The sequence below is a fragment of the Paenibacillus aurantiacus genome, from assembly GCF_042431225.1.
In the GTDB taxonomy this organism is placed as follows: Bacteria; Bacillota; Bacilli; order Paenibacillales; family Paenibacillaceae; genus Paenibacillus_Z; species Paenibacillus_Z aurantiacus.
Map to the genome: position 1 here is coordinate 1 of NZ_JBHMDO010000024.1, position 55,471 is coordinate 55,471.

60 protein-coding genes and 1 rRNA gene (1 of these 61 cut by a window edge) are annotated in these 55,471 nt (G+C 56.4%); 14 read left to right on the forward strand and 47 right to left on the reverse strand.

Going from position 1 to position 55,471, the window contains the following annotated elements; translation table 11 throughout:
- Positions 1–184: ribosomal RNA gene (locus ACFFSY_RS14420) — 16S ribosomal RNA — on the reverse strand; the annotation flags it as partial.
- 436 nt (positions 185–620) lie between these two features.
- On the reverse strand, positions 621–1,910 hold the full coding sequence (locus ACFFSY_RS14425) for a stalk domain-containing protein (RefSeq protein WP_377495105.1): 1,290 nt from the start codon (positions 1,908–1,910) through the stop codon (positions 621–623).
- An 81-nt stretch (positions 1,911–1,991) separates the two neighbouring features.
- Between ACFFSY_RS14425 and ACFFSY_RS14430 the strand changes: the two genes are divergently transcribed.
- Both ACFFSY_RS14430 and ACFFSY_RS14435 read left to right on the forward strand, forming a co-directional pair.
- Positions 1,992–2,201, forward strand: a complete 210-nt coding sequence (locus ACFFSY_RS14430) for a DUF2536 family protein (RefSeq protein WP_377495107.1) — start codon at positions 1,992–1,994, stop codon at positions 2,199–2,201.
- A 49-nt stretch (positions 2,202–2,250) separates the two neighbouring features.
- Complete coding sequence (locus ACFFSY_RS14435; RefSeq protein ID WP_377495109.1) at positions 2,251–3,426, forward strand: M20 family metallopeptidase; 1,176 nt, start codon at positions 2,251–2,253, stop codon at positions 3,424–3,426.
- Positions 3,427–3,644: 218 nt separating this feature from the next.
- Here ACFFSY_RS14435 and ACFFSY_RS14440 read toward each other — a convergent pair whose 3' ends face one another.
- Positions 3,645–6,275 carry an adenosylcobalamin-dependent ribonucleoside-diphosphate reductase gene (locus ACFFSY_RS14440; protein ID WP_377495566.1) on the reverse strand — a complete coding sequence of 877 codons (2,631 nt, stop codon included), beginning with the start codon at positions 6,273–6,275 and terminating at the stop codon, positions 3,645–3,647.
- A 272-nt stretch (positions 6,276–6,547) separates the two neighbouring features.
- Here ACFFSY_RS14440 and ACFFSY_RS14445 point away from each other — a divergent pair, with 272 nt between their 5' ends.
- The 3 genes from ACFFSY_RS14445 (at position 6,548) to ACFFSY_RS14455 (ending at position 10,398) form a co-directional block, all read left to right on the forward strand.
- Positions 6,548–8,356: a DEAD/DEAH box helicase gene (locus ACFFSY_RS14445; protein WP_377495111.1), complete on the forward strand. Its 1,809-nt coding sequence runs from the start codon at positions 6,548–6,550 to the stop codon at positions 8,354–8,356.
- Positions 8,353–9,324: a YqhG family protein gene (locus ACFFSY_RS14450; RefSeq protein ID WP_377495113.1), complete on the forward strand. Its 972-nt coding sequence runs from the start codon at positions 8,353–8,355 to the stop codon at positions 9,322–9,324. Before ACFFSY_RS14445 ends, ACFFSY_RS14450 begins: the two co-directional genes overlap by 4 nt.
- A 153-nt stretch (positions 9,325–9,477) precedes the next feature.
- On the forward strand, positions 9,478–10,398 hold the full coding sequence (locus ACFFSY_RS14455; RefSeq protein ID WP_377495115.1) for a hypothetical protein: 921 nt from the start codon (positions 9,478–9,480) through the stop codon (positions 10,396–10,398).
- On the opposite strand, the gene ACFFSY_RS14460 is transcribed toward ACFFSY_RS14455, so the two are convergent.
- The gene (locus ACFFSY_RS14460) at positions 10,381–10,608 is read right to left on the reverse strand and encodes a YqzE family protein (RefSeq protein WP_377495117.1); all 228 of its coding nucleotides are present in this window, start codon (positions 10,606–10,608) and stop codon (positions 10,381–10,383) included. The genes ACFFSY_RS14455 and ACFFSY_RS14460 overlap by 18 nt on opposite strands.
- A gap of 135 nt (positions 10,609–10,743) precedes the next feature.
- Between ACFFSY_RS14460 and ACFFSY_RS14465 the strand changes: the two genes are divergently transcribed.
- A complete protein-coding gene (locus ACFFSY_RS14465; RefSeq protein WP_377495119.1) occupies positions 10,744–11,466 on the forward strand; it encodes an N-acetylmuramoyl-L-alanine amidase family protein in 723 nt (240 codons plus the stop codon).
- Here the strand turns inward: ACFFSY_RS14465 and ACFFSY_RS14470 are convergent.
- From ACFFSY_RS14470 to ACFFSY_RS14485, 4 genes are all read right to left on the reverse strand, one after another.
- Positions 11,434–12,252, reverse strand: a complete 819-nt coding sequence (locus ACFFSY_RS14470) for a divergent polysaccharide deacetylase family protein (RefSeq protein WP_377495121.1) — start codon at positions 12,250–12,252, stop codon at positions 11,434–11,436. The genes ACFFSY_RS14465 and ACFFSY_RS14470 overlap by 33 nt on opposite strands.
- Positions 12,253–12,446: 194 nt before the next feature.
- Positions 12,447–12,659, reverse strand: coding sequence for a hypothetical protein (locus tag ACFFSY_RS14475; protein WP_377495123.1), 213 nt, complete (start codon positions 12,657–12,659; stop codon positions 12,447–12,449).
- 96 nt (positions 12,660–12,755) lie between these two features.
- Positions 12,756–13,076 (reverse strand): hypothetical protein, encoded by a 321-nt coding sequence (locus ACFFSY_RS14480; protein ID WP_377495125.1) that lies wholly within the window; start codon positions 13,074–13,076, stop codon positions 12,756–12,758.
- An 85-nt stretch (positions 13,077–13,161) separates the two neighbouring features.
- Positions 13,162–13,737 (reverse strand): xanthine phosphoribosyltransferase, encoded by a 576-nt coding sequence (locus tag ACFFSY_RS14485; RefSeq protein WP_377495127.1) that lies wholly within the window; start codon positions 13,735–13,737, stop codon positions 13,162–13,164.
- Between the two features lie 160 nt (positions 13,738–13,897).
- On the opposite strand from ACFFSY_RS14485, the gene ACFFSY_RS14490 reads away from it, so the two are divergent.
- Positions 13,898–14,941 carry a YkvI family membrane protein gene (locus ACFFSY_RS14490; protein WP_377495129.1) on the forward strand — a complete coding sequence of 348 codons (1,044 nt, stop codon included), beginning with the start codon at positions 13,898–13,900 and terminating at the stop codon, positions 14,939–14,941.
- Between the two features lie 67 nt (positions 14,942–15,008).
- On the opposite strand, the gene ACFFSY_RS14495 is transcribed toward ACFFSY_RS14490, so the two are convergent.
- Genes ACFFSY_RS14495 through ACFFSY_RS14505 form a run of 3 tightly spaced genes read right to left on the reverse strand, consistent with a single transcriptional unit; the run spans position 15,009 to position 20,751 of the window.
- On the reverse strand, positions 15,009–18,260 hold the full coding sequence (locus tag ACFFSY_RS14495) for an AAA family ATPase (protein ID WP_377495131.1): 3,252 nt from the start codon (positions 18,258–18,260) through the stop codon (positions 15,009–15,011).
- A complete protein-coding gene (locus ACFFSY_RS14500; RefSeq protein WP_377495133.1) occupies positions 18,260–19,597 on the reverse strand; it encodes a metallophosphoesterase family protein in 1,338 nt (445 codons plus the stop codon). Before ACFFSY_RS14500 ends, ACFFSY_RS14495 begins: the two co-directional genes overlap by 1 nt.
- Positions 19,598–19,620: 23 nt before the next feature.
- A complete protein-coding gene (locus tag ACFFSY_RS14505) occupies positions 19,621–20,751 on the reverse strand; it encodes a glycosyltransferase family 4 protein (RefSeq protein WP_377495135.1) in 1,131 nt (376 codons plus the stop codon).
- Positions 20,752–20,870: 119 nt separating this feature from the next.
- On the opposite strand from ACFFSY_RS14505, the gene ACFFSY_RS14510 reads away from it, so the two are divergent.
- Positions 20,871–22,103 (forward strand): GGDEF domain-containing protein, encoded by a 1,233-nt coding sequence (locus tag ACFFSY_RS14510; RefSeq protein WP_377495137.1) that lies wholly within the window; start codon positions 20,871–20,873, stop codon positions 22,101–22,103.
- A gap of 93 nt (positions 22,104–22,196) precedes the next feature.
- Here the strand turns inward: ACFFSY_RS14510 and queC are convergent, their stop codons facing one another.
- From queC to queD, 3 genes are read right to left on the reverse strand one after another with little or no spacing between them, the layout of a single operon-like run.
- Complete coding sequence (queC, locus tag ACFFSY_RS14515) at positions 22,197–22,901, reverse strand: 7-cyano-7-deazaguanine synthase QueC (RefSeq protein ID WP_377495139.1); 705 nt, start codon at positions 22,899–22,901, stop codon at positions 22,197–22,199.
- A 22-nt stretch (positions 22,902–22,923) separates the two neighbouring features.
- Positions 22,924–23,640: a 7-carboxy-7-deazaguanine synthase QueE gene (locus ACFFSY_RS14520; protein ID WP_377495141.1), complete on the reverse strand. Its 717-nt coding sequence runs from the start codon at positions 23,638–23,640 to the stop codon at positions 22,924–22,926.
- Complete coding sequence (gene queD, locus ACFFSY_RS14525; RefSeq protein ID WP_377495143.1) at positions 23,630–24,112, reverse strand: 6-carboxytetrahydropterin synthase QueD; 483 nt, start codon at positions 24,110–24,112, stop codon at positions 23,630–23,632. The genes ACFFSY_RS14520 and queD overlap by 11 nt, the downstream gene beginning before the upstream one ends.
- A 191-nt stretch (positions 24,113–24,303) precedes the next feature.
- Here queD and ACFFSY_RS14530 point away from each other — a divergent pair, with 191 nt between their 5' ends.
- Positions 24,304–24,603 (forward strand): WGxxGxxG family protein, encoded by a 300-nt coding sequence (locus ACFFSY_RS14530; RefSeq protein ID WP_377495145.1) that lies wholly within the window; start codon positions 24,304–24,306, stop codon positions 24,601–24,603.
- A gap of 121 nt (positions 24,604–24,724) precedes the next feature.
- Here the strand turns inward: ACFFSY_RS14530 and ACFFSY_RS14535 are convergent, their stop codons facing one another.
- From ACFFSY_RS14535 to ACFFSY_RS14620, 18 genes are all read right to left on the reverse strand, one after another.
- Positions 24,725–25,510 carry a PhzF family protein gene (locus ACFFSY_RS14535; protein WP_377495147.1) on the reverse strand — a complete coding sequence of 262 codons (786 nt, stop codon included), beginning with the start codon at positions 25,508–25,510 and terminating at the stop codon, positions 24,725–24,727.
- 12 nt (positions 25,511–25,522) lie between these two features.
- Entirely contained in the window at positions 25,523–26,491 is a 969-nt protein-coding gene (locus ACFFSY_RS14540; protein WP_377495149.1) for a DMT family transporter, read from the reverse strand.
- A 16-nt stretch (positions 26,492–26,507) separates the two neighbouring features.
- The gene (locus ACFFSY_RS14545) at positions 26,508–26,966 is read right to left on the reverse strand and encodes an effector binding domain-containing protein (protein ID WP_377495151.1); all 459 of its coding nucleotides are present in this window, start codon (positions 26,964–26,966) and stop codon (positions 26,508–26,510) included.
- Between the two features lie 205 nt (positions 26,967–27,171).
- Positions 27,172–27,465 (reverse strand): antibiotic biosynthesis monooxygenase family protein, encoded by a 294-nt coding sequence (locus ACFFSY_RS14550; RefSeq protein ID WP_377495568.1) that lies wholly within the window; start codon positions 27,463–27,465, stop codon positions 27,172–27,174.
- A gap of 19 nt (positions 27,466–27,484) precedes the next feature.
- Positions 27,485–28,246 (reverse strand): methyltransferase domain-containing protein, encoded by a 762-nt coding sequence (locus tag ACFFSY_RS14555; RefSeq protein WP_377495153.1) that lies wholly within the window; start codon positions 28,244–28,246, stop codon positions 27,485–27,487.
- A 38-nt stretch (positions 28,247–28,284) separates the two neighbouring features.
- Positions 28,285–29,058 (reverse strand): phosphoribosylformimino-5-aminoimidazole carboxamide ribotide isomerase, encoded by a 774-nt coding sequence (hisA, locus tag ACFFSY_RS14560; protein WP_377495155.1) that lies wholly within the window; start codon positions 29,056–29,058, stop codon positions 28,285–28,287.
- Between the two features lie 61 nt (positions 29,059–29,119).
- Positions 29,120–29,833, reverse strand: a complete 714-nt coding sequence (locus tag ACFFSY_RS14565) for a YjjG family noncanonical pyrimidine nucleotidase (RefSeq protein WP_377495157.1) — start codon at positions 29,831–29,833, stop codon at positions 29,120–29,122.
- Positions 29,834–29,844: 11 nt separating this feature from the next.
- On the reverse strand, positions 29,845–30,273 hold the full coding sequence (locus tag ACFFSY_RS14570; protein WP_377495159.1) for a VanZ family protein: 429 nt from the start codon (positions 30,271–30,273) through the stop codon (positions 29,845–29,847).
- A 32-nt stretch (positions 30,274–30,305) separates the two neighbouring features.
- Positions 30,306–31,169 (reverse strand): aminoglycoside adenylyltransferase domain-containing protein, encoded by an 864-nt coding sequence (locus tag ACFFSY_RS14575; protein WP_377495161.1) that lies wholly within the window; start codon positions 31,167–31,169, stop codon positions 30,306–30,308.
- A gap of 12 nt (positions 31,170–31,181) precedes the next feature.
- Positions 31,182–31,679, reverse strand: a complete 498-nt coding sequence (locus ACFFSY_RS14580) for a GNAT family N-acetyltransferase (RefSeq protein ID WP_377495163.1) — start codon at positions 31,677–31,679, stop codon at positions 31,182–31,184.
- Positions 31,680–31,841: 162 nt separating this feature from the next.
- Positions 31,842–32,354, reverse strand: a complete 513-nt coding sequence (locus ACFFSY_RS14585; protein WP_377495165.1) for an NUDIX domain-containing protein — start codon at positions 32,352–32,354, stop codon at positions 31,842–31,844.
- On the reverse strand, positions 32,351–32,725 hold the full coding sequence (locus ACFFSY_RS14590) for a cupin domain-containing protein (RefSeq protein ID WP_377495167.1): 375 nt from the start codon (positions 32,723–32,725) through the stop codon (positions 32,351–32,353). The genes ACFFSY_RS14585 and ACFFSY_RS14590 overlap by 4 nt, the downstream gene beginning before the upstream one ends.
- 39 nt (positions 32,726–32,764) lie before the next feature.
- Positions 32,765–33,961, reverse strand: coding sequence for an MSMEG_1061 family FMN-dependent PPOX-type flavoprotein (locus ACFFSY_RS14595; RefSeq protein WP_377495169.1), 1,197 nt, complete (start codon positions 33,959–33,961; stop codon positions 32,765–32,767).
- 170 nt (positions 33,962–34,131) lie between these two features.
- On the reverse strand, positions 34,132–34,869 hold the full coding sequence (locus ACFFSY_RS14600; RefSeq protein ID WP_377495171.1) for a LutC/YkgG family protein: 738 nt from the start codon (positions 34,867–34,869) through the stop codon (positions 34,132–34,134).
- Positions 34,862–36,376 carry a LutB/LldF family L-lactate oxidation iron-sulfur protein gene (locus ACFFSY_RS14605; protein ID WP_377495172.1) on the reverse strand — a complete coding sequence of 505 codons (1,515 nt, stop codon included), beginning with the start codon at positions 36,374–36,376 and terminating at the stop codon, positions 34,862–34,864. Before ACFFSY_RS14605 ends, ACFFSY_RS14600 begins: the two co-directional genes overlap by 8 nt.
- On the reverse strand, positions 36,373–37,101 hold the full coding sequence (locus tag ACFFSY_RS14610) for a (Fe-S)-binding protein (RefSeq protein WP_377495173.1): 729 nt from the start codon (positions 37,099–37,101) through the stop codon (positions 36,373–36,375). Before ACFFSY_RS14610 ends, ACFFSY_RS14605 begins: the two co-directional genes overlap by 4 nt.
- Before the next feature lie 177 nt (positions 37,102–37,278).
- Complete coding sequence (locus ACFFSY_RS14615) at positions 37,279–38,037, reverse strand: DeoR/GlpR family DNA-binding transcription regulator (protein ID WP_377495175.1); 759 nt, start codon at positions 38,035–38,037, stop codon at positions 37,279–37,281.
- A gap of 16 nt (positions 38,038–38,053) precedes the next feature.
- Positions 38,054–38,425, reverse strand: coding sequence for a sensory rhodopsin transducer (locus ACFFSY_RS14620; protein ID WP_377495178.1), 372 nt, complete (start codon positions 38,423–38,425; stop codon positions 38,054–38,056).
- Positions 38,426–38,781: 356 nt separating this feature from the next.
- Here ACFFSY_RS14620 and ACFFSY_RS14625 point away from each other — a divergent pair, with 356 nt between their 5' ends.
- Positions 38,782–39,660 (forward strand): helix-turn-helix transcriptional regulator, encoded by an 879-nt coding sequence (locus ACFFSY_RS14625; RefSeq protein WP_377495180.1) that lies wholly within the window; start codon positions 38,782–38,784, stop codon positions 39,658–39,660.
- Positions 39,661–39,687: 27 nt separating this feature from the next.
- On the opposite strand, the gene ACFFSY_RS14630 is transcribed toward ACFFSY_RS14625, so the two are convergent.
- From ACFFSY_RS14630 to ACFFSY_RS14650, 5 genes are all read right to left on the reverse strand, one after another.
- Positions 39,688–40,140 carry a DUF2663 family protein gene (locus ACFFSY_RS14630; RefSeq protein ID WP_377495182.1) on the reverse strand — a complete coding sequence of 151 codons (453 nt, stop codon included), beginning with the start codon at positions 40,138–40,140 and terminating at the stop codon, positions 39,688–39,690.
- A gap of 46 nt (positions 40,141–40,186) precedes the next feature.
- Positions 40,187–40,690: a cysteine hydrolase family protein gene (locus tag ACFFSY_RS14635; protein ID WP_377495184.1), complete on the reverse strand. Its 504-nt coding sequence runs from the start codon at positions 40,688–40,690 to the stop codon at positions 40,187–40,189.
- A gap of 13 nt (positions 40,691–40,703) precedes the next feature.
- Positions 40,704–41,369: an HAD family hydrolase gene (locus ACFFSY_RS14640; protein ID WP_377495186.1), complete on the reverse strand. Its 666-nt coding sequence runs from the start codon at positions 41,367–41,369 to the stop codon at positions 40,704–40,706.
- 66 nt (positions 41,370–41,435) lie between these two features.
- The gene (locus tag ACFFSY_RS14645) at positions 41,436–41,987 is read right to left on the reverse strand and encodes a GNAT family N-acetyltransferase (protein ID WP_377495188.1); all 552 of its coding nucleotides are present in this window, start codon (positions 41,985–41,987) and stop codon (positions 41,436–41,438) included.
- 35 nt (positions 41,988–42,022) lie between these two features.
- Positions 42,023–42,484 carry a GNAT family N-acetyltransferase gene (locus ACFFSY_RS14650; RefSeq protein ID WP_377495190.1) on the reverse strand — a complete coding sequence of 154 codons (462 nt, stop codon included), beginning with the start codon at positions 42,482–42,484 and terminating at the stop codon, positions 42,023–42,025.
- A 202-nt stretch (positions 42,485–42,686) separates the two neighbouring features.
- On the opposite strand from ACFFSY_RS14650, the gene ACFFSY_RS14655 reads away from it, so the two are divergent.
- Positions 42,687–44,063 carry an RsmF rRNA methyltransferase first C-terminal domain-containing protein gene (locus tag ACFFSY_RS14655; RefSeq protein WP_377495192.1) on the forward strand — a complete coding sequence of 459 codons (1,377 nt, stop codon included), beginning with the start codon at positions 42,687–42,689 and terminating at the stop codon, positions 44,061–44,063.
- A 220-nt stretch (positions 44,064–44,283) separates the two neighbouring features.
- Entirely contained in the window at positions 44,284–44,379 is a 96-nt protein-coding gene (locus ACFFSY_RS14660; protein WP_148930213.1) for a dihydroorotate dehydrogenase, read from the forward strand.
- 76 nt (positions 44,380–44,455) lie between these two features.
- On the opposite strand, the gene ACFFSY_RS14665 is transcribed toward ACFFSY_RS14660, so the two are convergent.
- The 3 genes from ACFFSY_RS14665 to ACFFSY_RS14675 are packed head-to-tail and all read right to left on the reverse strand — an operon-like array spanning position 44,456 to position 47,691.
- Complete coding sequence (locus tag ACFFSY_RS14665; RefSeq protein ID WP_377495194.1) at positions 44,456–45,253, reverse strand: Cof-type HAD-IIB family hydrolase; 798 nt, start codon at positions 45,251–45,253, stop codon at positions 44,456–44,458.
- A 39-nt stretch (positions 45,254–45,292) separates the two neighbouring features.
- Entirely contained in the window at positions 45,293–46,030 is a 738-nt protein-coding gene (locus ACFFSY_RS14670) for a pseudouridine synthase (RefSeq protein WP_377495196.1), read from the reverse strand.
- On the reverse strand, positions 46,030–47,691 hold the full coding sequence (locus ACFFSY_RS14675) for an RsmB/NOP family class I SAM-dependent RNA methyltransferase (protein WP_377495198.1): 1,662 nt from the start codon (positions 47,689–47,691) through the stop codon (positions 46,030–46,032). The genes ACFFSY_RS14670 and ACFFSY_RS14675 overlap by 1 nt, the downstream gene beginning before the upstream one ends.
- A gap of 130 nt (positions 47,692–47,821) precedes the next feature.
- Here ACFFSY_RS14675 and ACFFSY_RS14680 point away from each other — a divergent pair, with 130 nt between their 5' ends.
- Together ACFFSY_RS14680 and ACFFSY_RS14685 are read left to right on the forward strand one after the other, a co-directional pair.
- On the forward strand, positions 47,822–48,379 hold the full coding sequence (locus ACFFSY_RS14680; protein WP_377495201.1) for a thioredoxin family protein: 558 nt from the start codon (positions 47,822–47,824) through the stop codon (positions 48,377–48,379).
- A 9-nt stretch (positions 48,380–48,388) separates the two neighbouring features.
- Complete coding sequence (locus ACFFSY_RS14685) at positions 48,389–48,934, forward strand: PCYCGC motif-containing (lipo)protein (RefSeq protein ID WP_377495203.1); 546 nt, start codon at positions 48,389–48,391, stop codon at positions 48,932–48,934.
- 101 nt (positions 48,935–49,035) lie between these two features.
- Here the strand turns inward: ACFFSY_RS14685 and yjbM are convergent, their stop codons facing one another.
- The 7 genes from yjbM to ACFFSY_RS14720 form a co-directional block, all read right to left on the reverse strand.
- Entirely contained in the window at positions 49,036–49,836 is an 801-nt protein-coding gene (gene yjbM, locus ACFFSY_RS14690) for a GTP diphosphokinase (protein WP_377495205.1), read from the reverse strand.
- An 18-nt stretch (positions 49,837–49,854) separates the two neighbouring features.
- Positions 49,855–50,952, reverse strand: coding sequence for a quinone-dependent dihydroorotate dehydrogenase (locus ACFFSY_RS14695; protein ID WP_377495570.1), 1,098 nt, complete (start codon positions 50,950–50,952; stop codon positions 49,855–49,857).
- Positions 50,953–50,975: 23 nt separating this feature from the next.
- Positions 50,976–51,272 (reverse strand): hypothetical protein, encoded by a 297-nt coding sequence (locus ACFFSY_RS14700; protein WP_377495207.1) that lies wholly within the window; start codon positions 51,270–51,272, stop codon positions 50,976–50,978.
- Positions 51,273–51,356: 84 nt separating this feature from the next.
- The gene (locus ACFFSY_RS14705) at positions 51,357–52,946 is read right to left on the reverse strand and encodes a stalk domain-containing protein (RefSeq protein ID WP_377495209.1); all 1,590 of its coding nucleotides are present in this window, start codon (positions 52,944–52,946) and stop codon (positions 51,357–51,359) included.
- 13 nt (positions 52,947–52,959) lie between these two features.
- Positions 52,960–54,729, reverse strand: a complete 1,770-nt coding sequence (locus tag ACFFSY_RS14710) for a FecR family protein (protein ID WP_377495211.1) — start codon at positions 54,727–54,729, stop codon at positions 52,960–52,962.
- Positions 54,730–54,946: 217 nt separating this feature from the next.
- Positions 54,947–55,180, reverse strand: coding sequence for a ferredoxin (locus tag ACFFSY_RS14715; protein WP_377495214.1), 234 nt, complete (start codon positions 55,178–55,180; stop codon positions 54,947–54,949).
- A gap of 71 nt (positions 55,181–55,251) precedes the next feature.
- Positions 55,252–55,471, reverse strand: the 3' portion of a protein-coding gene (locus tag ACFFSY_RS14720; RefSeq protein WP_377495216.1) for a DNA polymerase IV. Its footprint extends 1,052 nt past the window's final position; only the last 220 of its 1,272 coding nucleotides appear in the window; its start codon lies beyond the right edge, outside the window; the stop codon is at positions 55,252–55,254.

The window sequence follows — 55,471 nt, forward strand, 5'->3', positions numbered from 1 at the left end:
GCAAACCGCATATCCGGTATTAGCATTCGTTTCCGAATGTTATCCCGGTCTTACAGGCAGATTACCTACGTGTTACTCACCCGTCCGCCGCTAACCTTACCCCGAAGGATAAGATCCGCTCGACTTGCATGTATTAGGCACGCCGCCAGCGTTCGTCCTGAGCCAGGATCAAACTCTCCATAAAAGACAAACTGGTTTGCCGTAACCGGAGGTTACGAGCAGCATTTTGTCGAGAAGTGCTTGTTTAGCTCATTACTTCACTAGCTTTGACATATCGCTCATTGTTCAGTTTTCAAGGAACAAGTTAGTTACTTACTTTCCGAATCACTCTCGCGACCGGAATATGAATATATCATACTTCGTTACTGCTTTGCAACTGTTTTTTTATTTTATTTTCGAATTCCGAAAGTAAAACATTCAGTTGCGACTTCCGCTTGTCCGCTTGTTCAGCGGGCGGATTTATAGAATACACCGCGACGCAATCCAATGCAAGTTGTAAAATATCCCAGACAGATAAGTGTTGAAGATTAAGTTCCTCATGGACGCAGTGACTCCATAATAGAAAGAATATAAAACGCGGACCATGGTTGATGCGTATGGTCCGCGCGCAACGATTGCAGTTATTCCAACACTATAGTTCGCTTCATCTGTTGAAAAGCCTCATCGCCAATCAAGCCGAGCCGCCACAAGGCGATTCCTTTCAACCCATATCGTTTCGCCAATCCGATCTTATCATTCACGGTCTGCGCATTCTCGCTGCCGAACGAAATCCCGAGCATCAGCTGCTCCTTCTTCACTTGCGCAAGCGCTAGCCGAATCCCCTCATCTACGCGGTTCATCGGTTCGGGCGATTCACCCGATTCGTAATGATAAGCCATTATGACCAGCTCATCGGCTAGCTTGGCCAATTCTTTATAGTCATAACCATGATAAGCGCCATTCAGTGGATGAAGGGCAAGCGATATTTTCAAACCGAGCGGCTTGGTCTTCGCGTAAAGCTTTTGTATAAAAGCGGTGAACTGCTGCTGCGCTAACTTCCGGTCACCAGTTAGACCCAAACCTTCGAAGTCGATCGCTACGCCTTTGAAGCCTTTGTCTGACGCTGTCTGGACAATCGAATCGACTGCCTTGGCACTCAGGTTGGGATCACTTAAGAGCTTGGTTACCTCTCCAGTCCCGTCTGTGCCGAATACCATAAAATACGGAGTCTTCCCGTCGCTGGCGGCTTCGGCGACGATATTCTCCGGCGTAATTGCGCCAGCTGCTTGCGGCCAGTAAAAATCTTTGCCATCGAGAATCAGTTCGCCGTCCTGATTTATCCTCGACCAGCCGAATGAAACCGCATCGAGAGCATGGATATAGCCGCGTTCCTTAAATGATGACATTGCATAGTAAGCCATCGTATAGATGTCTTCCACCGGCGATTGAATTGTAACGGTCCGCGTCAACCCGTTCCATGCTACCCCAGCGCCGAACTGCGCGCTGAAAAACGCGAGCGGTACGAGCGTGTTGCCACCTTTGTTAACCGGCGCGGCAAGGAGCTCCACGGGTGCACCATTCACGCGGGCTTGTTTCTTGTTCAACTGCAGCACAACCGTCTTGGCCTTGCCTTGCAGCGTCTTCGTTGCGGTAATCGTCTTCTTGGCTGAATCCCATACGACTGAGATGCGAAGCGCCTCTGCAATTGCACGAAACGGTACCATGTTCGTGCCATTGATACTTATCGGCTCGATCGGAAAACGAAGCGGATATCCGTCCAACACGATCGAAACGGGCGGTTTCGCGACAGTTGCCGCCAGTACCCCTTGCGATCCGGTAATCAGCAGCGATACAGCGGCGAAAGCCGTAAACGCTTTTCGGTAAACTCCCTTAATTTTGATCCTCTCCCAATCTATGAATATCGCTACCATTATAGCACGTTGATAGGTTCATTGATCAAGAAAGGGCTTGGACTCTATAATAGAGCTAAAAACGCATAATAGGTGATAAACATGGAATTTATGCTGGATCGACTTACGGATAAGATTGAATTTTATCAAGCCTACGACTTGGCTTCACTAGAGAAGACAATTGCTGTGAAAATCGACGACAACAAAGCCATGCTATTGGATGTGCATGCCGTTCAGCACAGCGTCGTGTTTGATCCCCGAGCGGAGAAAATGCTGTACAGCGCGACCGTTCATTTTAAAGCCAAAAAGTAATGTACGACGATGATGAGAATGCGCAGAAAAGCGGCAAGGAGCACAGTAAATGAAAATCAAATATGACGTGTTTGCTCATATTGAGGAGAATAGCGATACGTACAAGAATATTTCTCGCTATATTGGTGCGAATCCGGAGCTTGGCAACAGGGAGTTTCTGGCTTCGGCCAAATTAACAGAAGAGCTGGAGCGTCAAGGATTCCGCGTGGAGCGCGGCGTACTCGGTTTGGAGACAGCCTTTATCGGCACGTACGACTCCGGTCGACCTGGACCAACCGCAGCGTTCCTCTGCGAATACGACGCTCTTCCAGAAGTTGGTCACGCCTGTGGACACCATATGATCTGCATGATGAGCCTTGCGGCTGGCGCGGCGCTCAAGTCGATCGTGGACGATACAGGGGGCATCATTCGCATCTACGGTACGCCGGCAGAGGAAACGAACGGTGCGAAAGTAACGATGGCTGCGGCGGGCTTGTTCGACGATTGCGATTTTGCGCTGATGGCCCACCCGTATTACAAATTCGAGAAGTCAGGCGCTTCGCTCGCGATGGACGCCATTCAGTTCGAATTCTACGGACAAACGGCGCATGCGGCAGCGAGTCCGCATGAAGGCGTGAATGCGCTGGATGCCGTGCTCCAGCTGTTCAATTCCATTAACGCGCTGCGCCAGCAAACGCGGCCGGATGCGAGAATACACGGGATTATCGACAACGGCGGCACTGCGCCGAACGTAATTCCAGGGTACGCCTCCGCCAAATTTTACACCCGTTCCGCGTCGCGTGACTACACAAACGAGCTCACCGAGAAGCTGAAGCGATGTGCGGAAGGCGCGGCGCTCGCAACCGGTTGTTCCTGGAAATGGAACATGTATGAATTCTCGTATGATGAGCTGCGAACGAACGAGGCGTTGTCTGACGTATTTACCGCTAATCTGCTCGAAGCCGGAATTCCAGAGAATGAGATAACGACGGGCGCGGACCACGGCTCGCTGGATCTTGGCAATGTATCACTGCGCTGTCCAGCCATCCATCCGTATGTCAAAATCGTCGAGGACCGCCACCTGCTGCATACCATCGAATTCCGTGATGCTGCCATGACGGAGCGCGCACTCGACCGGATGATTTTCGGCGCCAAAATGCTGGGTGCCACCGCCTATGACATCATCACCTCGCCTGAACGATTGGCAGCTGTGCATGCGGAGTTCGCAGCCACGAAAGCAACATAGTCTAGTACACCGCGATGCTGCTTCGCAAGGAATGACTTTGATGAAATAAGCCCAACACGATAATTGGCGTCACAGATCTCATGTCTGTGGCGCCTTTTCTCGTTCGCTGTCAAATGCAAAGCATCGCCTCATGCCGTGAAGATGATACAAGCGCAAATAAAAACACGACAGCATGACAAAGCACGCTGTCGTGTGTATGACGTTAAAGCTGAAATCCGTTACGTGCAGCGGCTGTAACCGCAAGTTCCGCACGTTTTGCAGCCTTCGATATGCACGAGCGTGGCGCCGCCACAAGACGGGCACAGGTCGCGCGGATGCGCTTCGGACGGCTTGCCGCTATAGTCTTGAACGATGGCGTTTGCCGGCGGCGCAATCGTTGGCAGCGGCGAGAAGGCAACGTTCTGGGCTTCGGCCGATGCTGCTTCTTCTGCGTTCGCCGAAACGTGAAGCTCGAGCGATTTGGCCACGGCGTCCGCAATCGACTCGACACGGTTCGCGCCGAATCCGATCGCGCCGGAACCGCCGATGCCCTTCAGATGTTTGATGAGCAGCTGCACTTTGTTGCCATGATCGCCGTAGCGCAGGAACAACGAGCAGACGCGGCCGAGCGCTTCGGCCATCGCGAAGACATCCGATCCTGCTTTGCCGACATTCAGGAATATTTCGACCGGCGTGCCGTCCAGATCATTAATCGTAATATAAGCCATGCCAAATGGCGTATTAATCTTATACGTCGCTCCACGCAGAATGGACGGACGGCGTTTGTACTGCTTGTCAATAACTGGATCCGCGGCTTTATTCGCCTCTACCGCCGCCGCAACGGCCGTCTCTGCCGCGACCTTGAACGCCACCGCAGCAGCAGCTTCTCGGTCGTCAGCCGATTCCGGCGCGAGCTCCGGCTTCTTGCTGTCCTCGTCTTCCTTCTTCGTCGAGAGAACTTGTACGTCGCGGCTGCCGTCGCGATAGATCGTGACGCCTTTGCAGCCGAGCTCGAAGGCGAGCTCGTATAACCGCTTCGTCTCGTCGACCGTGAAGTCGTTCGGACAGTTCGCCGTCTTGGAGATGGAGCTGTCTACCCAGCGCTGGATCGCCGCCTGCACGCGAATATGGTCTTCGGCCGACAAGCTCATCGACGTGACGAAGTAATCGGGCAGTTCCTCGCCCGGGTTCGCATCCTTCCATTGCTGCGCGATCGGCACGTATTGCTTGTCGAAGCCAAGACGGCTTTGGCGGTAATACTCGAAAGCAAAGTACGGTTCGATGCCAGTCGACGTGCCGACCATCGTTCCCGTGCTGCCGGTTGGCGCCTGCGTCAGTACCGTGACGTTCCGCATGCCGTTCGTTGCGACAGAATCGCCGAGCTCCGGATAAGTCTCGATCATTTGCTTCATGAACCCGCTCTGTACAAATTTATCGGCGTCGAATGCTTCGAACGAACCTTTCTCTGCGGCGATCTCGGAGGAGGCCATATACGATTCGCGCGCGATAAAGCTGTAGAGTTTATCCAGGAACAACAGCGATTCCGGACTGCCGTAACGAATCCGCAGCTTGATCATCAGCTCGGCAAGCCCCATGGAGCCCAGACCTACGCGCCGTTCCCGCTTCTGGTTCCGTTCATTCTCTTCGAAATGATACGGCGTCGCATCAATAACGTTGTCCAGGAAGCGCACAGCGTAACGCGTCACTTTCCCCAGTTCAGCCCAATCCACGTCATGATTCACGTCATCATAAAACTTCGACAGATTAATCGCGGACAAATTGCATACGCCCCAAGCCGGCAACCCTTGCTCGCCACACGGATTCGTCGCAATAAGCGGGTTAAAGTACCAGCTGTTGGACATCTGGTTGTAGTACTCCATGAATACGACGCCAGGCTCTGCGGATTTCCAGGCGGATTCGATGATCGTGTGCCAAATCTCGCGCGCGCGCACCGTACGGTAATGGATGACGCGTTTGCCTTGGGCGCGCCACTTCGCCAAATCGCCGTCCCACTCTTCGTCGTAGCCTTCTTCCTTCGTATCCGGGAATACGAGCTCCCAATCCAAATCCTCTTTCACCGCTCGCATGAAATCGTTGCTGACGCAAACCGACAGATTCGCATTCGTCACCTGGCCCATCGTCTGTTTGACCGTGATGAAGTCGAGCACGTCCGGATGCCAGTCGTGAATCATGAGCATGAGCGCGCCGCGACGGCTGCCGCCTTGCTCGATCAGACCGGTCGTGTAGCTGAATAGCCCACCCCAAGAGACGGCGCCGCTGGAGGATCCGTTCACGCCTTTGACGACCGAACGTCTCGGACGAAGCGACGAGAGATTGATGCCGACACCGCCGCCGCGGGCCATAATTTCGGTCATTTCGGACAAGGTCTGCATGATACCGCCGCGGCTGTCCTTCGGCGAAGGGATAACGTAACAGTTAAACAATGTCAGCTCGTCGCTCGCGCCGGCGCCTGCTGCAATCCGGCCGCCGGGAACGAGCTTCCAATCGTCAAGCAAATAGCGGAAACGCTCCCGCCATAATCCGCGTTTCTCTTCCGTCGGCTCTACGCCCGAGATTGCGCCAGCCAGCCGGTCCCACATCTCTTCCGGCGTACGCTCGACCGTCAAGGTCAGCTTCTCGACCGATGTATTCATCGTCTCGCCGCTGCGCAGCAGGACGGTTGCTTCGTCGCCGCTGCGGGCAATGACCTCGCCGACTTCCTTGGTAGGGAATTTAGGATCGTCCTTCGTCAGGACAAGCACCGTATCGCCCATTTTCGCCAGTTCCGGCGAAGCCTGCTTCCAGGCATAACGGTCCAAAAATATTTTCTCGCTTAATCCCTCTAGCCGGCTGCTGCTCTTCATCACCATTGACATCCGTTCCTCCCCATAAGCTTCGTTCACTATATCTTGTGTCCTTCCATTATTGTATCACACTAAATATAGACGTAAATAGTGAAAAACAACCTATTTGGACAACCTAAAGCGGTACAGGCTCTCTCAAGCTGGCCGTTTCTTCCGAATGCGTGGTTTTCCATTTCTCGCGTTGCTCCAGCTTTTTCTAATGCCCTCTTATGAATTGCTATGTTCAAGGTCATACTATGAAGGACTTGTATACTCTTCATCTGGAAAGGAGTTCCTTCATGTTGCAACCGGCGAATGATCAACGAGGGGATCAGCCTTCCTCCATCCTGACGCGAAAATTAAACGCGCACGTTAACGTCCAGTTTGACCGTACTTGGCTCGGCGAGCTGCAGCAGCGGGTCGACCGCAATGGTCCGTGGGATGATTGGACCATGTATCAGTTAGCCGTCGAGGCCGAACAATCCAAATTGATCGCAAGCTTCGACGATTTGCAATGTTTGCGGACGATCCCGTCGCTCGAACCGATGCCGCATCAGATCAGCACGGCGCGTAAAGTGCTGCACGAAATGAGCGGACGCGCGATTCTCGCCGACGAGGTCGGTCTCGGCAAGACGATCGAGGCCGGACTTATTCTGAAAGAATATATGGTTCGCGGTCTCGTGAACCGCGTACTTATTCTCGTCCCCGCCTCACTCGTGCTGCAATGGGTTCGGGAGCTGAATCAGAAATTCGGCATTCCGGCCGTGGCACAGAAGAAGGAGCATTCCTGGCAGTACGACGTCGTCGTCGCTTCAATTGACACCGCCAAACGCGATCCGCACCGCGATATCCTGCTCGGTCAAGACTATGATTTGCTTATTATCGACGAAGCGCACAAGCTGAAGAACAAAAAGACGACCAACTATCAGTTCGTCAACCAGCTGCGCAAGAAATACTGTCTGCTGCTTACGGCTACGCCAGTCCAGAACGATCTCGACGAGCTCTACAACCTGATTACGCTGCTCAAACCAGGACAACTCGGCGCGCAGAGCGAGTTCTCGGCGAATTTCGTCGTCGACAAACGGGTGCCGAAGAACGAAGACCGGCTGCAGGAGGCACTCTCAAGCGTCATGGTGCGCAACCGTCGCGGTGACGGCGGCATCCATTTCACGAAGCGGATCGTCAAGAATATCCGACTTCCCCTCTCGGCCGAAGAACAAGCGCTATATGATGCCGTGACCGGCTTCGTGCGCGACCGGTATAACGAAAGCGGCGGCGATTGGTCCAGCATGCTGGCGCTCGTGACGCTTCAGCGCGAAGTATGCTCCAGCCGCGACGCCGTATTCCTTACGCTTGTCAACCTGTTCAAAAAGACGGCCGAGGACTCTCCGATCCGGGCGAAGATTTGGGAGCTTGTCGAGTTCATCCGCAACATTCAAGCCAACTCCAAAGCGGAGAAAGCGATGGAGCTCATTCGCGAGATGAACGACAAGGTCATCATTTTCACGGAGTACCGCGCCACGCAGGAGTATCTGCTGAATTACTTCCGCCAGCATAATCTCGTGGCCGTTCCTTACCGAGGCGGCATGAACCGCGGCAAGAAAGACTGGATGATGGATCTGTTCCGCGGACGCGCGCAGGTGTTGATCGCGACCGAAGCAGGCGGCGAAGGGATTAACCTGCAGTTCTGTCATCACATTATCAACTTCGATCTCCCTTGGAATCCGATGCGCGTCGAGCAGCGGATCGGGCGCGTGCACCGGCTCGGCCAGAAGAACGACGTCAAAATCTATAATCTCTGCACCCTAGGTACGATCGAAGAACATATCGTCGAATTACTCCACGAGAAAATCAACTTGTTCGAGCTGGTCATCGGCGGTCTCGATCACATTCTCGAACGGTTCGAGAAAGAAGACCAGTCGCTGGAGCAGCGATTGTCGAAGGCGATGCTCGAGGCCGGCAATACGCAGGATCTACGCAGCCGCATTCACGATCTCGGCGAGTCGCTTAACCGGTTAAAGGTAGAAGTGGAGTCCGAAGAAATCGAAGAATCGCCGATCGGAGCCATACTGGACGCCGTCGGTCAAACGGTGGAGGTGCGGCCATGAACGAACGCCAGGTTCATAAATTCGTCCAGCGCTATTTGGAGACGACCGAAAGCCGCATCGTGGAGAAATCGCCCGCGCATTTCATCGTCAAATTATCACCGCAGGCCGATCGCGATTTGACCAACCGTCCCTTCTATTGGAGCTTCGTCGACCGGACGGGTGCCGAACCGGAGACGATGACGATGATGCTGGTGACCGATAAGAAGAAATACGAGGAACGTCAGAGCGAGCAGGCGGATAGCAATCAACCAACAGGATCCGCGCCGGCCCCAGGAGCAGGATCCGCAATCGGAGCTGCTGCGGACGCTGCCATTGGCCGCTCGCTCGGCTTCGTCCACGGCAGCTTGAACGCGAACCAGCGGATGCCGCGGGAGGACCTGCACTTCGGTTCGCGCAAATTGGAGCAGCTTTTTCAGTCCGCCAAGTCGGGAGGCAGCTACTTGTGCCTCTTCCAAGAACCCGAGAAAAGGAGCGCGCACCCGTTCCAGTCCACGGCTTACACAGCTTGGCTCGGCTTGAACATTAAAGTCGAGTTCGCGTGCGACATGAAACGCGAGGAGTTTCACTCCATCGGTGTCTCCTTAGCGACCGGTCAATGCGTCGAAGAATTTCACGAATCGCTGCTCGCGCTTCGAATGACGCCGCGTCTGCCGCCCAACGTACACACGGCCAAGAATGCGCTAACACTAAACAAAGCCGCTTCGCTGGCCGAATCGCTAATGGAGCGAAAGTTGAAAAGCTACGATTATAGCTGGGCACAAGGCGCATCCGCAAGACTCGAGGAAGAACTAGCCACGATCCGCCATTATTACGAGCCGCTAGTCGCAGCAGCCGAAGACGAGGATATACGCGCTTCGATTCAGACTCAATTCGAACGCCGGCAAGATGAAATCCGCTGGCAATACGAACCACGCGTAAGCGTATCCGCCATAAACTGCGGCATTTTCTATCTGGCGGGAATCGGGTAACGACAAGAAGGAGGAGATTGACCGTTAATCCGAACATATGCGGCAAAAATAGAAGGAGCTTGTCCCGTTTCGGCGCGACAGGTTCCTACAAGCTTCGTATGCGGGCTGCGGTACAATGTCCATACTTATACTTCGTGGAAGAGCAGGTGAGCGATGATGCGCAAATGGATTCCTCTCTATGCGGCTATACTGGCGCTGGTAATCGGAAGCGGCGGCGTGCTGTCGGCCGCGGAACCCTCTACGTCGAAGCCAAACCAGGTGAGCGGCGAAGCGTCACAAGCTTCCGACCTGGAACGGCAAGCAGATCTCTGGATTCAGACCATCGCGAAACAAAATGGCTTCCAAGATTGGTTAAACGCATCGGTGGATATAACGCCAATCGGCCCCGGCCAGCACGGCTGGCTGGTCACGCTGCGAGGAACCGGGTCCGTGCCTGTCGGCTATCTAATCATTCATGCGAAAGAAGAAGGCGGCTTCATCCTCGGCGAGTACGGCGCCGGCCGCCATCCTGCATTCGATCCTAATACCTTATACACGTCGATGGTTCATCAAGGCCTTATCGCTTCCTATGCCGAAGCGACAAAACGGCCGCTGAAGCTGGAACGATTGTACGTTCATCCTCTGCTGGCCGTTTGGAAGTGGACCGCTCCTGATGGACAAGTCCGCTATTTGGATGCGTGGACCGCTGAGGAACTGCCCATCAGCGAAAGTCAGTGGCAGCAAGCCGCCAAGAAATTACAAGTCACTTCGCTTGCGAGCGGTATTGCACTAGCGAACAGCCGTATATCGACGTCGCGATTGAACGACATCTTTGACGCCTATGAACGCATGCCATGGCTGACGAAGAAGCCGATCGCGAATATGCAAACCAAGCTTCTCGTCTCGCTGCTGGATCAGAAGCGACAAATTCGCTATACGTCCGAGCTTTATGATAAACAAGTGCTAATGGTCTGGCCGGCCATCGGCTATCATCGCTGGGACGACCAGTCCCTGTTCGTTGCCTTTGATCAATACGGCTCGCGATTCGTTCCCATGTCCGCCATCGAGTCGGAAGGCCTATTTTTCAACGGCTAGTTCCTGCTGCTCTTCTTCGATCACATGTTCCTTCCTGCTGCGCCACCACAGCGCAATACCGACAGGAGCTATACCGAACCACTTGGTCAGCCAAGGCTCACGCGCAGCCTTGGCTGCTTGGCGTCTCTTCCTGCGTTCTTCTTCCGGCGTATCCATATAGGTGACGACCTGCTGCGTCACGTATTTGATTAGATCATCGCGTCCGGCCATCGGTCTTTCCTCCTCTCCCTCATGCCTTCTACTCTGTAGTGTGTCCGCGGGCAAAGCAACTCAAACATGCATGAGTTTCATGCGGAAATGCCAGTCTAAAGGAAGTGGAATTCGACATGAAAGGTGGAATTACTGGTGCGCATACATCGTCCCCATCGCCGCTTGCCAATCGGCTTCAGGGCTGCGACTTCTTGCTTCTTGCTGGTACTGCTGCTGTTCCCCGTCGCAAGCGCATCGGCCGGCCCCATGCCGGAGCCTGAATACAAACGCGCGCTTCCCGCGGCAGAGGTGCTGATCGACGTCGGGCATGGAGGAATTGACAGCGGCACCGTATACAAGGACCTTCTGGAGAAGGATATCAATCTCGCCATAGGCAAGAAGCTTTATTTGCTGCTGCGGGCTAGCCATATTCGAGCCGTCATGAATCGAGACGGCGATTACGCGCTTAGCGACGACAATCGTTGGCATGGCAGCCGCTCCCGTCACCAGCGCGACTTGTCTCAGCGTTCCGAGCTCAGCCGCGAGCTGGACACAAGCATCGTCGTCAGTCTGCATGTGAATTGGGCCAACAACCGCAGCGCGAGCGGCCCGCTGGTGCTTCATCAGCGCGAAGGCCACAGCGCGATGCTCGCCGACTACATCCAGCACGCGTTGAACGTCCAGCAGCATACCTCCGCGATGCCCCGCATCGGCAAACCTTATTACCTGCTCAACACGATTCGGCAACCCGCCGTCATCGTGGAGATGGGCTTCATGAGCAATGAGCGCGACCGTGCCATGCTGACCGATCCTCGCGCTCAGCTTCAGATCGCAGATGCCATTGCTTCAGGGGTGCGGAATTATATCCTTCTCCGATGAAGGCACAAGCAATTCAGACAACTTGACGAATGCCGCTTTCCGCGAGAGCTGCGGAATCGAGTCGCGAAGCACGGCAGCGGTTTTTTTGCCCGGCGGACCGACATGACCGATCGTCACACATGCTTCGTGCGCGTTGATATGCTGTTGGACCACCCCCATTTGCTTCGCGATATGCTGTGCGGTATAGACATCATCGAGGAATACGTGATTCGACAATTGCGGTACGCCTAACTCAGCCGCCAATTTCGGAATTACCGATTTCCATGTCGTGCGGCTATCTAAGAAAAACATCCCGTGCTGCTTGACGACCGACAGCACGATACGCATGACACGCTCGTCGCTTGTCGCCTTTGAGCCCATATGATTATTCATGCCGATTGCGAATGGCACATCCGCGATCGCGGCCTCTACCCGGCGGCGAATCTCCTCGTCCGGCAGATCTGTCGTAATGGCGCCAGGGCCAAGCCAAGAACGTTTGCCTCGGTTCGGTTCCATCGGCATATGCACAATCACGTCCAGCCCTTTCTCATGGGCGAGCTGCGCATCCCGCTTGGTCGTCGGCATGAACGGCATCACGGCGGCGGTAAACCGGATCGGCAGACTGAACATCTCTTCCGTGCCGGTCATGCCATTACCGAAGTCGTCGATCACAACCGCGATCTGCCGATCGGTCAACGCGGGTTGAGCGGCCGGCTCTGTGCTCTCGGCGGATATTTGGGTCATGGGAAACAACAGTGGCGAACAGACTAATAACAGCGCAGCGATTCGTACGAATGGAAGCCGCATGCGGATACGCCCCTTTCACGTAAAAAGATATCCTCATTGTGCGATGCGACCCTTTAAACTATCCAAGGGAAATCCCGCTGATCCGTACGCCTTCCTTTATACTTGGCCGTATGCGCGCAGAAAAGAATGAACCTGATCCACATGGGCCAGGTTCTTTCTAATGGAATATTCGCTCAAAAAATGACCGTCCACGCTCAGGTCAAATCCGTCCTTGGCGAATCGAACGGTTCATATACGTATGTTCTGCTAAGCTTCACCACTCGGCGGTTATGGCGTCGGATTAACACGGCATCCTCGTCCCAAGCGACGACGATGCCGATGACGTCGTTCAGCTCCAAACCATCGCGCACGACCCGGATTTTGGTTCCATCCTGACGGAACTTGTCCAGCACGCTATCGCTTATCATTCACAGCTTCCCCCTTATAACAAAAAGCCTTGGGCGCAAATTCCGGTTCGCCCAAGGCCATATTATTTCTTCTACGCGCTCATCGCATTCGGCGCGTTAACCGACATGTTCCTTCGAGCCATTCGTCTCATACCACTCGTCCAATACGCGCGATGACATGACGCGGCTGGCGATATATTCGGCTTGTTTCTGGGAGAACTGCTCGCTCCATGCGAATTCGAGTTCTTCGCACATCTTCACGATTGTCAGCAACTCCGACCAAGCGACGTACCTTTTATACCAGAAAAATTGCGGGTGTTCAATCATATAAGGATATAGATCGTCGAATTCGGTATGTTTGCAATCGAGCGCGCGCTCGAAGTGAACTTTAGCATCGGACAACTTGGATTGCAAATACTCGGCTGAAAATTTCCCCATGCTTATGCGCCTCCCCTCGGTTCTCATGATCATTATAGCGGATAAACCTTCATCCGAAAACCCATTATGCGTGGTACATTTGACCTTATTCCGATTCGAATTGAATCGTGCCGCCTTCAAGCGACTTGATGCGAACGAGCGAGTCGACGCGAATGCCCTGCTCGCGAATGGTCCGCGCGCCGGCCTGGAATGATTTCTCCACCACTATGCCAAGACCCGCAAGCTTCGCTCCGGAGCGTTCGATGATCTTGATCAGGCCGCGGGCCGCATCGCCGTTGGCAATAATATCATCGATGAAGAGCACCGTATCCTCTTCCTTCAAAAATTGGCGAGATACCATGATGTCCGTTACGATCCCCTTGGTAAAAGAAGGCACTCGCTCCATGTACGCGTCCGGGTCGGCGATCAGTGTCTTCTTCCGTCTAGCGAACACGAGCGGCACGCCTAGCGCCATGGCCGTCGCGAACGCGACCGGGATGCCGGACGATTCGACCGTGATGACTTTCGTGATGCCCGACTCGGCGTAAAGTCTAGCGAATTCCTTGCCCATCTCGATCGTCAGCTCGGGTTCGACCTGATGATTCAATAAGCCATCCAATTTCAAAACGTCCTGATTCAGGACGGATGCTTCTTCTAAAATGCGCGTTTTCAATCGTTCCATCGCTTTCCCTCCACGGAAAACCTTTTTCGTAAAGGTACCATACGCGCGCCCGAATGCGCAACCACATCTATCAACCAATATAGGAACTTGTCATGCCTGTCCTTGCCGAGGCATAGGGTGTATTAGAGGTTGAATGGCGGAGAAAGGCAGGACATGCGCAATGAATAGAACCGTGAAAGTCATGCAGATCGCCTTTACGTACATGGGCACGATCGTGGGGGCCGGATTCGCGACCGGTCAAGAAATCCTGCAATTTTTTACCCGTTTCGGCAATTGGGCCGTCGCGACGATTCTAGTGGCAACCATTATGTTCATCTGGCTTGGCACCAAAATGATGCTTATCGCGGCGGAAGTTAACGCCAAATCGTATGAAGACGTGAACAAAGTGTTGTTCGGCGAGCGATTCGGCCAATGGGTCAGCCATTTTATGTTGGTCGTCCTGTTTGGCGTGACCGCTGTCATGCTCGCCGGAGCCGGGTCGATCTTCAACGAGCACTGGAACATCTCGTATCAATCCGGCCTCCTCATTACTTTGTTCCTCTGTTTCTTGCTGCTGCGCAAAGGGATGAATGCCATTCTGGCTGTCAACTCGATCGTTGTCCCCATTATGCTGCTCTTCACGGTGCTTATCGTACTGGATACAATGAACGCGCCTGAAGCCAACCGTTGGATTCTCATGACGAGCGATTTGTCTCCAATGGCCGCATGGTTATCGCCATTTCTGTACGCGGCTTTCAATCTGTCCATGTCCCAAGCGGTTCTCGTGCCGCTCGGCGCCGAAACCAAGGACCGAAAAACGATTATCTGGGGCGCCTGGCTGGGCGGGCTCGGCATCGGATTTATGCTGATTGCGGGTCATTACGCATTATCCGCTTATATGCCCGGCATTCAGCAGTTCGCGATTCCGATGGGCGGCATCGCGCGCGAGCTTGGCAACGGCATTCAATGGATGTACATCTTCCTAATATTCGCCGAAATATTCACAACCCTGATCGCCGATATTTATGGCTTGACGCTTCAATTGCAAGAGCGATTCAAAGTGTCGCAGACGCTGATCATTCTATCGATTCTGCTTATCTGCTACCTGCTCAGCCAGATCGGCTTTGGCACGCTGCTGTCCACGCTGTATCCGCTCTTCGGACTAATCAGTCTTGGCTGGCTTGCGCTCCTGATTCGGCTTCGAATATCGGATGTCAAACGGTAGGCACCACATCAAAAAAACCGGCCGCAAGCGGCGGAATGCTGCGTACACGATTCGCACTACGATTCGTCTACGAAGTCAATTCCACCAGCTGTGCGGCCGGCATAGCTTCTAGCAACAATTGTTTAATATGAGGATGGCAGGTCATAATCAGCAGCTGTCTGCGGTCAGCCAACTCCTTCACAATCTCGACAGCCGCTTCGAGACGAGCGCGATCGAAATTGACGAACAGATCATCCAGCAGCATCGGCAGCCCCGCGGATGCCGATGCTTCGTCTGCGAGCGCCAGCCTCATGGAGAGGTACACCTGCTCCGCCGTCCCCCGGCTGACATGCACGCTGTCGACCACCCGGTTATCCGGCGTGTGAAGATAAACGGTCTGCGCGCCATCCGGTATGACAATTCGCGTATATCGCCCATGAGACAACCGCGCCATAAAGCGGGAGGCTTCCCGGAGGACGCCTGGCTGACGCTTCTCTTCCATGATTCGCTTCGTACGGCGAATCATCGCAACGGCCGCCGCGCGGACAAGATATTGCTGCGACAATTCATCGACCACAGCCGCCGTCTGCTCTCGCTCTTCTGTAAGACGCTGTTTCTCGTCATGCCGGACAAGCGTCTCCAGCTCCTGGCGCAAACGTCCGATCTGTTCCGACCGGCTGCGATAAACCCGCTCCAGCTTCGCAAGCTCCTCGCTCGTCCGCTCATCTTGCAGCCGGAGCGACTCGGCGTCCGAAGCCGCGTACCAGCGGTTGATCTGCTGATGCTGCTCTGCCGTCAATCCAGCTCCGAGCTCAGCATCCAATCGGATGATCGACGCAGCAAGCGATCTTCTGCGTTCGGACGCTTCCAAGCCATGCACGAAATCGAGCCCATTCGCGGAACCTGCCATCGCGTGCCATTCCTCCAGCTGCGTATCCTGAACGGCGAGTTCCGCGGTCAGTTGAGCCGCCTGGCTATTCAAGTTTTCGAGCTGATCGCGGAGCGATCGCGCCTCCACGCTCACGGCCGATTGACGCTGGGCTAACGTATGCAGCTGACGGATGACGACCTCCGGCTCTTCCTTGACTCGTTCCGCTCGCATGCCGCAGCGAGCCGCGATTGCGCCGACCTCCTGACCGAAGCGGCTTATCCGGCTTGTCAATTCGTCCAGCTTAAGCGCCGTTCGCGTCGCATGCTGCATTCGCTCTTGTCCTTGTTCCGCCAAATTGAGCATCTCGACCGCTCCATCTACCGTCAAGGTATGCGGCAGTCCTTTTGATTCCAGCCACCCTTCGCGCTGCGCGTTCAGAGCGTTCAACTCTTGAATAGTGTCAGCCAACCGCAGACGAGCATCCTGCTCTTGCGCTTGCAAGCGGGACATCCTCGTCTCCGCCTCTTTCATTCTATCCCGCAGACGCGCGACATCCCTCAGCTGCTCCAACCGCTGTTCGATCGCATCTCGAATGGAAGCCCTAACATCTTCTATCCGACCGCCTATTGCAGCGGCGGCCTCCGACTCGCCCTTCACTAAACTCTCGATTGCCGCCCCGCGCGATCTGGCCGATCTGCCGACAGATCCACGATCCGAGAGCCGCCCACCCGTTCCCATGCCGAGCGCCGCGAGAATCGGCCCCGGCTCGGCGACTAATGTGCCAACGGCGGAGGTGAGTCGATGAGCGGCCGCTGCTCGCTGATCTGCCCCCGCGCCGCCGGCCCTCCTGGTGGTAGCTTGCGGCTTCGGCCAGTACAGTGCCCCCAGCATACTTGCAGCCGCCAAGGTGCCCGCCGTAGCGGCCAACGTTCGCCAGTCTGCCCAGAACAACAGCGCGCAAGCAAGGCCCATGACCGAAGCGGCCGCCCAGAACAAACGGACTGCAGGATCGTTGTTCTCCCTTCGGCTCGGAGCGGCCTCCGTCTCCTGCCGATCGCGAAGCTCCGCTAGCTCCCATTCCCGTATCGCCGCTTCGTATACGCGCGCAGCCGTTTGCAGCGCCTCCGCGCTAGGCGGCAGAAGCTCGATCCCGCTGCGCGGCGCCTGCAACGATTCCATGTCTCGCTGCCACATCTGCAGCTGCTTGTGCAGTTCGCGAATATCCGGCGATACATTCCTCAGCAGCGCTTCAGCCGTTTCCTTCTCCCTCATTAGTTCCGCTTCACGCGCGCGCCAGTGCCTTAATGTATCGCGATCTTCCACTGCTGCCCGAAACGAACGGAGATGTTCCTGCGTCCACTGCGGCGAAATTCTGCCGAGCAGCCGTTCGAGCGCATCGCGGTGTTCACGGATCTCGGCGGCCAGTTCCGCGCTCTCCTCCCGCATCGAAGCGATGCCGCGGGCTGAGAGCAGCAGATGCTCGATCGTCTCCGCATCTTCTAGAATTCCCTCATCGCTTGCTAGCAGTGACAATCGGGTGCGGCACTCGTCGCACTGTGCATCTAATCGCGCAATCTCCGTTAATAACTTGGCGCGACGATCCGTTAATGCCTCATACCGGTGGCGCAGGTCAGCAGGAAGCAGCGGCCATGAAGCCAGCCTTTCCTGCTCCAGGATCAGCGCCCGCTTGTCTAGCCAAAGACCGTGCTGCGCCACGGCCCGCCTCAGCAGCGCATGGTCCGCGCGCAGGCTGGACAATGCCACTTCTTCCTGTCGAAGCAAGGCGGCCTCCTCCTCGATCTGCAAGGTGAGTCGATGATAGGCTTCGATTGGATCAGCCATCCGCCTTAATTCAGTCTCCAGCTCATCCCATGCTTTGGCCGCGCGATTCAACGGCTGCGTGCTTCCCTTGGGACGATACAGCGCATCCAATTGCCCCGTCAGCTGCTTCTCCGCCAGCGCAGCGGCCGCGCCGCCGCTCCAGCCGGCATGGTACAGCTGCTTGCCAAGCTCATCGCCCTCAAGCATGCCGATTGCTTGCAGCTCCGTTAACGTAATCGCGAACAATTCGCGATAGACCCGCTCGCTAATGCCGCCCAGAAATTGACGTTCCCACTGCGCTTGCGACATGACGATGTCGTTCCCATCGCGGGCGATGCCATCCTCCTCGTCCAACCGTTTGAGCACGACTTTGCCGGACGCCGATGCATAACGTTCCAGCACGTAAGGCATCCCTTGCGCATCGCGAAAATAAAGCCGTCCTCCATGCTTGCCGCCATGCAGCGGTTCCTGGCGTTCTGCTTTGTTTGCCTTGGAGGCAAAACCATAGAGCATGCTGCGCGCAAACCCAAGTATCGAACTTTTGCCCGCTTCGTTCGGTCCGTAAATAACCGTCGGTCCCTCGCCAAGGCGCAGCCGGTAATCCGACCACTTGCCGAATCCTTCAATATGTATGCCGCTCCAGCGCATTATTCTCCGCCCTCTCCGCTTCCCGCATCCCCCTGCTCCGCGGCTCCGGCAACGAGCGAAATCGCGAGCTCCGCCGCATCCCGCGCGATACGGGCTTTCGCCTCAGGGGTCAGCCCCCGCAGCATGCGCCGGAGCCGGGCATTGAGATAAAGCGACTCCGCCGCTTCGTCCGCCAGCTCTCCCATACGGCCAACGTGACCGAGTAATTCTTCCGCCGATCGGAATAGCTCGCCCGCGAAGCTGTCCTCTTCTCGAAGCGCATCCGCGTTCAGTTCCACGCTCGTTCCGATCTCGATGCCGGTCAGCCAAATCCAAGCGGAATCTCCACCATGCATAGGATCGCGCATCTCCATTTGGGCACGAAGCCCTTCCGTCAGATCCTTCGCGTAATCCGGTTGCAACAGCTTCCGGTGAAGCGGCCCCCGCCCGGTCAGACGCACCCGGATCATCGACGCCCGGCGTTCGTGCAGCATCGCCTGCTGCATCAAAGCCTCCTCAATTGCTTGAATGAGCGCATGCTCCGAAGTCAGCCCCCCGATGTCCACTTCCGTGACCGCCCAACGTACCGTATCTAGCGGCAAAAAAGCGAGTTCTGTCCGGTGATTCTCCGCGACGTCGACCACATAACAGCCCTTAGGCCCGGTTTCTTTGAAATGTCTGCCCTGCGTGTTGCCAGCATAGACCACGTGCGGGTCTTGATGCAGCACCGCCCGTCCGTGTATATGGCCAAGCGCCCAATAGTGAAACGGCATACCCGTCAGTTCGCGCAGCGAGCATGGCGCATACGGATCGTGCGACGCATCACCGTCTACATTGCCATGCAGCAGCGCGATTTCATAGGTTCCATCTTGGCGGGCGCGGTATCGAACGGCCAAATTGTCGTTGACCGCCCTCGCCCCGTACGAGATCCCGTGAACATAGGCGCATATGTCACCTGACCTGGTATATGCCGGGACCGACTGCGCGCTTCCCTCTTCCATATTCGTGTCGAATACGTGGACCCCCGCCGGCCAGTCCAAATTCGCTCGCGCTCCTGAGAGATGGTCGTGATTGCCGTGGATGACAAACAGCTGCACGCCATGCGCGTGCAGCTTCTCCCATTCGCGACGGAGCGTTAGCTGTGCGCGCAGCGAACGGTCTGCCCCGTCATATAAGTCGCCCGAGATGACGATAAAGTCGACGCGATGCGCGATGGCCGCCTCGGTCAGCAACCTGACGGCCTCGAACGTCGATTCGCCGAGCGCCTTGCGAACATGCGGCGGTGCTTCGGTCAACCCGCGGAACGGACTGTCAACATGCAGGTCAGCGGCGTGAATGAATCGAAATCGATTGCCCATGACCTAACCTCCCGACCGGAATGCTACGATTCCGGCTTCAGATCGATATAAACTTGCTTCAGCTGGGATATAACGCGATGAAGCGAATAGTCCCTTTTGGCTCGATTCCAGGCATGGCGAGCCATATTGTAACGGAATACAGGATCCGTGATCACTTTCTCGAGCGCATCCCCAAGCGCGACCGGATCTTCTGGCGGTACGAGCAATCCATTCACGCCGTTCTCGATTTGTTCCGCGATGCCGCCCACGTTCGTGCCCACCAGCGCAAGCCAGCATAGCGCGGCCTCCGCGAACACCGAGCCGAACGCCTCCGCTCGGGATGGCAGTACGAATACGTCGAAGAATGGCATGAACTCCTCTGGATGAAGCATGTATCCATAAAAGATGATGTCGTCGTATAAGTCCAGCTGCAGCGCAAGCTGCTCGAGCTCCGGACGAATGGGCCCGTCGCCGATGATATGAAGAACGAACGGATGACCGCGGCGCTTGAGCTCCGCGCAAGCGTGCAGCAGAATGTCGAGACCTTTGGCCGGCACAAGCCGGCACACCGTAATCAGCTGGACGACCTCGTTCTCATGGGATATCGGCTTGAAGCGCTTCTCGTCGAAGCCGTTCGGAATCACGCCGATATCCTGCGGCCGCTCCACGTAAGGCGTCAAATATTGGCGGAACGACTCGGATACGGTCAATATCCGGTCCGCTTTATGCTCAAGCTCGCGGTAGATGGACGTCAAAAACGTGTGCTCCGGCCCGCCTTCGGTAATTTTGCCGTTCAGGGTCAGTTCGCGTTCGTAACTCGAGTGCACCGTCATCGCAAGCGGCGTCTCCGGATACAGCTGCTTCATCACAAGCGCCGCGATCGGATGATGGGCGTGGACCAGATCGAACCGCTTCGTCATGCGAAGCTTCGTCCACCATACGTAATCCCGGTACGTCTGCAAATATTTATCCACGATAGGATGCCCTTCGAACGGCTTCGGGTCGAACGTCTCGAAGACGACCTCTTCCTGTCCTTTTCCCCGGACCCGCTTCGGCAGCGAGAACAGCTCCATGGGCCAGCCGATCTTGTTAAAGCGGTCCTGGATATACGGGATCATGGATGAGACCCCGCCCGGCTGCTCCGGCGGAAAAAACAGCGCCTGCAAAATCTTCATAGGCTTCCTCCTAAACGGCAGGCAGTTTGCCGCCTGCCTCAAACATGATATACTAGAACATATGTTTCTGTAAAGTTAACGCAAGTGATAGGAAACGAACCTCAAGGAGACTCCTAATTATGACAACGCCTCATTGGCTGGCCGGATCGGGCGGGCAATCCTTTGCCTGGGCCAGTGTCATTACCATCGTCGCCCTCATGCTTTTCATGGCCATCCGGCTGCACCGTATGTACAAGCGCAACGGGGTGTATCGGCTGCTGATCGGCGTATTGGCCGCTATCTTCGCGCAATATGGTTTGCTGCTTTCGCAAGGCGACCGCGATCTCTCGGGCTACCCCGATTTGCTAATCTTGCAATCGCTGCTTGGCATGTTTTCTTTTATCATTATAAACTTTGTGTTCATGAAATTGTATACGCAGCCTTCTTCCAGATTAAAGGCCATGCCGTTCGTGGTGCTCGGCGTAGGCGCGATCATCGCCGCCGGGGCTGGTCTCGCGATTGAACCGGCTGCCCTGACCGAATCGGCCAACGTTCCCTATTACGGTACGGTCGCCCTAGATCTATACGGTCTGGTCGTTATTTCGGCGATCATGCTCAGCAGCAGAGGCATCGAACAACGGATGCCGTATTCGGCTAGTCTAATCGTCTATTTAATCTACCACGTCGTCGGGTTGGCGGAGCGTTATCTCTTCCATGGCTCGGTACCGCTAACGACGTTCGTCTACAACTGGCTGCCTGCTATCTATTATACGCTGCTATTCGTGCTCTTGTTCGAATGGGTCGTGGAGCGGCTCGTTGCCACGTTCCATTCGTCCATTACGGACGGGTTGACCTCGCTCTACAATCGCAAGCATTTTCAGAAGAAAGCGGATAGCGCGATGCGGGAACAAGGCCAGATCGCGATCATCTTCTGCGATATCGACAATTTCAAGCGGCTGAACGATACGCATGGCCACCATAAGGCGGACGGCGTGCTCAAGCAGATCGCCGAGATTCTAAAGGAAGAGACGAGCGGCATCGGTGCCGCCGGCCGTTACGGCGGCGAAGAACTGCTCGCGCTGATTTCCGAGCCTGGCGCGAACGCCGAGCAAGTCGCCGAGACCATCCGCAGTCGAGTCGAGAACGAGACGATCGTCACCGTCAGCGTCGGCGTCAGCGCGGGGAGCGGCTGCGCGGTTCAGGATATCGTGAAGCAGGCTGATGAAGCGATGTATCATTCCAAGACGACCGGCAAGAACAAAGTATCGCTCCACCCGAACATGCCGAAGATAACGAAGTCGCGATCCCGCGCCAAGTCGGATTCCGCGAAACTTAAAAGCAGCGGGCAGCGGCGAATAGAAGAACGAGAATGATGGCAAAGCAAGAAGCCGCAGATGCTACGCATCCGCGGCTTCTTGTTCTATGCGAGCGTCCAATCACGCAATGAAGACCCTGCTCGCCCGGCGCTAAGTCCGGTAAGGAATCGGGTCGACACGTCCCGCTTCCGCGAATCCTTTCAGCCGCAGTCTGCAGCTGTCGCATTCGCCGCACGCTTCCGCTTCGCCGTTGTAACAAGACGTCGTCAACTCGTAAGGAACGCCCATTCGCGTGCCCTCTCGGACGATATCCGCCTTGGTCAGGTCGAGCAGCGGCGTCTGGATCGTGATCGGTTTGCCTTCCACGCCGACTCTCGTCGCGAGCGTCATCACTTCCTGCACCTTGGCGATAAATTCCGGACGGCAGTCGGGATATCCGCTGTAATCAAGCGCGTTCACACCGATGTAGATCGCTTCCGCTCCAACGGCTTCGGCATACGAAGTGGCGATCGACAAGAACATCAAATTGCGGCCCGGCACGTAGGTGACCGGGATCTCGCTCTCCTCGGCACCGGCTTCTTCCGACACTTTCGGCACGTCGATCGCGTCGTCCGTCAGCGCGCTCCCTCCGAATTCGCGGAGAAAGCCAAGCTTGACTTCTTTGTAGCGTCCCGCTACGCCATAGAATTCGGCTACTTTGCGCGCGTTCACGAGCTCGATCCGATGCCGCTGTCCATAATCGAACGTAATCGGATACAGTTCATAGCCGGCTTCTTTCGCGAATCCCATGCATGTCGTGCTGTCGAGACCGCCGCTCAGAATAATGACGGCTTTCTTCTCTTCGTGTTTGCTCATGAGCACGTTCCACTCCTTCACATTAAACGCCCCGCTTAGCAGGGTCCCAGATGATTTTGTGCAGCTGCATATTCAGCTTGATGCCCGGACGCCCGCTAGCCAATATCTTCTCGACAAGCTTGGCTGGCGGCATGCTTTCCCATACCGGGCTAAACAGCGGAAGCGCGGCTGTCGGGTAGCGGTCAAGCACATCCAGCGCCGAATCGAAATCCCGGTCGGACGCGATAACGAACTTCAATTCGTCCTGCGGCCGAAGCAGCGCGAAATTCTCGTGAATCATCTTCTCGTTCTCGCCGGAGTCGGGCAGCTTGTAATCCATGACATAACGGGCCTTCTCTGATTGCACGTCCGCAAGAAAAGGAGCTAGATCGATAGCCCCGTTCGTCTCCACATGGACGTCCACGATTCGTTCGATCCCGCACAGCGCCTCCAGCAGGGCAGCAGAGCGGTCGCCGTATAACAGCGGTTCGCCGCCCGTAAAGCAAATATGCGCCGCGTTATACTCCTGCTCGACCTTACGAACAATCTCGCCGATGGTCATTGTGAATTCGGCTTTGGCCGGCGGATAGCTATATGTCGTATCGCACCAGACGCAGCGAAGGTTACACCCGAATAAACGGACAAAAACGGTCGGATAACCGGCGCGGGTACCCTCGCCTTCGACCGTTTCGAATATTTCTACCATCGGCAGCCGGATCGCCATCGGATCGCGCGCTTCCTCTTCTCCATTATTCGGCATTGTCGTCCGCCTCCATCAGCTCTCGCGTGACCGCCGCATAACTCGTCGGCGTCTCCCACAGCTTCGCTTCTTCCAGCCGGACGTTCGGCGCGTATCCTTCTTCGGTCAGCGCCTGCGCGACTTGTTCGTAAATCCATACGACCATATTCTCGGCTGTCGTGTTCATCGGCGGCAAGACGTCGTTCAAGTAGCGGTGGTCCAGCTTGTCGATCACCCGCTCCTTGGCGATACGCTTGATGTCCGAGAAATCGATTGCCAATCCCCGGTAATCCGTTCGGCCGGACATGACAAGCTGGAGCTTGTACGTATGGCCGTGCATGCTTTTACATTTGCCTTCGTATAAATGCAGATGATGCGCGCTATCGAAGGTGAATTCCTTCGATACGAGCACCCTCCGGTTATGGTAGCGCAGCTGCTCTTGTGTAATATCTTTCCCGAATTGCTGGGCTTTCTGCGGTATTTCGTAAGTCACGTAATTATAGCACCTCGTCCATCTTGAAGTAGGCTCATTATAGCATGCCCGCTCGCATAGAACCAGTCTTTGCGCCTGCCGAGCCGCGCTATCGCAGCTTCCATTGCTACCCATCTCTAAAGACGTTGCGTTTGGGGTATAACATGAACTGTACGAAAACAGCAACACCATTCCCGCTAACGGAGGTTATCATGAAAAAACAGCTCATTGCTTTATCGATGCTTGCCGCATTATCGTTCTCCGGCGCTGCAACGGTTTCGGCAGATAACATGTCCGCCAATAACCGCGCGTATCAAGAGCACACCCAGGGATACGGCGCCAACGATACGCGAACGATGAACACGTACAGCAATAACGGGAACAATAATTTGCGCGCATATGCCGCCAATGACGACGACGGTTTTGACTGGGGCTGGCTCGGACTGCTCGGACTGCTTGGCTTGGCCGGCATGCGGGGTAAAGACCGTCACCGGGACCGCGATAGAGCTTAAGATTCAGGGACCCGGAGTCTTGTTGCTCCATGCGTAAAAAGACGCCTCGCCCACCTGCTATCGAAAGACAGCGGTGGCTCGAGGCGTCTATTCGGCGTGACCGGTCGATTCTTGCCTTCCCTTATCCATGAAACCAGCCAGTCATGACCGTCACCGCGTCTCCCGTCATACGAACGCGTTGCTGATCCAAGCTCAGCCTTAGCTGCCCTCCGCGGCTGGAAGCTTGATAGGCCAGCATCTCATCCTTCCGCAGTCGCCGCTGCCAGTATGGCGCGAGCGCGCAATGCGCGGTGCCAGTTACCGAATCTTCCTTCATGCTGTTCGCCGGCACGAAGACGCGAGAGACGAAATCATAGTCGCGACCACGGCTCGTCACCATCACCATAAGCGCCGGGAGACCGCGGATCAGCGACAGATCCGGTTTCAAGTCGCGCACCGTTGTTTCGCTATCCACCTCAACCAAATACCCCAACCGATTATGACCGACGAATCGGGGTATAAGGCCTAACCCTTGTATGAGTTCTTCCGGCGCTTCCGCTTGCCGGGCAGGCTCGGCGGGAAAGTCGAGTTGAATGCCGCTTTCCCTCTTCCTAGCCAGCAATGGCCCGCTTCGCGTATGAAATCGCGCCGTAGCCTGTGGCTGCAGCAGCCCCCGCTCGTACAAAAAATGAGCAGCTGCAAGCGTTGCTTCGCTGCTTAATTCCGCTTCGGCCGTCGGCGTGAACCATCGCAAGTGGTAGCCCTCTTCAGCCTTTACCAGAAAAGCGGTCTCGGACACGTTCAACTCGGCCGCGACTTTCCGCATCCACTCTTCGGGCTTCTTCTCCTCCAGCAAACAAACTGCCGCCTGGTTGCCTTCGAACGGCGCGGAGGCGAACGCATCGATCAGCGCTATAGGTATCGCCATCAGCCTCTCCCCCTATTTGGCAAGTTCCGTCGTCTCCGAAATACGCGTGATGGATGCGGGCTTCTTCCTCCGGTTGACGACCACGATGCCCAGACTGACTAACAGCAGCGCCGCCAATACGGATAAGTGCAGCTGTTCGCCAAGCAGCACCGCGGACTGAAGGACGCCGAACACCGGAATCAAGAACAGATACATGGAGACGCTGCCGACCGCGTTATATTTCATGACGTTATTCCACAGCATGAACGCGACCGCGGAGACAAGCGCCAGATGGAGCAGCATGAGCGAGGACTTCCAATCGAACGCGAATGGCGCAAATCCGCTTCGCCAGCCGGAAACTAGCATCAGCACCACGCCGCCGAGCAGCATCTGGTAACCGTTCAAATACGTAACGCTATACCTGGACGCGCCTCTGCGGGAGATCAAATTCGCCGCCGCCGAGAAGAACGAAGAAGCCATCAGCAGAATTTCGCCGACGGAGAACAGCGGTCCGCCGGTATCCGCGGCATTCGAGAAGCCGAGGACGGCAAGGCCCGAGAATCCGATTAGAAGACCGGTCGCCTTCGTGCCGTTCAGCCGGTCATCCCGATAGACGAAATGCGCGAGGGCAATTTGGAAGAACGATATCGTCCCCGCAATTACCGCGCCGATCACGCCGCTGCTCAGCGCCATGCCGGCATAGAAACAAATGTACTGCAGCACCGTCTGGAATAACGCGATCGGCGCCAACATCCGCATGCTGCCGGGCTGGTAGGCTAGCTTCTCCCGGCGGGCCAGCATGAAAAGAAGAATGAGCAGCCCGGCCAGCGTGAATCGGTAGCCGGCAAACAACAGCTGCTCAAACGTATCCGTGCGTCCAATGTCCAACGATGAATAGCTCCATTTGAGGAACGGGTAGGAACTTCCCCATAATAGCGTGGCAAGTCCGGATGCGGCCAAAATGCCGAGCGGATGCCGGTAAAATCGTTCTGCTTTACTCAAGATGCAAGTTACTCCTTCAAGGATGCTCTATCGGAATTAGCAGGTCAACCGGCTCTTCCTCAAGATGTTCATCGATATAATAAATTTCGAGCGAAACGGCATTGTCCTGTTTCACCAACCGCTGTTCGTTCATCCATGCCAATAGCGTCTCGTAGCCTTCGCCAATTCGCTTGTTCGTACATCGTACCATCGCATACGCGCGCTCCGGTATGGTAAATTGGACCATGCCGTCCGGCACGTGAACAAGCTTCGAGCCCACCACTTCCCAGCAAGCCAGGTAGCTGACGAATACTTCGTTGCCGAAATACGGGCAGTGGAGCAAATTCGTGTCGACCTCGCCCACGATTTCATGCTTGCGGGACAAAAACTCGCTTTGCAATCGGATCGCTTCATCCGGTATCGCCGAGTAAGGTCCGCAGTAACTGACGCCGACGAGATGGATGACGGGTTTTATCACTACTGCACAATTGTTCATCGCGATAAACCTCCTTAAGCGAGTGTTGGCGGATGCCATTCCCGTTTGTTCCGGACGGCTCTCGCTGCCGCGCATATGTCCAGTGTACCATGATCCGAAGCGGCTTAGGTAACATTTTCTGGTAATTTCATGTAAATTCGTGACCAAGATGTCCGATCGTACTCGAACGTACTTCTCTTGTGCAATGGTGCCGATGACGTGTCGATTACAGCGGGATGTTCTCGTAATGCTCGACGACCGGGAACGGATCGTAGTAATGATGCAGCTGCCGCTTCCACTCCTGATAACCGTCCGATTGACGGAAACCCTCGACATGGTCTTCCAGCGTCTCCCACCAGACGAGTAGCACGTATTGACCTTCCCGCTCCAGGCAGCGCTGCAGCTCATGCCGAATATACCCCTTCATTGATGCGATGATCGAAGAGGCCTGCTTAAAGGTCGCGACGAACGAATCGTTCATCTCTTGTTTCACGTTCAAAATGGCGACTTCGAGTATAATGGTCCATTCCTCCGTTTCGTTAGACGCGGCCCATGTAGAGCTCGGTTACATAGTGAAAAGGTACACGGTCCTGCTGCTCATGCTTGGTGAATAAACTCGTGAGCGCCTGCGCGAACAAGACGTGCGCATCCGAGCCGGCCGCCGGGGTATAGGACGAGGACGTAGCGCGGCCGATCAACTCCTCCAGCGAAATCCAATACTCGTTCATGTACTCGAGTCGCTCGTATTCGCCGCTTGCGAAGAACGCCTCGAAATCGCCAGGCGCCAGCTTCTGGTGTCCGACATCCTTGTAGTCCGGCGCAAACGCATGAATCAGCGCCTCGTATTCGACCGCGAACGGATTGCCCGTGACGTCTCGCTTGTTCCAGACGAGCGCAACCGTGCCGCCTGGTTTCAGAATACGGCCAAATTCGACCTTCGTCGCCGCAGGATCGAACCAATGGAACGCCTGCGCGCTGACGACCGCGTCCACCTCGCCATCGGCGAGCGACGTCTCTTCGGCGGATGCGGCTACCGAGCGGAACTGCGCCAGCTGGGCCGGGCTTACCGCCTGTTCGGCCGCGATTCGCATCTCGTCGTTCGGCTCCACGGCCAGCACTTCCAGCCCCCGATCGAGCAGCAGCCGGGTGAAGATGCCGGTACCTGCGCCAACGTCCGCCACGCGGTCGCCCGCCTGCACGTCGGCCAACCGAATCCAATCGTCGATTAACGCCGACGGGTAACTCGGCCGAAATTTGACGTAATCCTGTACCCGGTTCGAAAATCGCTTCTTGCTATCCATCCCAGGCTCCCTCCTTATCGACACGCTCAAGCTTCACTTTAGAGTTGCGGCGTTCCACCGCAATAACGGACGACCTCTTCGTATGGCAGCGAGCCGCCGAAAATATCAAGCGCGCTTCCGATCGTAATGCCCAGCCGGTCGCCGGTCAGCTCGCGGAACCGCTCAAGATCCTCTATCGATCTCGCGCCGCCGGCATATGTAGTCGGAATCGGCGATGCTTCCGCAAGCAGCGAGACTAAGCTTTCCAGAATGCCGCTGCGCTTGCCCTCGACATCCACCGCATGCACCAGAAATTCGTCGCAATACTGTGCCAGCTCGCGCAAACTTGCCGGACTTACTTCGAAATCGCTGAACGTCTTCCACTGGTTCGTCACCACATACCACTTGCCGTCCTTCTGCTTGCAGCTTAGATCGATGACGAGCCGTTCTTTGCCGACGCGTTCCACGAGCCCGCGCAGCCGTTCCATGTCAAGCGCCCCATCGTGAAAAATATAGGATGTCACGATTACGTGCGAAGCGCCGTGCTCCAAGTAAAACAGTGCATTGTCGGCTGTAATGCCGCCGCCGATTTGCAAGCCGCCCGGATATTCAGCAAGCGCTTCGAGCGCCGCTTCCTCATTGCCGCCGCCGAGCATGATGACGTGTCCGCCGCGCAGTCCGTCGCGTTTGAATAAGGAGGCATAGTGTCCCGCGCCAAGCTCCGATACGAAGTTCTCCACCACGCCGCCTTGCGCCGCGCTGGCCGTTAATGTTTCGCCGACGATCTGCTTCACTTTACCGCCGTGCAGGTCGATACAGGGTCTGAATTCCATCGTTGTTCTCCATTCTATCGTGTTCAAGCCATGAGTGGCGAGAGCTCAGAATTTAGTTGTTTTACGCCGAAATTTCGCGCTGCTCCAACAGTCCCGGAAGTTCGGCCAGACTGTGAATCATAAAGGCAGGCGAACAGTCTGCCGGCAGTTCCGCACGAGAAGGGTTGTAATAACAAAAGTCGATGCCGCCCGACTTCGCGCCGCGATAATCGTCCGACAGCGAATCGCCGACGAACAGCACCTCTTCTTTCGAGCAGCCGCTTGCTTCCACTGCCAGCGCGAACAGCGCCGGATCCGGCTTCCACAGTCCGACTTCGTCGGAGATCAACATGCGGTCGAAATAATCGTATAAACCGCTTGCCTGCAGCCGCCCGCGCTGAGCTTCTCCGATGCCGTTCGAAATGACGCCAAGCGTGTACGTTCCCCTTAGCCGCGCAATCAGCTGCATGGCCCCATCCAGCACATGCGCCGCCCCGCAAAATAATTCCCAGTAGGTTCGCGTCATGGAGGCAGATAACTCTTGTTCCCACCCGAGCTGCGAAAGCGTATCCCGGAACGATAAATCCAGCACTTGGGCAATCGCTAAATTTCGCTGCACCCGCTCCGTCCAATACGTCCAATTGATCGGAGCAAACAACGATCGGAACGCTTCCCACGAATAATCCGGGTACTGCGTCAAACCATGCCGCTCCACCGTGAGCTGCATGCACGCAAGTTCGCTTCGGTCGTAGTCGAGCAGCGTGTGATCCAAATCAAACCAGATGGCTTTGTACATTTGACTTCTCCTTAATCCGCCTTCGCGCAGGTCCCCGCGAACCATCTCCGGAACATCCCGTAGCCCAGCAGGGCGCCGACCGTGTTCAGCATGAGATCGTCGACGTCGAAACTGCCGCGCTGGCTGATTAGCTGCAAACACTCCAACATCAACAATATGACGACGAACAGCAGGATAAACCGAATGCCGGACATTTTTCGCAAATACGGGACCGCCAATCCGAACGGCATGAACACCGCAATATTGCCGACGACGTTGATCGCCCAGTTCTTCGCGTTAAAGTGGTCCGCGTGCAGCATGTACATTTTGATCGTATGGAACGGAATTAGATTATATTGGTATCCGGGATACGGCAGGTGCGTACGTCCGAAACCGATGAACATCCAATAGAGCAGCAGCAGCGTATAGCCGACTGTAATCATGAAAGCCGCTGTTTTCATAAAGCCCCCTTACACCGGCGGCTTGGCAGCGATTAACGCCGTCCTGCCGCCTCCTCGGCCGCAGTCTCGCAGGCCGCAAGCATTTCGTGAAGATATAATAGCGCGTCTTGCCTTCGCTCCGAGGCGGATCGGTATAAGGTAGGCTTCCCTTCCCGCCAGCGCAGCGCCTCGATCAAGATCGGATGACTAGTGGCTGGAAGCCGCTCTAGCGCGTAAACCCCGGCGCCCGCCTTGGTCGTGATGTTATTCTCGCGGAAGGTGTAGTACAGCCGCGTCAATCCGAGCACGCCCCATTCAACCGCGCTTCTCTCGCTCAACGCCATGCCTTTGCGCGTATCAGGCTTGGCCGATTCGTACACCCACGGCCGCCAATACGACTCCACGTTCTCCTTCATCCGCGCGAGCAGCTGATCCCAATCCACCGCATAATCCAACTCCTGTCTGCTTCCGCGCAGCGCGATGCCCTGCTCCTTCAGCTGATGCCAGGTGACCAGGTTGCATTCGAACAGATCCGCTTCAAGGAATTGGCCTCCGTAATAGCAGGGATAAGGCGAAATTTCGTGGGGCAGCTTGCCAAGCTGGTCGCGCATGACGTAGATGCCGTTCATCTCCGGCGATGGCCAACAGCTGGCGACATGCCCGTGAATGGCGGCAAGTCGGCTGCACTCCGCTTGGGTGAGCATTCGATCCAGCACGGCGACGAAATCGACATCGCTCCGACCCGGCGTATAGCCGCCCATCGCGATGGAGCCATATAGATAGAAGCCTCGGATGGGCAGCACGCCTACCTCGTTCACCTGCGCGCCGTACTCGGTTATTACTCCACGCACATCCGGATGCAGCCGTTCCAGCATGCCGCCGTTCAGCCAAGGCTCAGCCGATCCGCGATCCAACATCAGAACCCCCGCCTAACGCAATATTTTTTGTAGACAGATCAAGTCCAGCCAGCGGTCGAACTTATATGCAACTTCCCGGTAATTCGCGCATTGAACGTACCCCTGCTTCTCGAATAACTTCAGGCTGCCTTCGTTCTCGCTGCAGATGGCCGCCACGAGCGAATGGATTCCCGATTCCCGCGCAAGCTGCTCCAGGAACGGTACAGCCGCCTTGCCGATGCCGCGGCCGGTATAGGCCGGGTCGAGATAGATCGTGATCTCGGCCGTCACCTGGAACGCGGCTTTCTTCTTATGCTGCGTCATGAGAACGTAACCCGCGTATTGGCCTTCCCACAAAATGACGAATGAACGGTACAACGGCGCAACCGGCTCGATCAACTGGCGCATGCCTTCCGACGAGCAAAGCTCCAGATCGAACGATACCGTCGTGTTCGCCACATAATAATTGTATGTTCGTCTCACCTGTTCCAAGTACTGCTCTCCATACGTTACGAATGCAAGATTGTCCATGATGACTGTTCACCTTTCCGCGCTGTTAGTCTGATAGGGTCGAAAGGCCGCCTACCGTGAACACGGATAGACGGCGGATAACCTCTATATTACTATATGGGCGGGGCGTTCTCTATCTTTTCGGTCAAAATAATGGGTTGGAAGACGCGGGGGAACGCAAGCTCAAAAAACGAGCGGATCTCGCAGCAGATGCCATTGGACGCGGGGCGAGCCGTCTTCTCCGACCGTCATCGTGCCGGTATACACTTGATCCGGGTCCGGATCGTCTCGATAGTGCCGCAGCAGCGCGTGATGGATGGCCGAGGAATGAAGACGCATCGCCGTATCGAGCTCATGCCATTCCAGCTCTCCTTCTTCAGAGGCGATCACGTCCGTGCGAAGCACTTCCCCAACATAAATAAACTGCTGCCGAATCTCGTTCTCTTTCAGACGCAGCAGGATGTATTTGAGCCGCAAATTCGCGATGTCCTGCTCGAGCAATCCGGTCTCTTCCTCGATCTCCCGCAAACACGCCGCATACGGATCGTTCAGCTCGCCTTCCTCCATATGTCCGCCGATCGCCGCGTAGAAGGGCGACGTCTGCCGCTGCCAGCGCGATCCTCGCTTATGCATCAGCAGCACTCTCGTCCCGTCGAAGAGCAGCGCGGCCGCGAGCTGTCTAAGCCGAATCGTCATCCTGCATCACGCCCCTGCGCAGACGTGTCCGCTTGCGCTGCAATGCGGTCGCCTCGCGTGGTTGGCGCGGAGATAACGAGGAATTCGACCGGCTCGGCCGATTCATTGCGAATGCAGTGGCTTAATCCGGCTGCGACCTCGATGCCCTCCTGTTGGTCAAGACGATACAACTCCCCAGCCACCTCCATTACGGCCGAGCCGCTTAGCACGAAGAAAAATTGCTGAGCCAGTTCGTGATAATGCCGCTCTTCCGCCGTTCCCGCCGGCATCCGCTCGTGGATGATGCTTTGATCAGGCCGGTCGACCAACCGCCAGCCGTCGCAATCGTCTCCCCATTTGTAGTGCGGTGCCGCTGCCTTGCTCGTTATCATGCTGCATCCTCCTTCTGTCCTTCAAGTCCATTACGCCGATTAATACATCCGCAGCTCGTAGCTTTCCTTCAAGCCTTGGGCCACCTGTGCCTCGTCGATGTCCGCCGAGCCGACATGGTCGGCGATCATCCGCGCAATCGGGGTAAGGCCAGTCAAATCAGGCCAGCGCTCCGGCTCCCATACATGCGATCGCTTAAACGCTTTGCCGCAATGGAAATAACATTCTGCCACACGGACGCCGATGCCAAGCTTCGGCACTTTCCCGAAGGCGCTCATCCGCTCCATCAGCTCCACATCCCGGACGATCCAGGCCTCCCCATTCACCCGCAGCACTTCATCCATGCCCGGAATGACGAAGACGAGACCGATCCGCGGATTGACTAATAGATTACGATAGGCGTCCATGCGCCGATTGCCCGGACGCTCCGGCAGCACGAGATGCCAATCGTCCAGCACGAGCGCGAAGCCGGGCGCATCTCCTCTCGGGGAGACGTCGCACTCGCCTCGTCCGTTGGCGGTCGAGACGAAGACAAGCGGCGAGCGAGCCATGAAGTCGGCGCAGTGTCGGTCGATATGCCTGATCGTCTTGCGCGCGACGACCGGATTCGGTTCGCCGAGCAGCTGCCGCAGGTCGTCTTCCGCACGGATGAAGTCTCGGAAAGGCAGAGCGCCGCCCGAAGAATCGGCGACTGCGTCAGCTGTGTACGCTTCGTCCATCTGCCGTCTTACGGCAGGCATCTCGTAGAGATTCGCGCGCCATCCGTTCTGGAAATGCACCGTATCGACATACTGAAATCCGGCATCTCGGTACATACGATTCAACCGCGGATTGTCCGCGATGCAGTCCAGCCGGAATGTGCCGCGTCCTCGCCGCGCGATGTAATCGCTCGCCCAGCGAAGCATCGCCTCCCCGATGCCTAGGCCCGCATGCTCTCTCGATACCGTAAATCGATGCAGGTAACCGCTATCGGCATTGTCGCGCTCCTTCCACACGGAAGGGTCCGACCAAGCCATGTAGAACGTGCCCACGCATGCTTCGTCCCGATAGACAAGGAAATACTCGTTCCCGTTGGACATTTCCGAACGTATGCCCGCTAGCGAAAAGTAGCTCGGACGCCATTGATCGATGCCTTTGGCCATCAACCAATGCGCCGCCTCCGTCAATAGATGCAGAATACGCTCGGCATCGGCCTCCGTCGCGCTTCTGAATTCAAGCTTGTCAGGTGCAAAAACCATGCTCGTTCCTCCCAAGTATATGCGTTTCCTGCGATTCCCGCGTCAATTGTTGACCTACTATACCACAGCCTACATAATTTGGAAACCGCCTCTGCCCGGCATACGGAACGCCATCAAAAAAAGCCTTTGATTCCAGCCTCACGGCGGGATCAAAGGCTTCTATCATCGGATTATCCGATCACGATCACATAGACGACGCCGGGACCGTGAACCCCAATCGTCAAATCGTTCTCGATGTCGGCCGAGCGGCTCGGTCCCGAAATAAAATGCACGCCGGCCGGCAGCTTCTCCCGCCCGCTCGCGTCAAGCGGGGTCAAGATTTCGCCTAGCCGCGTCACCAGCCGGTCGACCGGCAGCAGCGCCATCAGCACCGTCGGCAGCAAGCTGACCGAGCGGCCTTTGTCCTTCGACGACAGAACCGCCAGGGAACCGGTATACGCTGCCGCATGGTCGGCCAGCACGACGCCGAAATCGGCCTGTGCGGCCAGCGCCTTCCACGACTTCCCGGGTTCGTCGTTCCAGACGGAGATAGCACAGTCAGTCAGCGCGGCTTCCAAACCAAGCGCCTCAAGCTCCGGTTCGGCTTGGCGGACGATATAATGCGCGCTCATCTCCATCGCCTTCTCCGCGATGAATGCCGATGCGGCCGCAGAGTCCGGAACCCGTACCACATGCCCGCCTGCGCTTCGGAAGTTTGCGGAGAACCGTTCGACCCTCTCTTCCAGCGGCCATTCGAACCGCTGCCAGAACGCAGGCGCCCCCCGGTACGGATGACCGGCAGGCGGCTTCGCCGCTTGGCGTCCCAGCCGCCCCGCAATGCCGGCGATGAAGCTCTTTTGCTTCTCCCGCGCCTTCCGATCCATCTCCTCCATCCATTGTTCGTGCGTCTGCGCCGTCTGATCAGCCATGGCCGTGTCCCCCTTTGCCCGATCGGGCGTTCTTCATCGCTTCCATTCGCTGCCTCATGGCCGGCTCCAGGTCCGCCAGCCCCTCGCGCAGTTCACGCTCGATCGTCCCCCACCGCTGCCGGAACGATTCCTTGGCCAGCACCGGCGTAACGCGATAGCGATTCCATTCCTTCAAAGGCCCGATGTTCAGCCGAATGCCGCCATCGCGCGCAACCAGACCTTGGCCGAGCCGGCCGATCGCCAGCACGCCGCGCATGAGACGGGAGCTGCCCATCACACCGCCGAACCCTTTCATGCCCGCGCCTTCCCATTTGTTGCCGTGGCCGCTCTCCACTTTGCGCCGCCGCAAGTAGACGAGCATGTCATGCAGCGGGATTTTCACCGGACACGCCTCGTAGCAAGCCCCGCACAAGCTGGATGCGTTAGCGATGTCATCCCACTCCGCGACGTTGTGCTTCAACGCCGGCGTCAGCACCGCGCCGATCGGACCCGAGTACGTTCCTCCGTACGCATGGCCGCCGATATGGCGATAGACCGGACAAGCGTTCAGGCAGGCGCCGCAGCGGATGCAGTTCAGCAGCTCCTGGAATTCCGGATCGCCAAGCTGCAGCGAACGCCCGTTGTCGATAATGATGATGTGCATCTCATCAGGTCCGTCCGCATCCTCGCTGCGCCGAGGCCCCGAGATCGCGGACATATACACGGTCAGCTTCTGGCCGGTTGCCGAACGGGGCAGCAGCGTTGCCATCACTTCCAGGTCGGTGAAGCTTGGAATGATGCGCTCCATCCCCATGAGCGTAATCTGCGTCTTGGGCACCGTCGAGACCATGCGGGCGTTCCCTTCGTTCTCGAAGAGCACGATCGATCCGGTCTCCGCAATCGCGAAATTGCATCCGGTCATGCCGATATCCGCCTCAAGAAATTTCTCCCGCAGCTTCTTGCGCACGAATCCGGCCAGCACGGACGTGTCCGGCGCGAGCGTCTCCCCCGCCTCGGCCGACAACAGGTCGGCGATCTGATACCGGTTCTTGTGAATAGCCGGAATAATGATATGCGACGGCGTCTCTCCGGCAAGCTGTATAATGTACTCGCCCAAATCGGTCTCGATGGCCTCCACGCCGATCGTCCCGAGATGATGGTTCAGATGCAGTTCTTCGGTGACCATCGACTTCGATTTGACGACCGTCTTCGCTTGTTTGCGCGCGGCGATCGCCAATGAGAGCTCGACCGCCTCCTCAGCGCTATCGGCAAAATGCACGTACGCCCCGTTCGCCCTCGCATTATCCGCGAATAAGTTCAAATAATAATCAAGATGCGCGATCGTATGCAGCCGGATTTGCCGGCCTCTCTCCCGCCAATCGTCCCAGTTGCCGTGCTCCTCCGACGCATTCTTCTTGCCGGTGCGAAGCCGCTCGGTCGTAAAGCGGACCGCCTTGCGCAGAAATTCATCGTTCAGCGCCAGCTCCGCGCGTGCCTTCACTGTCCCCGCCGGTTGGTTACCGCTCATGACCGCGTCGCCCCTTCATACAATAATTCGGCCAAATGCATCACGCGCACAGGCTCTCCGCGAAAGCGAAGATTGCCCGCGATATTCATGAGGCAGGCCATGTCCAGACCTACTAGCACCTCGGCTTCCGTCTCCAGCACGTGATCGGTCTTCTCCGTAACCATCGCCCCGGAAATATCGCCCATCTTGACGGCAAAAGTGCCGCCGAACCCGCAGCAATCTTCGGCCATCGGCAGCGGAACAAGCTCCATACCCTTCACCTGCCGCATGAGCGCCAGCGGCTCTTCCTTCACGCCGAGAAGCCGGCTGCCGTGACAGGAAGGATGATACGTCACTTTGTGCGGGAAGGTAGCGCCGACGTCGGTGATGCCGAGTACCTGCACCAGGAACTGCGTGAATTCGTAAGACTTATCCCGCAGCGCGCAAGCCCGCTTATACTCCACGGGATCGTGCTCGAACAACTTCGGATAGTGGTGAATCATTCCCGTACAGGAGCCGGAAGGCGAAATTACGAAATCGCTGTCCTCGAACGCATCCAATATCGTCGCGGCGCTCTCGCGCGCAGCCAGCCAATAGCCGCTGTTGTAAGCCGGTTGGCCGCAGCAGGTCTGTACGGTCGGGAAGTCCAGACGAATGCCGTATTTCGCAAGCAGTCTGACCATCGCCTCTCCGACTCGCGGGTAGATAACATCGCTTAAACAAGTAATGAAAAGTGAGACTTTCATAGGCGCACCTCGCTGCATGGAATTAGAGGTTGATCTCGATTCGACGATTGGATCCGATAGGTTGTTGTACATAGTTTATCAGGTTATCAGACATCTTGACAATGTTGTTTTGAGAATAATCAACAGAACCGCAATGGCTTCGCATGGCGGTTCTGTTGATTGTTCTCGTCGGAGCAACTACACGGTCGTCACGATAATCCCCCGCTCCCGGAGCGACTCGACGGCGCCTTCGGAAGCCGCTCGATCCGTGATGACCTCATGCACGGCATCCCATCGCGCCACGTGGGCGAACGCCTGACTGCCGAATTTGCTCCCGTCCGCCAGCAGAAACACCCGATCCGCGATGCCGATCATGCGCTGCTTGATTCGCGCCTGGAGCTCGTGCGATTCACTAATGCCGCGATCCAGATGGGCGCCTTTGCAAGAGAGGAACAGCTTATCTACGTGGTAAGCTTCAAGAGACCTCTCCGCCAGCGGGCCCACGAACGATAGCGATCGCGGCGCGACGATACCGCCTGTGGCGATCACTTCGATTCGCTCTTTCGTGCTTAGCTCCGCCGCCACCTTGATGGAATTCGTCAGCACGGTCAGCGGGATATCCGGCATGCTTGCCGCCATATACCACGCCGTCGTGCTGGCATCGAGCAGAATGCGATCTTTCGGCAAGATCTGACTGACCGCTTCCTGCGCAATTCGCCGCTTCTCGTCCGCGAACAGCACTTCCCGCTCGGCATACGGCGTCTCCGTCTGGCCGTCCTTCACGCTGACCGCCCCGCCATGCGAGCGGCGCAGCCTCCCCGCTGCTTCGAGCCGGTCCAAGTCGCGTCGAATCGTCTCTTCCGTCACTTGGCACAGCTCGCTTAGCTCCGTGACTCTAATGCTGCCCCGCTCATTGACGAGCTGGACGATCTTCTCATATCGCTCCGCGACTAACATACGGCCGCCCTCTTTCTTATTTCAATGGATAAGCCATGACGGACATGAGCGCGTTCTCCGCCTGCGTCGCATCAAGTCTGCTGTATTGCACGATGACCGGGATATCGCTGACGAGCTCGATTGCGTATGGCACGCCGACCGGTATACGCTCCCCATTCTTCGTCAGACCCGACGTTCGAATATGTCTCGTTCTCCGACCGGGCACAACAACAAGCATGCCTTCGAGCGGGTCGCGATCTTCGAAAAACACGGTGATGCTTAGAAGCGCCTCTTCGGACGAACAGTTAAGCACGCAAATCGATTCATGGCTCTCGAGCGTCCCCGCGCTCGTCGGCGGGATGTACCCGTCGGGAATAATCCACTGTTTAGCGCCTTTCGCTTGATTCATCGTAATGCCCCCTCCAATCAAGATGAAGATAACGATAATTCCCTTTTGCATAATTCCGAAAATCTTTGTTTACTTCCGTTTATATTAGGATATCATGAATTTCTTCATTTGAATATGTTCTACCCCAAAAAATGTTTCTGTGTTGAAGCATACAGGTACATCGTCCTTTGTACGGCAGATTCTGCTTCCGCAGGCCCATTTCCGTTCCAAAGGGATTCGCCCGGCGCCGAAACGTTTAATGTATTCTGATATCTATTAGGCGGCCGTTCTCCGATATTCCAGTCATCATGTCCTTCGCGCAGCAGATCCGGCTACATTCGCCGCCTCGTGATTATGAGCAATGATGGGAGGTCTTCATGTTCGTGCAAGTTCCACTCGAGCGGGCCACGGATCCCCGCCCCGACAATCCGATCCGCCATATCGCGACGCCAAGCGCCTTCGCACAGGCATCTTTATACTATGTGCAAGAAACCGGCTACGGCCGCATTCGGGACCATAGTTTCCTGGAGCGTGATACGCTTGGCTCCTATTTGATCATATATGCCGCATCCGGCACCGGCACGCTGACCTACCGCGATCAGACGCACCGCCTCCGTCCGGGCGAAGCGGCTTTCATCGATGGCCAGCATCTCCACCGCTTCGGCTCGGATTCGAACAAGGAGTTGGAGCTATACTGGGTTTATTTCAACGGTAACGGCATCCAGACGTACCATGAACAGTTCGCCGAACTTGAGAAGCCGTTGGTTGTATTGCTGCCCGACTCGCAGCTTGGCCAACTGTTCGAGCGGCTGCAGCGGGAACAACTGATCCCCGATCTGCGCGCAGAGCTGGTCGCTTCATCGATCCTGCTCTCCATGATGACGGAGCTCGTGCTTGCCGCGCACCAGTATTCCTACAGCTATCCCGCCTACCCACCGCTCATTCAGGGCGTCATGCAGGCGATTGACAGGGACTACCGGCAGCGGCTCACGCTGGACCGTTTAGCACACCGGTTCGAGGTCAATAAATTTCACTTGGCCAAACTGTTCAAGCGCTGCACCGGCACGACGCCGGGCGAGTATATGATCAATCGCCGCATTACCCGAGCCAAGGAACTGCTGCTGGACACCTCGCTGCCCGTCGGCGATATCGCCGTGGAGGTAGGCATCGAGAATACGAGCCATTTCATCAATCTGTTCAAGGAACGATCCGGACTTACGCCGCTTGCATACCGCAAAAAATGGCAGCGCATCTAGCGCTGCCATTTTGTCGTGCTGCCCGAATTAACTGTAGAATATCAAATTGATGTCCCGCTTCCCCAAGATCGAAGAAAGTTTGTCGCGCAGCATCGATTCCTCGGTAATATCCCATTTGGCGCGCAAATACGTAATGGCTTCCTTCCTTAGATCGTCGTATTTCTGCTTCTCTTTCTTGTACTCCTTCGCGACGCTGCCCGCGTACAGGAATGATGAGATGGAGACGAGCAGGAACACCGTCGCCGCCGTGCTGCCGCCGAGGTAGCCCAGTATATCAATGACGTTCGCGCTCGAGACATGACTCAGCTTGTACAGCCAGAACAAGATAACGAGCACTAGGACACAGTTAATCACCATCAGGTAGTACTGCCTCTGCTTTAATCCGACCACTTTGTCCTTGCGCTTCATAACTTCCTTCAATACGCCCTTGGCGTCCTCCGATATCGGCAGCTCTTCGATCTGCTCCGCGACCGTCCGCATCTCCATCACCTCAATGGATATATATGCGGCTTGGCCAAATCCTGAACTACTCGAGGCGGCTCAACTGGGCCAAATATTCAATGACCGGGTATGAAATCAACGTGCGGTCACGCGCAACGATCGACACGGAATCCGGCTTCTCGCCAAGAACCCCATTCTGTAGGACGGCCGCTTTGAATCCCCGCTCGCGCGCGCCGTTGAACGTGAACGTGATGCAGTGTTCAGCGGCGAAGCCCGCGACGATGACAAGCCCGACCGACTGTTCCGCGAGCAATTGTTCCAGGTCCGTGTTCCAGAACGCATTCGACCACATTTTCTCAATATACCGGTCGCCTTCTGCCCGTGTGATCTCATCGATGATGCCGATTTGCTCCGGCGTCACATGCGGCGCATCCTCCATGTCTTGGACATGGACGACCAGATGGCCGCTGTCCCGCAGCAGCCTGGCCGCGTAATTGATATGTTGGCAAGCGTGAGACAAATCCGGATAGACCGGCGCCTCTTTCACGAACAAGTGCTGCATGTCGACAATGAGCAGTGCGATTCTCATTTCCATTCCTCCATTATCCTCGTTTAAATTCATCAAGCATACCGACAAGATCGCCCAAATCCCGGAGAACGCCATCGTGGGCTTCGGGCTCTTCGAGCAGCGGATCGTATTTCCAGATGCCCTTCATTCCGGCAGCGCGGCTTCCCGCGACGTCGCTCACCGGATGATCGCCCACATAGATCGCCTCATGTGCCTGCACGCCTAGCTTGTCAAGCATACGCTTGAAGATGGCTGCATCCGGCTTGCGGAGTCCTTCCCACTCGGAAATCATGACTTCGTCGAACAGCGCCGAGAAGCCGAGCGCCAGGAAATTCGCCATTTGAAATTCCCCGTAACCATTGGAAATCAAGCCGATGCGCAGCGACCGGGCGCGCAGTTCCTCAAGCATCCGCTCCGCGTTCGGGAACGGTTGGCTGTGGAGACGGAAGCCGTCCCAATAATCCGCCAGCAGCGTCTCCCACTGGAGCTCGAATCCAAATTCTTCGATAAGCTGCCGGTACACGTGATCCTTCCAGACGTTGCCCCGCTGATCGAGCGCAATGAACCGTTCCATGTAGACTGACCTCGATATCGACTGAAGCTGCGGGATTCGCGCATATTGATCCTGTAGAAATTCGCGCAGCGAAGCGTCTCGGTCGAGCAGCGTGCCATCCAGATCGAAGATAACTGCCTTGACCAAACTGCTCTCGCCTCCTTCAATCGATGGTTGTCTCCTTGTTACCTGAACGTGTAAATACTGCCTTCCTCATTCTTCCATGGATGTATTGCGCAGCACCATATGGAGATGATCCTCCCACTGGCCATTGATGAGCAAATACTTCAGCGCCAGCCCTTCTTCGTAGAAGCCGAGCTTGCGTACGACGCCGAGCGAAGCCGCATTGCGCGGCATAATATTCGCTTCGATCCGATGCAGCCCCAAATCGTCGAACGCATGCCGGATCATGACGCGCAGCGCTTCCGTCATGAAGCCCCGGTTCGCGTACGCCGCATCCAGCCGGTAGCCAAGATGGCAGGAAAGGAAGGCGCCGCGCACGATGTTGTTGATCGTCACGGAGCCGATTATGTTCGCCGGCTCGTCCAACGGCGAGAGCCATAATTTGCATTGACCGCCGCTTGCGGCTCTCGCAGCATCCAGCAGAAGCTGCTCAGCCTGCATTCCGAGCGTGTAATAGTCCTCTTGCCTGCGTATTTCCCAAGGCTCCAGGAAGCTGCGATTCCGAAGAACGTAGTCGAGCACCGTCCTCGCATCCTGTACGTCCAGTTCGCGCAGCAGCAGGCGTTCCGTTTGCAATTGCACCTGGCATCGCGCTCCTTATGTATATTCTCGTTGCGTTAACCGCCGACATGGCCATGGCCGACTCGTTCGGACAGCGATTTCACGAACCGGTAGCCCGTCGCCTCGTAACCTTGCCTTCTATAAAAAGCGTGCGCTCGCTCGCGCTCTGGCTTGATCCCGCTTGTCAGCACGATCGATGCGGCTCCTTCTCGGGTCGCCCATTCATCCGCGAACGCCATTAGTGCTTGTCCGATGCCCGTACCCTGCTCCTCTTCCTTCACGACGAGCAGCGATACCTGAGCGATGGGACGCGCATATTCAAGCGCTCGCAGCTGCCGCAGACAGATCAGTCCGACTGCGATGCCGCCGCGGACCGCAACATACGTGCGAACCGTGTCCTCCGTCTCCAGAGCCGCGATTCGAGATGCCGCCTCGTCGGCTTCGATGGGATACCCCAATTCATCCATCAACTTCGTCACATCTGCCAAATAGCGAGGTTCATAGGGTTGAATCTGCACCTTGTTCCGACCTCCCTCCCGCAAAGTTTCCTACCATGCGCCTTCACTATACCATATCCGCGCCGGATTGGTAATCTTTCCTAGATTGTACGCTGCGACTCCTATCCGTCTGGCGATCGCTATCATACCGCTTACGCTTTTGTGCTATAATGAGTCGAATCTTAAGGCAACCCGAATTATTGGAATAAAGGAGTTCTTCGACGTGCGCGCAACATTACCCGAAGCCTATATCAGCCAAATGAAACAACTGCTCGGCGCAGACACCGATGCCTTCTTGGACAGCTACGAACAGCCGAGGACGTATGGGCTGCGATTTAATCCGCTCAAGACCGATGCCTGGTCTTCTATCCGGGACGAGCTTGCAACCGCCTTCGGTCTCGAGCCGATCGTCTGGTGCAAGACCGGCTGCTACTATGACGAACAAGCCCGCCCCGGCAAGCATCCTTACCATGCCGCCGGCCTTTACTATATTCAGGAACCTTCGGCGATGACGGCTGCTGAGCTGCTGGACGTCCGTCCCGGATTAACCGTGTTGGATCTTGCGGCTGCACCCGGCGGCAAGACGACCCAGATCGCGGGCAAAATGAACGGCGAAGGACTGCTCATCGCCAATGAGATCCATCCATCCCGCGCGAAAATCTTAAGCGAGAACGTCGAGCGCAGCGGCATACCGAACGCGGTCGTCACGAATGCCGCGCCGGACGAATTGTCGAAGCGGTTTCCCGCCTTCTTCGACCGGATCATGCTCGATGCCCCGTGCTCGGGCGAAGGCATGTTTCGCAAGGACGAGGGCGCTATTGCAGAATGGTCCCCGAAGCATGTCGCCATGTGCGCGGCGCGGCAGGAAGATATTCTGGCGCATGCCGCGGCGATGCTGAAGCCCGGCGGGCGAATGGTGTATTCCACCTGTACCTTCAACCGTTCAGAGAACGAAGAGACGATGCTGGCTTTCTGCCGCCGACATCCGGAGTTCGAGCTGCTCGCGACCGAGCGGGTATGGCCGCATCTCGTCCGCGGCGAAGGGCACTTCGTTGCCGTACTCCGCAAATCGGAGACCGCCGAATCGCAGCCGGACGAGCTTAGCCGCAAACAAGGCCGCAAAGGGAAGCCGGCTGCGCCGGGGAGCGCGCTTAAGACGGAGATGGCGCTATTCCGCGAATTCGCCCAAGAAGCGCTGCCGCAAGGCGCCCCGCTCGCGCCCGGCGAGCCGGTCCGGTTCGGCGATGCGCTCTACTGGCTTCCACACGGTGACACCGAAGGACGCTTCACAAGCGCGGTGCTCCATGGGCTCAAAGTCGCCCGTCCCGGTCTGCATCTTTGCGACATCCGTAAGAACCGGATCGAACCGTCTCATGCGCTCGCCATGGCGCTGCCAGCTTCCGCCGCCAATTGGACACAATCCTATGCGCCGGAAGCTCGGGAGATCGCTGCCTATCTGCGCGGCGAGACGCTAGCTGCAGAGGCAGGCAGCACGGGCTGGGGACTGATCGCGGTAGATGGCTTTCCCCTTGGCTGGGGCAAAGCAAGCGCCGGCATCGTGAAGAATCACCTGCCGAAAGGTTTACGTGCGTTCAAGTAATGCCTGACAATCGGTTTGGCCAGTCATTCGTCCCTTTTCGATAAGGGGTCCCATCAGGTTGCATCGACGGTGCACATGCCCATTTTGCCCGCATACCCGGCATCCGTCCAGTCGTTCAGGGCTTCCCCGCGTATAATGTCGTATACCAGGCGCCGAGAGACAAAGTCGAGACGCTGCTGATACGGCGCTGGGAAAATACCTGAATATGGGAGGAATTTCAATGTCCGGTGTACATGGTGGCGGCTTCACATCTGCAGGTATAATCTTGGTTCTGTTCATCCTGCTGGTTATCGTAACGCGCGGCGTGCTGTACTAATCGCGGCCCATTGATTATACGGATAAGACAAAAAGCGTAAGGACCGCGAGGTCCTTACGCTTTTTGCTTGGGCTTATTATGACCACGCGTATTCGCGCAGCGCGTGAGCGACGCCATTCTCCTCGTTGGATCGGGTCAGCGCCTTCGCGCTTGCCTTCACCGCTTCCGGCGAGTTGGCGACGGCCACGCCTAGGCCGGCAAACTCCAGCATGCCGATGTCATTGTAATAATTGCCGATCGCCATGATCCGCTCTGGCGCGACGCCGCGCAGCTTCGCCAGCTGCTTCAGCGCGGCCGCCTTGCTCGCCTCCGGATGCATCACATCAATGAAATGATCCCCGCTGCGAATATGAGACAAGCCGTGTGTCCATCCATTCCAGGCCTGTTCGACCCGGTCCATCTCCTCCAGCGCGCCGAATACAGTGAATTTGACAAGTCCAGCCGGCAGCGGATCGGCGAACGGCCCGAGGATCGGCACGATATCGAACATCGCGTACATCGCCTCGGCTTCCTTGCCTACGGTCTCCGCCATCAGCTCGAATGCCGTATTGATATCGAAATGATGGCCGCCTTTCCGACAGAACGCGATAAATCGCATCAGCTGCTCCGACGACAAATCATACTGGTGGAGCACCTGCCGGTTGTCCGCATCCACGGTTGCGGCGCCGTTGTGAGTAATGATGGTGCCCGACAGCCCCAGCTCCGCAAGCACCGGAAGCGTGTTAATCGGCCCTCTGCCGGTGCATAGCACGATTTCCGCGCCGCGCGCAGCCGCTTCCCGCACCGCCGCCTTCGTCTCGTCCGTCAATTGATGCGCGTCCGTCAACAGCGTGCCGTCGACATCGAGCGCGATCATATCGTAGTGTAGTGCCATGATTGCCGTTCCTCCTGCTTCTAATCTGTCCGCGATGTCTTAACGATTCAGCAGCGCCGCGAGCTCCTCTTCCGTGAGCGGACGGTATTGGCCAAGCGCCAGCGATTCGTCCAGCCGAAGCGGACCCATAGCGACTCTGCGCAAATATACGACCTGCTTGCCGACCGACTCGAACATCCGTTTGACTTGATGAAATTTTCCTTCATGGATCGTCAGGGTAATTCGGCTGTAGACACCGTCCTCCCGCTCCTCCTTGCCGTCGATCCGCAGCTGGGCCGGCATGGTCACGTAGCCGTCATCCAGTTCCACGCCTTCGGCGAACGCATGAACGTCCGCCTCCCCGACATCTCCGCGCACGTTCGCTTCGTACGTTTTCGGAACATGCTTCTTCGGCGACAGCAAATCATGAGCCAGCGCGCCATCGTTCGTGATAAGCAGAAGCCCTTCCGTATCCTTGTCCAACCGTCCGACCGGGAACGGCTTCAAGACGCGGTCCGCATCCGTTAGCAGATCGATCACCGTCCGATCCCGCGTGTCCTCCGTTGCCGATACGACGCCCTGCGGCTTGTTCAGCATCACATAGATCACGTCCTGAAAGACGACCCGTTCGCCATCGATGATCACTTCGGCTTGCTCCGGGTCCAGCTGCATGCCACTGTCCTTCGCCCGGATGCCATCCACGGTAACCCGACCTTGCTTGACCGCGATTTTCACCTCGCTGCGCGAGCCGAAGCCCATGTTCGAGAGCAGCTTGTCCAGCCGCATCCGCTTGGCCATTACATCCACCTCCATCCGGCAGGCAGCTCGTTCTTGAGCATTCCGCCGCCGCTATATTTACCCCAGCCGACGGGGTAATCGTTCACGCAGACCAGCACGTAACCAGATTGTCGCGCCTCGGCCATGTCTTGCCCTTCCGCGCTTCCATGCACGCGTAGATCTCGCTCCTCGATGTGGAGCGTCTCTCCCTTCAAATATCGACGAAGTCCTTCATCTTCTGCGTCGAAATGGAGCGACATCCGCGCTTCTTCCGGCTTCATGGCCATCGCGAGCGGGTGCGACGGGGCGAACCGATACGTCCCCGCCTCGCCTACATACCACCCGGGGCGAACGACCTGAAGCCCTTCAAGCGGAGGCACGGCCGCCGGTTGCTTGTAGATTCGGGTACCGTACGCCACAAGGCGCTCGCCTTCGTCGGCAAGCCGGTTCAGCTGCTCGCCCGCGAATTGCCGCCACGCATCCGCCGGATTTCCGGCATGCGCAAGCGCAGCTTTGGCCGCTTTCGAGCGGAAGTCCTTCGCTTTCGGCGCCGACTTCAGGGCACGGCCCTGATCGCGATCCCGCTTACGCTCTTCATGCCCGGTGGCATTCGCCCTCCCATTCTCGCCCCGCCGACGTTTCCCGCGCCTGTCGTCATCACCTGATGATCTTACATCGGATGCGTGATCCCAAGTCTCTACGCGCCGGCCGTCCCCCGTGCCTTCCGGGCGTTCGCCGGTTCTGCGCAGGACGGCCGCGTAGTGCCCTTCGCCTTCGGTCAAATGCGGCCACAGCCGCACCGTGCCGGACAAGCTTGCAAGACGCGCTTCGGATAACCCCGCCGCCGCTTCCTCCGACACCCATTCCGGTCTTCCCGGCGCCCAGCCGTGTGCAAGCGGCACGGGCACCACCGCAAGCTCCGGACGAGCCGCAAGCAGCCCAGCGATCTGCGATTCGTTCTCTTCGGGCGAGAACGTGCAAGTCGAATATACCAGCGTCCCGCCCGGAGCCAGCATATCCGCCGCATGCTTCAGAATGTCGCGCTGCATCGCGGAGCAGCGCTCGACGGAATGCTTCTCCCACTCGGCGATCATCGACTCGTCTTTGCGAAACATCCCTTCGCCGGAACAAGGCGCGTCGACGAGAATTTTATCGAACCATGCCGGGAAGACGCGCGCGATCTCCGCGGGCTCCTCATTGAGCACGACAGCGTTCCGGATGCCGGACAATTCGACATTCTTCGCCAGCGCCTTCGTCCGCTCCCGCGCGTTATCATTGGTCACCAGCACGCCATCGCCCTTCAGCTTGGCCGCCAGCTGCGTCGACTTGCCTCCTGGCGCGGCGCACAAGTCGAGCACGCGGTCGCCCGGCTGGGCGCCCAGCAGCTCGGCTGGCACCATGGCGCTCGGCTCTTGAATGTAATACAAGCCCGCGTGGTAATGCGGATGCTTACCTGGGCGGTCCTGCTCCTCATAATAGAAGGCACCTTCCGCCCAAGGCACGGGCGTTAAGCGCTCCTTGAATGGCGAAATAGCCAAGAACGCCTCCGGGGTCAGCTTCAAGCCGTTCACCCGCAAGCCGTATTTGCGCGGACGCTCGTATGAAGCAAGGAAATCTTCGAATTCCGGCCCGAGCAGCCGTTTCATTTTATCCGCGAACGATAGCGGCAACGTGATACCCATCTTGTCGACTCTACTCCTTTGCGCTTGCCGGTCCCACCATATGGAAATCACGGTTTTTTCTCGATTCGTCTTATTGTATAATAAAGCCGTTAGCTTGACCAACATTCGTGCCCAAGTCGGAGGTTGATTCATGTCGAAGAAGAAGAATACGTATGCCGGCAACAAGCGAAAAAACGGAAGCAAGAAACCCGTCCTGATCGTCGCATCGGTGTTTGTCGTCCTGATCGCGCTTCTCGTGATCGTGAACACGATAACCAAGGACAACGTGTACGGCAAGAGCATGTCCCAGCTGAACCCGGCGACTCGCGAGCTGCTGGATGACGCCAACTATCAGAACATCATGCTGCCAGACGAACTCGACGAGCTCAAGAACGACAAGAAGAACTTTTTTGTCTATTTCTTCTCCTCCACCTGTCCGCACTGCAAGTACACGACTCCCGAGCTGACACCGCTCGTGAAAGAGCTCGACGTGGACATGAAACAATTCAACACGCTCGAATTCCCCGCTTATATCCGCAGCGAAGTCATCGAATATACGCCGACGTTGGTCTATTACGAGAACGGCGTACAGGTCGACAAAATCGTAGGCGGTCTTGCGGAACCGGGAACCGAAGGCAACAAAATCGAAGACTATCGCGCTTTCTTCGAAAAGTACAAGGCCAAGGTGAACGCACCTCGGAAAGGATGACGCCACGCCATGAAACGCTGGTTTAGCCCGAATCGGCATATCCATCCGAGCATCGTCGAGGTAAGAACGGAAGACACCTCTCCCCAACAACGCCGCAAAGCCATCCGTCAGCTTCTTGCCCTTGCGGGCGTGGCGGCGGCTTCGATCGCCATCCTCTCCGCTTGCGGAGGAGGCGACAAGAACGGCGCGCATCTCCACGGTACCGAGTTGGTCGAGACGACGGCCTCGTATGCGGCGATGCCCGGCTTTCTGAAGGATTATACCGATTTGACGCAATCGCTCTACGCACAAGTCGGATCGGCCACGGACATCATGAAGCAGATCAACTGCTATTGCGGCTGCATGGATGATGAAGGAGAGCAGCACGATTCGTTGTACCGCTGTTATATTATGGACGCCAAAGAGGGTGAGATTACGTGGACGAACCACAGCGCCAGCTGTGGCATCTGCATGCAAGAGCTGCAGGACATCGTGAAGCTCAAGGGCGAAGGCAAAAGCGTGGACGAAATCCGTCAATTCATCGACGATAAATACAAACCTTCGACGGTCAGCTAACGCTGTGATCATTCGCAATCGCAAAGAACCCCGGGACTGCCATATTGGCAAATCCCGGGGTTCTTGCTTGCAGAGCCGCTTACGCATCACCTCTGCCGGCATCAAACCTGGCCTTTCTTCGCTCGCTTCAACGCGGTCTTGATGTCGTCCGCCAGCAGACGGATACCGTAAGCATCCTCCTGCTCCCACAGTTCGTTGAATCGAAGCTGGAATTGGGCCGCCTCCCGCACGCGGTGGAAGAAATACAAATCTTGGATGTCGCTTAAGACGCTGGAGACAACATTCGACTTCTTCTCGAAATCAGTCTGCGCCTCAAGAATTTCCTGCCGGATGCTCGACATCTCCGTGTCGAGCAAGAAGGCCGCCTCCGATGCTTTCTTCAAGCGCAGCTTCACGTCTTCGGGCAAGCTCTCCCTATACTTATAGTTGAGCGAATGCTCGATTGTCGCCCAGAAATTCATCGCGAGCGTGCGAATTTGGATTTCGGCCAACACCTTCGTCAGCCCTAGCGCCGTCTGCACCGGATATTCGACGATCATATGGAAGCTCCGGTAACCGCTGTCTTTATAATTGGTAATGTAGTCCTTCTCGTACACGAGCGTCAGATCCTTGCGCGCCCGCACGAGCTCCGCCACCCGCCTAATGTCGTCGACGAACTGGCACATGATGCGTATGCCTGCGATGTCCTCGATCCCCGTGTTGATTTTCTCCGGGGGAACGGACAGCCGTTTCGCTTTCTCCAGAATGCTCGATATTTTTTTGACGCGTCCCGTGACGAATTCGATTGGCGCATAGGCCTCGCGCACCTTCAACTCGGTTCGCATCGTCTTGAATTTGACTTTCAACTCTTCTACTGCTTGCTCGTAAGGCTGTAAAAACAGGCTCCAGTCTCTACCGTCCATCCAGCCGCCTCCTGTTCGTTACCGATGATCTGCTCCAACCGCTTCAGCGATGGACGCGTAACCGTCTGCGATAAGCCGCTGCCTTAATCCTAGCGCGAGCTCGTTCAACAGCTCTGGTCCGCGATATATAAGCGCGGTATAAATTTCGACTAATGCCGCACCAGCGCGAATTTTATCGTATGCATCGTCAGCCGTAAAAATGCCGCCCGAACCAACAATAGGCAGCTTCCCGCCGGTCTGGCGGTACACGGCGCGGATGACCTCGGTGGATCTTGCTTTGAGCGGCAGTCCGCTCAGTCCGCCGGTCTCCTTCTTGTTCGGGTGCGTCAGCCCGTCGCGGCTGATCGTCGTGTTCGTCGCGATGATGCCCGCTACGCCGCTCTTCTGAATCGTCTCGACCGTATAGCCGAGCTGTTCGTCCGTCATATCCGGCGCGATCTTCACGAGCACCGGCTTCGGACGAGCTCCCGTCTTGGCCGCTTGCACCGCCGCTTCTTCCATAACGGTTGTAAGCAGCAAGCTAAGCTCGTCGCCATGCTGCAGCGCGCGCAGGTCGGGCGTATTCGGCGAGCTGATATTCACGACGAAGAAATCGCCGTACGGATACAGCTTCTGCATGCAAGCCCGGTAGTCTTCGTGAGCCTGCTCGTTCGGGGTCGTCTTGTTCTTGCCGATATTGACCGCTATCGGAATACGACGATCTTGCACGATGGAGAGCCGCTGCGCCATCGCATCCGCGCCATCGTTGTTAAAGCCCATCCGATTCACGAGCGCTTCGTCGCTCGGCAGACGGAACAGCCGCGGCAGCTCGTTGCCCGCTTGTCCCTTCGGCGTAACGGTGCCCACTTCCGCGAAGCCGAAGCCGATATTCGCGAACATCTCGACAGCCTTGGCGTTCTTATCCAGGCCTGCCGCTAATCCGATCGGGTGCGGGAAGCGCAAGCCGAATAGATTCACTTCCAATTCAGGGTAATGCTTCACCCCGTACATGCCGCGCATGACAGCCGGAAGCCCGGGGATCTTCGATGCGGTATGCAGCCCGTCAATCACCAGATGATGCGCCTTCTCGGGATCCATCTGAAAGAACACGGGCTTGGCCAGCTTGGAATACAACACTTGAATCAACTACTTTCGTTCGTCTATTTAGCTCTATCGAACAGTTTATCCTTTTCTGGCACAAAAAGAAAGAGCGCCGCGCGGCTTACATGCCGTTTTGCGGGCCGGACGCCCATAAAAGGATTGATCACGCCTTCGCAAACGGTTACAATATAGGCACATGTCCCATTTTGAAAAGAAGGGTTGATCCGCATGAGCCATCCAAAGAAAAGACCGCCTACCATGAAAACGAAACCGAAAGAAGCCGTCAACAAAAAAGCGTTAATTTGGGTGCTTTCGTCTTTCGCCGCCCTCGTTATCCTCATGGCCGTGCTGCTCATCGTTAATAACTAATCCCTTAACGCTTCTATAGTAACAGCGCGAACAGGCCGCTCCTTCAACCGAAGGGGCGGCCTGTTCGATTATTATGAGAATTGCTTGTGACGAAGGAGCACAGACCCTGTATCTGACAACCATTGTACGTCTAAACCCGCTTCTTCCGCGAAGAAACGAACCGGCACGAATAATCGGCCATTATTATAGTACGCAGGCGAGGGCAGTGTAACGTTGTGCACGGCTTGACCTGCGGCGGTCTTGACGATTGCGGCAGACTTTGCGGTCAACGTATAGCTCAAATCGCCTTTGGTCAACACGGTTGTTCCTGCCTTGTAGTGCACGGTGAATCCTAGCTTCTCCGTTATAACGCGCACGGGCACGAACGTCGTTCCGGCCGTGACCTCCGGCGCGGCATCGGAAGCGACGAGTTGCTGGTCCAACAACAGTTGTATCGCCGCGCCTTTCTTCAAGCCGGTTGGAATGGCATATGGCTTCACAACGCTGATTCGGTTGTTCCCGGCATCCGCAACCGCGAACGAGTTGTTACCCAGCCACGTGACATCCGTTGGCTGATTGAATCCGGATGCCGACGCGACACCATCTACGCGGCCCGTATCGCCTGGCGTGCCCGCAAGCGTAGTTACGACGCCGTCTTTCAAATACCGGATAACATGGTTTAATGAATCCGCGATGAGCAATCCGCCCTCCGCCGTCAATGCCAGTCCTCTCGGCGAGTTAAACTTGGCGTCCGAGGCCTTCCCGTCGGCATAGTCCCCCGATACGTAAGCCTCATCCGCACCGTAGCCTGGGAACGATCCCGACTTGCCGCCCGCGACGGTCGTGACGACGCCCTTGGTGAAATCGATGTACCGGATACGCTGATTCCCCGTATCGCTCACATACAAATTCCCCTGCGTATCCAGCGCCAATCCGCTCGGCTCGTTGAACATCGCTTCGGCGATCGGCCCGTCCGCGAAATTCCCCGCAAGCTCCGCCTCCTCCGACGACAGAATCGCGCGCTCCGGCGCTTTCCCGATCGTCGATACTATACCGGCTTCGATTTTGCGAATCACGTGATTAAGCGTATCGGCTACGTAAATGACGCCGCCGGTAGTCACGGCCACGTCTAGCGGATGATAGAAGCGAGCCTGCGCCGCTTGTCCATCCGCGCTGCCGATTAAGCCGTTACCGGCAATTGTCGTCAGCACGCCGGCACGGTCCAGCATCCGGATCGCATGATTCTCCGTATCCGCCACGTAGATGTTGCCTTTGGCATCAGCAGCAAGTCCGCCCGGTGCGTTCAGTACGGACTCGCCTGCCTTGCCGTCGTTCAGTCCGCCAAGCGGCAAATTCCATTCCCCGTCCGCCCAGTCCGTGCCTGCAAGTGTCGAGGATACGCCGTCTTTCGCAATCGCGCGGATCCGTTGATTCCGCGTGTCCGACAAAATAAGCGATCCGCTCGTGGCATCGGCAAGCAGCGAGGTAGGCTGATGAAAGGCCGATTCTTCGCCCTTCCCTTCGCGGAACGCAAACTCTCCGCTGCCGGCCAGCGTATGGATTTCGAATAACGGTTTATTGGCGGTGAACGCGGAGGCAGCTGCCCCCGATGCCGCCGCCGGCGCAAGAACCGTCAGCAGTACCGTCGCGGCCATAGCCGCTATACTTATGCTTTTCTTCATCGTCGCATAACTCCTAACCTTGCTGTGTCGGGCGAATGGTGAGTTCGCCATAATAAGTGGAACGATATACCGCTTCGCCGTTCTCGTTCAATCCCGTTACGCTCTTGAGGCGGAAGCGAAGCGAATCACCTGTTCCGATCGAGGAACCAAGCGTGAACGGCAGCCGAACGATTGCGGTCGGGTCCGCTATCGCAAGCGAGCCGCCTGAGAATTTGGCAACCGAGTATACCACGGTAGGTTTCGGCTGCGTCCCGCCGTTCTGCGCGGCGCTCACGAGTTTAAGCTGGTCGGCGCTCAGCGCATTCGGGACAATCTCACCGGCTGGTTCCACTTTGAACGGACTTGTCGTTTTGCGAATTCCGGTATATGCCGGAGTTTGATAGACGTCTGCGTCGAACGTCAGCCGCTCGTCATATTCCAATTCCAGTTGGAATGCGGAGATTTTCTTATCTTCGATGAAATCGTCCAGGTTAACGTCGACGTTGATGGTAGCCCCGATCTGCTCGCCTGTTAATTTGACGGACGGAATGAGGGAGCTCCCCCCGTTGACAGGCGGGTTCTTGGTGGTCTGGTCGACCGGCTTCTTAAGGTCTTCCGCCTTCTTCGCCAATTTATCCAGCGCCTCGCGATTCTGTTCTTGGATCGTCCAATTCTTCTCCGCTAACTTAAGGATCAGTTCAGCTTGCTGACGCCGCTCCTGTTCCAGCCGCTTTTGCTCTAGCTCGTAGCGTTGTCGCTCCTGCTCCATTTGCCTTAACGCTTCTTGCATTGCGATTTTCTCTTGTTCGGTCAGATTCATTGTTTCGGTCGTATTCAAGTCAACGATGACTCGGCCAGCTTCTTCATTGACTTGATCGGCGAGCTCCTGCAGCTCCTCATAAGCAATCTTATTCTCCTGTATCGCTTCTTGCGCGATCAAAGAAACAATCAGGTCGAAATTATGCTTCAATCGTTCCAACTCTTCCGACGAATTCATCCCCTCAGGATTAGAGGCTTCACCCCTGCCCGCCTCTATCTGCCGCTTCCATCGCTCGATCTGCTGCTGCTGCTCCTCCGCGATTTCGGCGGCGCTCATGACGATGTCGCGGATGGTGTCGGCAGGTATGTTGGCAACCAGATTCTCAACGTCAATCGTCGACACGAACGTATGAATGCCATCCTCCTGCTGGGTCTGCACGATTTGTTGGGTTGGATAAATGACCGTTTGCTTTGCCGTTCCCGCTCCGGCACTCGCGATGTTCTTGTTGACCACCGATTCGATTACGCCAGCCGCCAAGATGACGTTGGAGACTTGCGTGCGCGGATTCACGATCACGATGAATTTCGTGCCGCGAACGCCCATGATCGAGGTCGGTGTCTCGACTTCGAAGCTATCTGCTGCGCCGGCAACCGACTTCACCTTCACCCACAGCGTACCCGCCCAGACGTTCAACTTCGTCTTAGAGCCAGCCTTGTCTTTGAGCTTCGTGAAGGAAATTTCAGACTCGCCGCCGACCGTCAGCTGATCGCGATCCGAATCATCGCTTGCCAGCTCGAGTTCAACGCTTCCATCCTTACCGGTCTTTAATAGATCGCCTTCGTTCAAGCTCATGTTTTTGAATGCTTTGAACGGCTTCGAACCGCCTGATTTCAGTACCGTCACGGTGCCCTTCAGCGATTTGACAATAGCGACGCGCATCACTTGCGCGGATGCCCGCTCCGTCCCCGTCCAGGTAACGACGGCCGCGATCAGCAGTGCGAAACAGAGCATGATCGACGTAAATCTAGCAAAATTGCGTTTCAAACGTTCTCCTCCTTATGTAGTCATCTCCTGCAGATGCGCAAATAGGTCCCAATGCCTACAAAAATATGAATACCATTGCACACAATCAGAAAACTCATAACTTCCAGCCTATCTCTTATTTTATCCCCGTTCTCTCGCAGCTGGCAATAATGAATACGACAAATAACCCCTGAGCGCCATCGGCGTCAGGGGTTATCGTTAGCGCTATATTTCGTAGTTAGTTGAAAGGCGTATCTGCAATTTTGATCGAATCTGTCGGGCAGCCGTCAGTTGCATCCTGCATGTCGTCGTACAGATCCTCTGGAATTACTTTGATGCCGCGGTTGCCATCGCCGTCGAAAATGACTTCAGCCAAACCTTCGTCATCGTAATCGTAAATATCTGGTGCCGTCGCGCCGCAAGCTCCGCAAGCGATACATGTATCTTTATCGACGTAAGTATATTTTGCCACCGTGTTTCCCTCCCAAATATAATGAATCACATGCTGGGTCGCATCATGTCATAATTATAATTATTATAACCTCAATCATCACTATATAACAAAAGCTCGTCTGTTTGCAAGGATGTCCCTCGAATTCGTTTGTTGCGGATGAGCGCCGATGGATCGTCGCCCAGCATGCCCGCAGTCAGCACCGCGTCTTCGCCGAATTTGTCCCGCAGCATATCCATCGCCTTCGTCAGCGCTTCTTTTTTAGGCTGCTCTTCATAACTGAATAGATCCAACTGAACGGCCGATTCATCA

Excerpts from the sequence above, each read along its gene's own strand:
- ACFFSY_RS14480 (WP_377495125.1), bottom strand. The coding sequence starts at position 13,076 with ATGGGGAAATTTTCAGCCGAGTATTTGCAATCCAAGTTGTCCGATGCT.
- ACFFSY_RS14660 (WP_148930213.1), top strand. The coding sequence starts at position 44,284 with ATGTCCGGTGTACATGGTGGCGGCTTCACATCTGCAGGTATAATCTTG.
- ACFFSY_RS14620 (WP_377495178.1), bottom strand. The coding sequence starts at position 38,425 with ATGAATCAAGCGAAAGGCGCTAAACAGTGGATTATTCCCGACGGGTAC.
- ACFFSY_RS14595 (WP_377495169.1), bottom strand. The coding sequence starts at position 33,961 with ATGGTTTTTGCACCTGACAAGCTTGAATTCAGAAGCGCGACGGAGGCC.
- ACFFSY_RS14680 (WP_377495201.1), top strand. The coding sequence starts at position 47,822 with ATGTCGAAGAAGAAGAATACGTATGCCGGCAACAAGCGAAAAAACGGA.
- ACFFSY_RS14505 (WP_377495135.1), bottom strand. The coding sequence starts at position 20,751 with ATGAAGATTTTGCAGGCGCTGTTTTTTCCGCCGGAGCAGCCGGGCGGG.
- ACFFSY_RS14500 (WP_377495133.1), bottom strand. The coding sequence starts at position 19,597 with ATGGGCAATCGATTTCGATTCATTCACGCCGCTGACCTGCATGTTGAC.
- ACFFSY_RS14435 (WP_377495109.1), top strand. The coding sequence starts at position 2,251 with ATGAAAATCAAATATGACGTGTTTGCTCATATTGAGGAGAATAGCGAT.
- ACFFSY_RS14490 (WP_377495129.1), top strand. The coding sequence starts at position 13,898 with ATGAATAGAACCGTGAAAGTCATGCAGATCGCCTTTACGTACATGGGC.
- ACFFSY_RS14520 (WP_377495141.1), bottom strand. The coding sequence starts at position 23,640 with ATGCCGAATAATGGAGAAGAGGAAGCGCGCGATCCGATGGCGATCCGG.
- ACFFSY_RS14425 (WP_377495105.1), bottom strand. The coding sequence starts at position 1,910 with ATGGTAGCGATATTCATAGATTGGGAGAGGATCAAAATTAAGGGAGTT.
- ACFFSY_RS14585 (WP_377495165.1), bottom strand. The coding sequence starts at position 32,354 with ATGACGATTCGGCTTAGACAGCTCGCGGCCGCGCTGCTCTTCGACGGG.
- ACFFSY_RS14670 (WP_377495196.1), bottom strand. The coding sequence starts at position 46,030 with ATGGCCAAGCGGATGCGGCTGGACAAGCTGCTCTCGAACATGGGCTTC.
- queC (WP_377495139.1), bottom strand. The coding sequence starts at position 22,901 with ATGAGCAAACACGAAGAGAAGAAAGCCGTCATTATTCTGAGCGGCGGT.
- ACFFSY_RS14600 (WP_377495171.1), bottom strand. The coding sequence starts at position 34,869 with ATGGCTGATCAGACGGCGCAGACGCACGAACAATGGATGGAGGAGATG.
- yjbM (WP_377495205.1), bottom strand. The coding sequence starts at position 49,836 with ATGGACGGTAGAGACTGGAGCCTGTTTTTACAGCCTTACGAGCAAGCA.
- ACFFSY_RS14665 (WP_377495194.1), bottom strand. The coding sequence starts at position 45,253 with ATGGCACTACACTACGATATGATCGCGCTCGATGTCGACGGCACGCTG.
- ACFFSY_RS14565 (WP_377495157.1), bottom strand. The coding sequence starts at position 29,833 with ATGTACAAAGCCATCTGGTTTGATTTGGATCACACGCTGCTCGACTAC.
- ACFFSY_RS14700 (WP_377495207.1), bottom strand. The coding sequence starts at position 51,272 with ATGAGCAGCACGGCCATGAGGATAACGAGGGCGGCGAAAGACGAAAGC.
- ACFFSY_RS14450 (WP_377495113.1), top strand. The coding sequence starts at position 8,353 with ATGAACGAACGCCAGGTTCATAAATTCGTCCAGCGCTATTTGGAGACG.
- ACFFSY_RS14470 (WP_377495121.1), bottom strand. The coding sequence starts at position 12,252 with ATGCGGCTTCCATTCGTACGAATCGCTGCGCTGTTATTAGTCTGTTCG.
- ACFFSY_RS14615 (WP_377495175.1), bottom strand. The coding sequence starts at position 38,037 with ATGTTAGTCGCGGAGCGATATGAGAAGATCGTCCAGCTCGTCAATGAG.
- ACFFSY_RS14475 (WP_377495123.1), bottom strand. The coding sequence starts at position 12,659 with ATGATAAGCGATAGCGTGCTGGACAAGTTCCGTCAGGATGGAACCAAA.
- ACFFSY_RS14685 (WP_377495203.1), top strand. The coding sequence starts at position 48,389 with ATGAAACGCTGGTTTAGCCCGAATCGGCATATCCATCCGAGCATCGTC.
- ACFFSY_RS14705 (WP_377495209.1), bottom strand. The coding sequence starts at position 52,946 with ATGAAGAAAAGCATAAGTATAGCGGCTATGGCCGCGACGGTACTGCTG.
- ACFFSY_RS14625 (WP_377495180.1), top strand. The coding sequence starts at position 38,782 with ATGTTCGTGCAAGTTCCACTCGAGCGGGCCACGGATCCCCGCCCCGAC.
- ACFFSY_RS14580 (WP_377495163.1), bottom strand. The coding sequence starts at position 31,679 with ATGGACAATCTTGCATTCGTAACGTATGGAGAGCAGTACTTGGAACAG.
- ACFFSY_RS14635 (WP_377495184.1), bottom strand. The coding sequence starts at position 40,690 with ATGAGAATCGCACTGCTCATTGTCGACATGCAGCACTTGTTCGTGAAA.
- ACFFSY_RS14485 (WP_377495127.1), bottom strand. The coding sequence starts at position 13,737 with ATGGAACGATTGAAAACGCGCATTTTAGAAGAAGCATCCGTCCTGAAT.
- ACFFSY_RS14455 (WP_377495115.1), top strand. The coding sequence starts at position 9,478 with ATGATGCGCAAATGGATTCCTCTCTATGCGGCTATACTGGCGCTGGTA.
- ACFFSY_RS14545 (WP_377495151.1), bottom strand. The coding sequence starts at position 26,966 with ATGAACAATTGTGCAGTAGTGATAAAACCCGTCATCCATCTCGTCGGC.
- ACFFSY_RS14575 (WP_377495161.1), bottom strand. The coding sequence starts at position 31,169 with ATGTTGGATCGCGGATCGGCTGAGCCTTGGCTGAACGGCGGCATGCTG.
- ACFFSY_RS14530 (WP_377495145.1), top strand. The coding sequence starts at position 24,304 with ATGAAAAAACAGCTCATTGCTTTATCGATGCTTGCCGCATTATCGTTC.
- ACFFSY_RS14610 (WP_377495173.1), bottom strand. The coding sequence starts at position 37,101 with ATGAAAGTCTCACTTTTCATTACTTGTTTAAGCGATGTTATCTACCCG.
- ACFFSY_RS14630 (WP_377495182.1), bottom strand. The coding sequence starts at position 40,140 with ATGCGGACGGTCGCGGAGCAGATCGAAGAGCTGCCGATATCGGAGGAC.
- ACFFSY_RS14460 (WP_377495117.1), bottom strand. The coding sequence starts at position 10,608 with ATGGCCGGACGCGATGATCTAATCAAATACGTGACGCAGCAGGTCGTC.
- ACFFSY_RS14440 (WP_377495566.1), bottom strand. The coding sequence starts at position 6,275 with ATGGTGATGAAGAGCAGCAGCCGGCTAGAGGGATTAAGCGAGAAAATA.
- ACFFSY_RS14590 (WP_377495167.1), bottom strand. The coding sequence starts at position 32,725 with ATGATAACGAGCAAGGCAGCGGCACCGCACTACAAATGGGGAGACGAT.
- ACFFSY_RS14675 (WP_377495198.1), bottom strand. The coding sequence starts at position 47,691 with ATGGGTATCACGTTGCCGCTATCGTTCGCGGATAAAATGAAACGGCTG.
- ACFFSY_RS14605 (WP_377495172.1), bottom strand. The coding sequence starts at position 36,376 with ATGAGCGGTAACCAACCGGCGGGGACAGTGAAGGCACGCGCGGAGCTG.
- ACFFSY_RS14510 (WP_377495137.1), top strand. The coding sequence starts at position 20,871 with ATGACAACGCCTCATTGGCTGGCCGGATCGGGCGGGCAATCCTTTGCC.
- ACFFSY_RS14445 (WP_377495111.1), top strand. The coding sequence starts at position 6,548 with ATGTTGCAACCGGCGAATGATCAACGAGGGGATCAGCCTTCCTCCATC.
- ACFFSY_RS14570 (WP_377495159.1), bottom strand. The coding sequence starts at position 30,273 with ATGAAAACAGCGGCTTTCATGATTACAGTCGGCTATACGCTGCTGCTG.
- ACFFSY_RS14430 (WP_377495107.1), top strand. The coding sequence starts at position 1,992 with ATGGAATTTATGCTGGATCGACTTACGGATAAGATTGAATTTTATCAA.
- ACFFSY_RS14535 (WP_377495147.1), bottom strand. The coding sequence starts at position 25,510 with ATGGCGATACCTATAGCGCTGATCGATGCGTTCGCCTCCGCGCCGTTC.
- ACFFSY_RS14555 (WP_377495153.1), bottom strand. The coding sequence starts at position 28,246 with ATGGATAGCAAGAAGCGATTTTCGAACCGGGTACAGGATTACGTCAAA.
- ACFFSY_RS14495 (WP_377495131.1), bottom strand. The coding sequence starts at position 18,260 with ATGCGCTGGAGCGGCATACATATTGAAGGATTCGGCAAGTGGTCGGAT.
- hisA (WP_377495155.1), bottom strand. The coding sequence starts at position 29,058 with ATGGAATTCAGACCCTGTATCGACCTGCACGGCGGTAAAGTGAAGCAG.